The organism is Maritimibacter fusiformis (assembly GCF_008086115.1).
GTDB lineage: Bacteria > Pseudomonadota > Alphaproteobacteria > Rhodobacterales > Rhodobacteraceae > Muriiphilus > Muriiphilus fusiformis.
Genome location: NZ_VSIY01000013.1, coordinates 1 through 55,539, shown reverse-complemented (window position 1 = coordinate 55,539; position 55,539 = coordinate 1). Strand labels below are relative to the sequence as shown.

The window sequence follows — 55,539 nt, the reverse complement described above, 5'->3', positions numbered from 1 at the left end:
TTCTGCCCAAGGGGGTGGCCACCGCGATCTTTGCGGCTCTGCTGGAGAACGCGGCGTCCGAACAGGGTGCGCGGATGTCGGCGATGGACAACGCGACCCGCAACGCCGGCGAGATGATCGACAAGCTGACGATCGAATTCAACCGCTCGCGTCAGGCCGTCATCACCAACGAGCTTATCGAGATTATTTCGGGCGCCGAAGCGCTCTAACGGAACCGGAGACGAAACAGATGGCAAAAGCAAAAGGCACAGTGACCCAGGTCATCGGCGCCGTCGTGGACGTTCAGTTCGAGGGCGAGCTGCCGGCGATCCTGAACGCGCTGGAAACCGACAACAACGGCAACCGCCTGATCCTGGAAGTGGCGCAGCACCTGGGCGAGAACACCGTGCGCACCATCGCGATGGACGCGACCGAGGGTCTGGTGCGCGGCCAGTCCGTCACCGACCTGGGCGAACCGATCTCGATGCCGGTCGGCTCGGGCACGCTGGGCCGCATCCTGAACGTCGTCGGTGAGCCGGTGGACGAAAAAGGCGAGGTCAAGGCGACCGAGCGCCGCCCGATCCACGGCGAGGCGCCCGCGTTCGCGGACCAGTCGACCGAGACCGAGATCCTGACCACCGGCATCAAGGTCATCGACCTTCTGGCCCCCTATACCAAGGGCGGCAAGATCGGCCTGTTCGGCGGTGCCGGTGTGGGCAAGACGGTTCTGATCATGGAACTGATCAACAACATCGCCAAGGTGCACTCGGGCGTGTCGGTGTTCGCCGGCGTGGGCGAGCGGACGCGTGAGGGCAACGACCTTTACCACGAGATGATCGAATCGGGCGTGATCGTGCCCGACAACCTCGAGGAATCGAAGATCGCGCTGGTCTATGGCCAGATGAACGAACCGCCGGGGGCGCGGATGCGCGTGGCGCTGTCGGGCCTGACGCTGGCCGAGCAGTTCCGCGACGAATCCGGGTCGGACGTGCTGTTCTTCGTCGACAACATCTTCCGCTTCACCCAGGCCGGTTCCGAGGTTTCGGCGCTTCTGGGCCGCATCCCGTCGGCGGTGGGCTACCAGCCGACGCTGGCCACCGACATGGGCGCGATGCAGGAACGCATCGCCTCGACCAAGGCCGGTTCGATCACCTCGGTGCAGGCCGTCTACGTGCCCGCCGACGACCTGACCGACCCCGCGCCCGCGACCTCGTTCGCCCACCTTGACGCGACCACGGTTCTCGACCGCGCGATCTCGGAAAAGGGCATCTATCCGGCGGTGGACCCGCTGGGCTCGACCTCGCGCCTGCTGGACCCGCTGATCATCGGCGACGAGCACTACAAGGTCGCGACCGACGTGCAGCAGATCCTCCAGCGCTACAAGTCGCTGCAGGACATCATCGCCATCCTCGGGATGGACGAACTGTCGGAAGAGGACAAGCTGGCGGTGGCGCGCGCGCGCAAGATCGAGCGCTTCCTGTCGCAGCCGTTCGACGTGGCCAAGGTGTTCACCGGCTCGGACGGGGTGCAGGTGCCGCTCGAGGAAACCATCGCCTCGTTCAAGGCCGTGGTGGCCGGTGAATACGACCACCTGCCGGAAGGCGCCTTCTACATGGTCGGCGGCATCGAGGACGTGAAGGCGAAAGCCGAGAAGATGGCGGCTGAGGCCGCCTAGGGAGGCCCGTAATGGCTGACACGATGCAATTCGACCTGGTCTCGCCAGAGCGGCTTCTGGCCTCGCTGGTGGCCAGCGCGGTGCAGATCCCCGGCGCCGACGGCGAGATGACGGCGATGCCGAACCATGCGCCGCTGATCACCACGCTGCGCCCGGGTATCGTCCGGGTGACCAGCGCCGAGGGCGACGCCAGCTTCGTCGTCACCGGCGGCTTTGCCGAGATCACGCCCGAAGGCACCTCGGTGCTGGCGGAACGCGCGATGCCGGTGGCCGAGGTCACGCAGGACGTGCTGGACGATTTCGTCGCCGCCGCGGTTGCCGCGCGCGACAACGCGACGCCGGAAATGCTCGACGAGCTGGCCAAGCAGGTCAGCGACATCGCGGGGATCGCGGCAGAGCTTGGATTGCAGGCGAAAGCGGCCTGATCCGCGCGTCACGGCCAAGGAAATCGACGCCTCGCACCGGATCGGTGCGGGGCGTTTTCGCGTCCGAGGGGGTCAGTCGGTCTCGGAAGAACTGGCCCAGAGGTTGATCGCCTCGTCGCCGGCAAAGCGGTCGATCTCGGCCAATTCCTCGTCGGTGAACTCGAGGTTGTCGACCGCCCCGGCGCAGTCCACCACCTGTTCGGGTTTCGACGCGCCGATCAGCGCCGAGGTGATGCCGCCGTCGCGCAGCACCCAGGCGATGGCCATCTGCGCCAGCGTCTGCCCGCGCCCTGCCGCGATGTCGTTGAGCGCGCGGATATGTTCGATCGCCTTGTCGCTGAGCAGGTTGGGATCGAGCGATTTGCCCTGCGCCGCGCGGCTGCCCTCGGGGATGCCGCCGAGGTATTTTTTCGTCAGCATCCCCTGTGCCAGCGGCGTGAAGGCGATGGACCCGACGCCAAGCCCGGCCAGGGTCTCTTTCAGCCCGTCCTTTTCGACCCAGCGGTTCAGCATGTTGTAGCTGGGCTGATGGATCAGAAGCGGCGTGCCGAGGTCGGTCAGGATCTCGACTGCTTCGCGGGTGCGTTCGCTGTTGTAAGACGAAATGCCGATATAGAGCGCCTTGCCCTGCCGCACGATCTGGTCGAGCGCGCCCATCGTTTCCTCGAGCGGCGTGTCGGGATCGAAGCGGTGCGAATAGAAGATGTCGACATAATCCAGCCCCATGCGCTTCAGGCTCTGGTCGCAGGAGGCGACCAGGTATTTGCGCGAGCCCCACTCGCCGTAGGGGCCGGGCCACATGTCGTATCCGGCCTTGGAACTTATGATGAGTTCGTCGCGCAGCCCGGCGAAATCGGTGCGCAGGATCTCCCCGAACGCGTCTTCGGCACTGCCCGCGGGCGGGCCGTAGTTGTTGGCGAGGTCGAAATGCGTGATGCCGTGGTCGAAGGCCGTGCGGCAGATCGCGCGCTTGGTCTGGTGCGGCGTGTCATGGCCGAAATTATGCCACAGCCCCAGCGACACCGCCGGCAGTTTCAGCCCCGATGCGCCGCAACGGCGGTAGACCATGCGGTCGTAGCGCTCGGGATTGGGGGTGTAGCGGGCGGGAAAGTCGGTGGCTTGGGCGATGCGGGTCATGGATGCCTCCTGTCTGGGCAGCGAGTAGACGCGCGCCGCCTTGCGATGTCAATGTGACCCGCCCCGGTCGGAGCGGTGCCGAATTTCCGACAATATTTCGCGCTAACAAGCTGAAAACGGGCGAAATTGCGAGGCGGATTTGCACAAGACCTATTTCATTCTACTCGCGGTCGTCACCGTGCTGGTGCTGGTCTTCGCGCTGCCCAGTGCGGCGCTTCTCGCGTCGCTTTTCACCTTGGGCCTTGGCGTGGTGATCCTGTTGCCGCTGCCCTATATCGGCCTCGGGATGTGGGCGGTTTTGCCGGCGGTGCTGCTCTGGCGCACGCCGTTCCGGCTGACGGCGCTGGCGGCGGGTGTGGGGGCCGTTGTCGTTGCCCTCGCCGCGCCCGGACCGTTTGCCGACCAGGCGCTGGCGCGCGATCTTGCGGCGCGGGGCGACATCCCGGCGACCCGGCTTGATCTGCCCGAACAGCCGGGGATCGAGATCCGCCGCCGCGTGTCTCGCGATCCCGATCTCTATTCCCGCGGCGAAGGCCGCGCCGGTCCCCTGATCGGCGAAAGCCCCTGCACCGAGGCCTGTGAGCGTCTGCTCATGGGCGGCGGCGTCGGCTGGGTGCGGATCGTGCTCACCGATGACGCCTATGGCAACGACCGGGCCGAGACCCATGCGCTGTTCGTGCCGGGCGGCGATGCCGCCTGCCGTGCCGCCAACCCCGACCTCGCGGGCGGCCCATGCGTGCTCTACGCGCCCGATCACGACCGCCCCGCTGACCTGACGCTGATACTCGACGAGGACCGCACCCACTGGCGCGCCGACCACTTCACCCCGTATCAGCCGATGGGCTTTCGCAGCGCCGCTGCGCATCTCGGGGCGGGTGCCGATTCGCCGGCTGTCTGGCAGGCGACCCAGCTTTTTAACGAACGGCCGAACGGCAGGTTCGGCTACGATTTCGGATCGCTCGCAAATGGCGACGCCGGGGGCGGGTTCATGCTTGGCCGCGCGCGCACCGCCACGCCGCCGATCGACCTCGCGGGCGCGCTGCAAACCATGGGCCTGCCGCTGGCGGCGGCGCGTGTGCCGCGCGCCAAGGCGCCGGGGACCGAGGACAACATCTTCGTCGAACCGCCGCCCGATGCCTTCGATGCCGCCCGCATCGCCTCGCTGATCGCCACCGGGCCGGAGGGCGGCCCCATGTTTTCCAACGCCTTCCGGCAGGAGGTGAACGGTTGGCACATGGGTCTGCGCTGGACGCCCGATCCGACCGAGGCCGAGCGCGCCATCTTCTGCGCCACGCTGGAAAGCCCGGCGATTCGGGACCTGTTCTGGCAGGATGGGTTGATCGCCAAGCACGGGATCGAGTGCCCCTAGTTGCCCCCGCGCCGCCGGGTCGCTATCTAGCCGGGAAACCCCGTATTCCCGAAAGGACGCGCGCGATGGCTGCTTATCAGTATGTCTTTCACATGGATGGTCTGTCCAAGACCTATCCCGGCGGCAAGAAGTGCTTCGAGAACATCCGCCTGAGCTTTCTGCCCGGCGTCAAGATCGGCGTCGTCGGCGTCAACGGCGCAGGCAAGTCGACGTTGCTGCGCATCATGGCGGGGATCGACAAGGACTTCACCGGCGAGGCCTGGGCAGCGGAGGGTGCGAGGGTCGGCTATCTGCCGCAGGAGCCCGAGTTGAACGGCAGCCTCAACGTGCGCGAGAACGTCATGCTGGGGGTGGCCGACAAGAAGGCGATCCTCGACCGCTACAACGAGTTGGCGATGAACTACTCGGACGAAACCGCCGACGAGATGGCCGAGTTGCAGGACAAGATCGACGCGCAGAACCTGTGGGATCTCGACGCCCAGATCGACGTGTCGATGGAGGCGCTGCGCTGTCCGCCGGACGATGCCGATGTCGAAACCCTGTCGGGCGGCGAGAAGCGCCGGGTGGCGCTGTGCAAGCTGCTCTTGGAAGCGCCCGAGATGCTGCTCTTGGACGAGCCGACCAACCACCTCGACGCCGAAACCATCGCCTGGCTGCAACAGCACCTGATCGAATATCCCGGCACAATCCTGATCGTCACCCACGACCGCTATTTCCTCGACGACATCACCGGTTGGATTCTGGAACTCGACCGGGGGCGGGGCATTCCCTACGAGGGCAACTATTCCTCGTGGCTTGAGCAAAAGGCCAAGCGGCTGGCGCAGGAGGCGCGCGAGGACAAGTCCAAGCAGAAGACGCTGGAGCGCGAACTTGCTTGGATCAGGCAGGGCGCCAAGGCGCGGCAGGCCAAGCAGAAGGCGCGGATCAACGCCTATAACGACCTCGCCGACCAGTCCGAGCGCGAAAAGATCGGCCGCGCCCAGATCGTGATCCCGCGCGGGCCGCGGCTTGGCGGCAAGGTGATCGAGGTCAACGGGCTGAAAAAGCACATGGGCGACAAGCTGCTGATCGAGGATCTGTCGTTCAGCCTGCCGCCCGGCGGCATCGTCGGCGTGATCGGCCCGAACGGCGCGGGCAAGACCACGCTGTTTCGGATGCTGACGGGGCAGGAGCAGCCGGACGAAGGCACGATCGAGTATGGCGACACCGTTGAGCTGGCCTATGTCGACCAGTCGCGCGACGCGCTGGATGCGAACAAGACGGTCTGGGAAGAGATTTCCGGCGGCGGCGAGGTGATCGACCTTGGCGACGCGCAGGTCAATTCACGGGCTTATTGCTCGTCGTTCAACTTCAAGGGCGGCGACCAGCAAAAGAAGGTCGGGCTGCTGTCGGGCGGCGAGCGCAACCGGGTGCACATGGCCAAGCTGCTCAAGTCCGGCGGCAACGTGCTGCTGCTGGACGAACCGACCAACGACCTCGACGTGGAAACACTGCGGGCGCTCGAGGATGCGCTGGTCGATTTTGCGGGCTGCGCCGTGGTGATCTCGCACGACCGCTTCTTCCTCGACCGCATCTGCACGCATATCCTGGCCTTCGAGGGCGAGGCGCATGTCGAATGGTTCGAGGGCAACTTCGAGGACTACGAGGAAGACAAGAAGCGGCGGCTGGGCGCGGACGCACTGGAGCCGAAGCGGTTGAAGTATAAGAAGTTTACGAGGTGAGGGGATGACGACTAGCCTATTTCTCGATGCAAATGTCTTCCTTTCTTTCTATCTGTTTGGGAAGGATGATCTCGAGGAAATGGCCAAGTTGGTCAAACTGATTGGGGACGAAGAAATCACTCTTCTCTCAAACGCACACCTTGTCCGTGAGGTTCAAAGAAGACGAGAAGGTAAGATTGCGGAGGGTTTCAACGCTCTAAAGTCAGCGAACTTTGGGCGTGAGTTCCCACACTACTGCAATGACTATCCCGAATATCCAGAGATCAAGTCGAAGCTCAAAGATGTTGGAAAATTGCACGCGTCGTTGGTTTCGAAGGCTATGACCGACATAGAAGCCAAAACCTTACGTGCCGATCTCTTGATAAACGGTCTATTCGATCTAGCCACCGATATTCCAATCGACGAAGACCTCTATTCTCGGGCCCTTCGAAGGGTTGAGCTTGGTGAGCCTCCCGGAAAGAACCGTTCAGTTGGCGACGCGATCCATTGGGAGGCCCTTAAATCACATTCACCCATATTCGAGCTCAACTTGGTTACATTGGATTCGGATTTCTCTTCGCCTTTGAACGCTTCCATGATTGATGGATACCTAGAGGAGGAATGGATCGCTTCTGGCTTCCTGCGCTCCGTGAGGTTGTTTCCCTCACTGTCAGGTTTTTTCAAAGAGCGTTTTCCAGCAATTGAACTGTCGGTGGAGTTCGAAAAGGATGAACTGGTGGGTCGCCTCAAAGGTTCACCCAATTTTGCGGAGACCCACGAGATTATCAACAAACTAACGGGGTTCGAGGGGCTGACACGCGGACAAATTCGTGGAGTATTCGAGGCGCTGACAACAAATAGTCAAGTGGGGTGGATCGCGACCGATGCCGACGTTAAGGAATTCTATGTCAGATTCGAAGACAATGCTTGGTTTCTGAACACGAGCATTCGAGAACGTGCAGAAGAACTTCTGGAAGTCGAGAGTGGGTTTTTCGGTTTACCGTTCTGACTGATAAACGTTCTGGACAGGCTCCAGTTGCACATCGCACCACACAGGTTCGCGCCCGGCACGAGGGTGGGCGCACTTCGCGCCCGCCCTGGGGGCGGGTCGGGCGCGAACCGGATCGCAAGCGATCCGGGAAAGGATTTCCCCTCTCCCCGAACCACGAGAATCCCCGGCGCGCATTTTACCACCTGCGTCTCGGGCTTCTTGGTCGCATTGAAATGCAGCAGGTAACCGCGTTCCCGCCCCGGCGTCAGCCCGTCCCAAGTCGCGCGCCGGGTGAAATCGAAGCTGGCGCCCGGAGCCTCGATCCGGACGGCCGCGGCTAGCGAAAAAAACGGTAGGATGGGGTAGAACCCTATCCTACTCGCTAGACGCACGGCGGCGGCGTTTGCGCGGGACCGCGAACGCCGCCGTTCCGGGCCGCGGGAACCAAACCCGTCCCTTTCGCGTTGCCCTGTCGGGTCTGCACGAAAGGATCGTTCCCATGCTTTACACCATTCTGATCATTATCCTCATTCTGGCCATTATCGGCTCCCTGCCCACCTGGGGATATGCGCGCGGTTGGGGCTATGGCCCCTCCGGCGGCTTGGGTCTCGTGCTGCTTGTCCTCATCATCCTGGTGCTGATGGGCTACGTCTGACGGGGCGCGGGCGCTATTCCTCAACCCAGCCGCAGAACTGGGTCGGCGCGGTCGCGTCCGGCGGGCGCGTGCCGCTGGCTTCGGCGTAGATCCCGCAGGCGCCGGGGGCGGTGGCGGGATTGAAGCTGTGCGGCGTGTAGAGCCAGGCGGTGCAGCCCTCGGTCGCCTTGCAGAAGTCGACGCAGGCCTGTTGGCCGATCAACTCGTAGCTGATCGCCATGCGGCCCGTATGGGTCTCGAAATTACACGCCTGCCACGCCTCTTCGGCCAGCACCGGCAAGGGGGCGAGCATGAAGGCGGCGGTTACGAACGTCTTGGCCATCAGATGTCCTTTTCTGAAAAAACCTCGGTCAGGACAGGCTAGAGGGGCCGCGGGGTGCTGTCTTGGACGGGCCGCGACGGGAGGTTGTCGCCTGCGGGCCGGGCTTGCGCGGGCCTAGGGATCGTTCGGGCCCTTTCCGGCCAGTATCCGGGGCGCGGCGCGTGCCACCCGGGCCACGCGCGTTTCGGGCTTCTTGGCCGCGTTGAAATGCAAGAGATAGCCACGTTGCCGCCCCGGCGTCAGCCCCTCCCAGGCCGCGCGCAGGTCGGGGTCATTGTCGAAGGCGTCGACCAGTTCCGCCGCAAGCTCGGGCGGTGCGCGCCGGGTGAAATCGACACGGGCGCCCGAAGCCTCGACCCGGATGGCCTCGGCCAGCAAGGCCCGCACGCCATCGGCCTTCGCCGCGACCTCGTCCACGCTGGTGAATTCCACCCGCATCGCGGCTTGAGAGTTCTCGCCCTGCGGGACCAGCAGGCCGAGGGGATCGGACAGCAGGGTGCCCTTGAAGAACATCAGCGCGAGATGCGGCTTGAACGGCTGGATGATCGCGATGTTGCTGCCCTGGTGGCTGTAGCAGGGCTTGCCCCACTTGATCGCCTCGTCCAGCCCGCTTTCCAGCACGATGGCACGAAGCGCGACGGTCTCGGCGTGCCAGCGCGTCTGGTCGGCAAGGTAGGCATCGACATCGGGGTAGGATTTCATCGCTCTGCCTCAGCCGTCCACGCGCCGTTTGCGGCCCTCGGCATCGAGCGCGACAAAGACGAAATGCCCCTCGGTCACCTTGCGGCGGTCCCGGGTGCCGTGGCGCAACGCCCAGGCTTCCAGCGCGACGGTGATCGAGGTGGTGCCGACCCGCGCGACGCTGCCGTAGATGCACAGGATATCGCCGACCCGCACCGGGCGGATGAACTTCATCGCGTCGATGGCGACGGTCGCCACCCGGCCCTCGGCGCGCTCGCCCGCGACGATGCCGCCGGCGATGTCCATCTGGCTGAGCACGTAGCCGCCGAAGATGTCGCCGGCCGCGTTCACGTCCGACGGCATCGGCACGACGCGCAGGATCAGGTCGGTTCGGGGGGTGGGATCGGTCATCTTGCCTCCGTTTTCGGCCACGTTAGGATGGGCGCGCAGCCACGACAAGCTTGCGATTGCTTTTCCCAAAACGCCGCCCTAGGCTTTTGATCAAATGATCAGACAGCCCGGCCCGGAGGTTCCCATGGACGGTTTCAGCGACAACGATATCTCTCATGTGGTGGATGCCGACAAGGCGCATGTCTGGCACCATCTGATCCAGCACAAGCCGTTCGAGACGGTCGATCCCCGCGTCATTGTCGAGGGCAAGGGGATGCGGGTCTGGGATGCCAAGGGGCGCGAGTATCTCGACGCGGTGTCGGGCGGGGTCTGGACGGTGAACGTCGGCTATGGCCGCACCCAGATCGCCGACGCGGTGCGCGACCAGCTGGTCAAGCTGAACTATTTCGCGGGCTCGGCGGGGTCGATCCCCGGCGCGCTCTATGCCGAAAAGCTGATCGGGAAGATGCCGGGGATGAGCCGGGTCTACTATTGCAACTCGGGGTCGGAGGCGAACGAAAAGGCCTTCAAGATGATCCGCCAGATCGCGCACAAGCGTTACGGCGGCAAGAAGACCAAGATCCTGTATCGCGAGCGCGACTATCACGGCGGCACCATCGGCACCATGTCGGCGGGCGGGCAGGACGAGCGCAACATGCAATACGGCCCCTTCGTGCCGGATTTCGTGCGCGTGCCGCATTGCATGGAATACCGCGCCCAGTGGGACTTGTCGGGCGAGGCCTATGCCGAGCGCGCGGTTCAGGCCATCGAAGAGGTGATCCTGGCCGAAGGGCCGGACACCGTGGGCGGGCTCTGCCTTGAGCCGATCACGGCGGGCGGCGGCGTCATCACGCCGCCCGAGGGCTACTGGCCGCGGGTGCAGGCGCTCTGCGACAAATACGATATCCTGTTGCACATCGACGAGGTGGTGTGCGGCATCGGGCGCACCGGAACCTGGTTCGGCTATCAGCATTACGGCATTCGCCCGGATTTCGTGACGATGGCAAAAGGCGTGGCAAGCGGCTACGCGGCAATCGGGGTCTGCGTCACCACCGAGGCGGTATTCGAGATGTTCAAGGACGATGCCGCCGATCCGCTGAACCATTTCCGCGATATCTCGACCTTCGGCGGCTGCACGGCGGGGCCGGCGGCGGCGCTGGAGAACATGCGCATCATCGAGGACGAGGGGCTGCTCGAGAACACCACCAAGATGGGCGAGCGGATGATGGGCAACCTTCAGGCGCTGATGGAAAAGCACCGGGTCGTCGGCGACGTGCGCGGCAAGGGGTTGTTCCAGGGCATCGAACTGGTCACGGACCGCGCCACGAAAGAGCCGGTGGCGGAAAAGGACGTGGGCGCGGTGGTGGCCGAATGCTCGAACCTCGGGGTGATCATCGGCGCCTCCAACCGCTCGGTGCCGGGGTTGAACAACGTGCTGTGCTTCAGCCCGGCGCTGATCGCGACGCCCGACGACATCGACCAGATCACCGGCGCGGTGGACAAGGCGCTGGGCAAGGTGTTCGGCTAGAGCGCAATCCGAAAAGTGGGAACCGGCTTTCGGAATGAATTGCGCGACGCCTAAAGCGCGTCCCTGAGCGCCAGCGCGCGGGCGCCCGCGTCGAGCAGCACGCGGCGCAGCCGCCCCAGCGGGAAGCGGCCAAGGGGGGACTGCATCACCGTGGGGAAGGGGCGCTGCGGGGTCTTGCCTTGCGCGAGGTCGGCCACCAGCGCGCCGGAATAGCTGGCCATCGCCACGCCGTTGCCGTGGTAGGCCATCGCGGTGAAGGCGCCGGGCAGGCCGGGGATCGGGCCGACATAGGGCGTCTGGCCGCGCGACAGGTTCAGAAGGCCCGACCAGAAATGCGGCGCCTCGACACCTGCCCAGGCGGGGAACATGGCGTCGAAATCCGCCCGAACCTTGCTGCGCATGGCCGCGTCGCGCGCCGCGCCGGCGCGGGTGCCGCCGCGCATTCCGAACAGGAACCGCCCGTCGGGCAGCAGCCGGAAGTAGTGCAAGAGGCTGCGGCTGTCATAGGCCATCAGGCTCGATGTCCAGCCCTGCGCCGCGCGCTCGTCCCCGGTCAGCTTGCGGGTGACGAGGATGTTGGATTGCAGCGGCATGGTGCGCGACCGCAGCCAGTCGGGCAGGTCTTCGGCGGAATAGCCGTTGGTGGCGAGAATGATGCGCCGGGCGGTGACGGTGCTGCGCGGGGTGGTGAGGCGAAAGCCGGGGCCTTCCAGCCGGATCGCCTCGACCGGGCTGTGGGCGAAGATCGCGGCCCCTGCGGCCTTCGCTGCGCGGGCCAGCCCGGCGGCGTATTTGCCGGGGTCGAGCGCGAAGCCCGCCTTGATGTGCAGCGCGCCGAAGGTGCCTGCCGCGACCAGCCCGTGCGCGGCGAGGGCTGTGCGCGGGATGATTTCCGAGGCGATGCCGAGGCGGAGAAGATGGGCGTGTTCGGCCTTGAACTCGCGCATCACGCGGGGTCGGTGGGCCAGCACGGCCTCGCCATCGGAATGGCGGTCGGCGTCGATCTCGTAGGTCTCGATCAGCTCCGCGACCAGGTCGATGGCGTCGCGCTGGGCGGTGACCCAGAGATCGGCCTGATCGCGCCCGAAACGGCGGGCGAGGGTGGCGTCGCCAGCCATCGCGCCGCCCAGGCAGCAAAACCCGCCATTGCGCCCCGAGGCGCCCCAGCCGGGCACCTGGGCCTCCAGCAGCGTCACGTCCACGCCCGCCCCTGCTAGGTGCAGCGCCGCCGACAGGCCGGTGTAGCCGCCGCCGATCACCGCGACCTCGGTGGCGCGGTCGGCGTTGAGCGCGGGCCAGTCTCTGTCCAGCCCCCAGGCGCAATCGGCGCGGGCGGCGTCGGAATAGGCGAAGGGTTCGTAGAGCCGCCTCACCGCCGCCTCACAGCCGGCCCAGGTAGGTCCGGTATTCGATCTGGCTGATGGCGCTGGTCAACTGCTGGATCTCGTCGCGGCGCACGGCGGTGTAGATGTCACGGTATTCCGTGCCGAAGATGTCGGCGGCGATCTCGGACTCGGCAAAGATGTCGACCGCCGTGGTCCAGTCGCCGGTCAGCGGATCGGCATGTTCGCCGTCATCGTCATCGAGCGGCAGGGGCAGCGGCAGGTCGGGGTTGTCGAGACCGTAGAGGATGCCGCCGAGGATCGCGGTCAGCACCAGGTAGGGGTTGGTGTCGGCGCCGGAAATCCGATGCTCCAGCCGCGCGCCGGGGCCCGAGACCTCGGGCAGGCGGATGCCGGCGGCGCGATTGTCCAGCCCCCAGTCGGGCGCGTGCGGCGCGAACGACCCGGCCTGAAAGCGGCGGTAGGAATTCATGTGCGGGGCAAAGATCGCCTGCAGGTCGGGCATCGTCGCCAGCACCCCGGCCACCGCCTGTTTCAGCCGGGCCGACGGTTCGTCGGTGCCGTCGTCAAAGATGTTGTCCCCCGAGGCATCGGTGACCGAGACATGCGCGTGCATGCCGTTGCCGGGGTTGTCGGCATAGGGCTTGGCCATGAAGGTCGCGCTCATCCCGTGCTTGCGCGCGGTGCCGCGCACCAGCCGGCGAAAGATCAGCGCGCTGTCGGCGGCCTCGAGCACATCGTCGGTGTGGTGGAAGTTGATTTCGAACTGCCCCGGCCCGTATTCGGCGATCAGCGTGTCGGGGGCCATGCCCTGCGCGATGGCGCCGTCGAGAATGTCGTCGAGGATGGCCTGGGTGCGTTCCAGCACCTCGAGGTCGTAGTTCTGGAACATCGGGCTGCGGTCGGGCGGCACGGGGGCGTCGTCCTCGGCCTCGCGCGGTTTGTAGAGGTAGAACTCAAGCTCGGTCGCCACCACCGGGTTGAGGCCACGCTCGCGAAACCGGCCCAGCATGGTCTCAAGCTGGTGGCGCGGGCTCAGGAAGCTGACCTCGCCGGTGTCGTCGTGCATCTCGACCAGCACCTGCGCGACATTGGTGTCCTTGGCCGCCCAGGGCACGGGCCGGAGGCTGCCGGGAACCGGGAACAGCCGCCCGTCGGGGTCGCCCACGGCGATGCCCAGCCCGGTGGCCTCGACCTCTTCGCCAAGGATGTTGGGGGCATAGGTCGACAGCGGCAGGCGCACGCCGCCTTCGGCGATCTTTTCCTCGTCGTCGCCGGGCAGCCATTTGCCGCGCAGCACGGCGTTGATGTCGCATAACATCAATTCCACGCGGTCGGGTCGCCCATGCTCTTCGCAATGGGCGGCGTATTCCTGCAAGAAGTCGGTCATGTTTCCGCTCGGTTTTCTTCGCGCATCCGTTTCATGATGGCGCGCTTAGAGGATATGGAAAAGGTCAGGACGCCGACCGTCACGATGCCGATCAGGATCGAGGACAGGGCGTTGATCTCGGGTGAAACGCCAAGACGCACCGCCGAGAAGATCTTGATCGGCAGGGTGGTCGAGCTTGGCCCCGAGGTGAAGGAGGCGATCACCAGGTCGTCGAGCGACAGGGTGAACCCCAAAAGCCAGCCCGAGATCACCGCCGGCGCGATGATCGGCAGGGTGACCGAGCGGAAGGCGTCCAGCGGCGTGCAGCCGAGGTCAAGTGCGGCCTCTTCCAGCGCCCGGTCGAAACTGACCAGCCGGGACGACACCACAACCGCGACATAGCTCATGGCAAAGGTGGTGTGGGCCAGCACGATGGTGACCATGCCCCGGTCCAGCCCGATCGAGATGAACAGAAGCAGAAGCGACAGACCGAGGATCACGTCGGGCATGACCAGCGGCGCGTAGAGCGTGCCGGAAAACAGGGTGCGGCCGAAGAACTTGCCGCCGCGCACCAGCACATAGGCGGCCATGGTGCCCAGCACGGTCGCCATCGTCGAGGACAGGAGCGCCACGCGCAGCGTCACCCAGGCGGCGTCGAGGAAGGCCTCGTTGCGGAACAACTCGCCATACCACTTGGTCGAGAACCCGGCCCAGACGGTGACGAGCTTGTTGGAGTTGAACGAATAGACGACCAGCACCACCATCGGCAGATAGAGGAAGGCGAACCCGAAGGTCAGCGAGGTCAGGTTGAACCAGGATACGCGCCTCATCCTTCGGCCTCCCGCTGCTTTTCCTCGTTCTTGAGGAACAGGACGATGGGGATGATCAGGATCGCCAGCAGGATCACCGCCACCGCCGAGGCCACCGGCCAGTCGCGGTTCGAGAAGAATTCTTCCCACAGAACCTTGCCGATCATCAGCGTTTCAGACCCGCCCAGAAGGGCCGGGATCACGAACTCGCCCACCACCGGGATGAACACCAGGAAACAGCCCGCGATGATGCCCTGCTTGGACAGGGGAACGGTCACCAGCCAGAATGCCGACAGCCGCGAACAGCCGAGGTCTTCGGCGGCTTCCAGCAGCGCGCCGTCGAGCTTTTCAAGCGCCGCATAGAGCGGCAGGATCATGAACGGCAGGTAGGTGTAGACGATGCCGATATAGACCGCCGTGTTGGTGTTGAGGATGATCAGCGGGTCGTCGATCAGCCCGGTCGCCAGCAGGATCTGGTTCAGAAACCCCTCTTTCGACAGGATCGCCTTCCAAGCGTAGACCCGAATCAGGAACGAGGTCCAGAACGGCAGGATCACCAGCATCATCAGGGTCGGGCGCCATTCCTCGGGTGCGCGCGCCATGCCGTAGGCGATGGGATAGCCGATGGAGAGCGTGATCAGGGTAGAGATCACCGCGATCTTCAGCGAACTGAGGTAGGCTTTCCAGTAAAGGTCGTCTTCGGTCAGGAACACGAAGTTCTCGAAATCGAGCCCGGCCCACCAGGTGCGGATGCCCTCCCACCCCTGGGTGAGATCCAGCGTCGGGGTATAGGGCGGGATCGCCAGCGCGGTGTCCGACAGGCTGATCTTGATCACGATCAGGAACGGCACCAGGAACAGCGCCGCCAGCCACGTGTAGGGCAGGAGGATCAGCACGGCCCTACGCATGGGCGCGGCCTTTGCGGGCGGGGGGCCGGGTCATTCGGTCAGCACCACGCCGGCGGTCTCGCGCCAGCTGAGCCAGACGCGGTCGTCCCAGGTGAAATCGCGCCGGTCGAGCCGGGTGGAATTGGTCATCGCCGCCTTGATCATCTGCCCGCCGGGCAATTCGACGTGATAGGTCGAGATGTTGCCGAGATAGCCGATGTCGATGATCTGCCCCTCGAGTGCGTTGGCGCGGTCGGCGGGGCGGTCGGCGGTCACGAGGATCTTTTCGGGGCGGATCGCATAGGTCACGGCGATGCCATCGGACAGATCGGCGGTGCATTCGGCGGTGATCGGGTCGGCGGCCTCGGCGAACCGGACGCTGCACCGATCTTCGCCGGTGCGCGTGGCGGTGCCTTCGATCAGGTTCACGTCGCCGATGAAATCCGCGACATAGGCATTGGCCGGCGCCTCGTAGATGCGCGCCGGGGTGTCGACCTGAACGATCTTGCCGTGGTTCATCACCGCGATGCGCGAGGCGACGGTCATCGCCTCTTCCTGGTCGTGGGTCACGATCACGAAGGTGGTGCCGGTCTTTTCCTGGATATCCATCAGCTCGAACTGGGTGTCCTCGCGCAGCTTGCGGTCGAGCGCGCCCAGCGGCTCGTCGAGCAGCAGCAGTTTCGGCGCCTTGGCGAGCGAGCGGGCCAGCGCCACGCGCTGGCGCTGGCCGCCGGAAATCTGGTGCGGTTTGCGCCGGGCGAATTTCTCGAGCCGGGTGAGGCGCAGCATCTCCTCGACCCGGGCCGCGATCTTGTCTTTCGGCAGCTTGTCGCGCTTGAGGCCGAAGGCGATGTTGTCCCAGATCGACAGGTGCGGAAACAGCGCGTAGCTCTGGAACATCATGTTGACCGGGCGCAGGTTCGGCGGCACCGGCGCGATGTTCTGGCCGTCGAGCAGGATCTGGCCCTCGGTCGGGGCCTCGAAGCCCGCCAGCATCCGCATCATGGTGGTCTTGCCGCAGCCCGACGGGCCAAGCAGGGCGAAGAACTCGCGCTCGTAGATGTCGAGCGTCAGGTCGTCGATGGCCGTGAATTCACCGAACCGCTTGGTGACGTTTCGGAACTGGATCAGCGGCTTGGCCTCGGGGTCTTCCCACGGGGCGAAGACCTCTTGCGGTAGTTTGCGGGGTTTGTCCGCCATGGGCACCTCGGATGGAAGAAAAACGCCCCCGCCGGGTTCGACCGGCGGGGGCGAAAGGGTCGGTCAGGTGCCCGACTTGATCTTGGTCCAGAGCCGGGTCACCACCCGCTGCACCTTGGAATCGTAGGGCGTGGTGGTGAACAGGTTGTCCAGCGTCTCGGCATCCGGGTAGATCGCCGGGTCGCCGATCACGTCCTCGACCAGGTATTCCTGCGACGCCTTGTTGCCGTTGGCGTAGTAGACGTAGTTCGACGCCGCCGCCGCGTTTTCCGGGTCCATGATGAAGTTGAGGAAGGCATGCGCGCCCTCGACGTTCGGGGCATCGACCGGGATCGCCATCTGGTCGAACCACATCTGCGCGCCTTCCTTGGGCGCGTGATAGGCGATCTCGATGCCGTTGTCGGCCTCGGCGGCGCGGTCGCGGGCCTGCAGGATGTCACCCGACCAGCCGACCGCGACGCAGATGTTCCCGTTGGCCAGCGCCTCGATGTATTCGGACGAGTGGAACTTGCGGATATAGGGGCGCACCGGGGCATAGACCTCCTCGACCTTGGCGATCACGTCGGGATCGTGGCTGTCGGGGTCTTCGCCGATATACTTCAGCGCGGCCGGGATCATCTCGGCCGGGGCGTCGAGGAAGTGCACGCCGCATTCGGCCAGCTTTTCCATGTTGGCCGGATCGAACACCAGCGACCAGCTGTCGATCGGGGCATCCTCGCCGAGGATCTCCTGCACCTTGCCGACGTTCACGCCGATGCCGGTGGTGCCCCACATGTAGTTGATCGAATAGGCGTTGTCGGGGTCGTATTGCGCCGTGCGCTGGGTCACGACGTCCCACATGTTGTCGATGTTGGGCAGTTTCGACATGTCGAGTTTCTGGAACGCGCCGGCGGTGATCTGGCGCTGCAGGAAGGTGCCCGAGGGCACCACGACATCGTAACCCGACCCCCCGGCCAGCAGCTTGGTCTCGAGCAGTTCGTTCGAGTCGAACACGTCGTAGATCAGGTCATAGCCGGTCTCGGCCTCGAACTTCGCCAGCAGGTCTTCGTCGATGTAGTCGGACCAGTTGTAGACCCGCACCTCTTCGGCGCTGGCCATGGTGGCGGTCAATGCGACGGCGGTGCTCAGCATCACCAGTTTGGTCTTCATGGTATCACTCCCGTTGGTCAGCCATTTGGCCGGATGAGTTCGGCCGCGTGAATCCAGCCCGTTTATTTTGATCAAAACTAGTGCGAAAGGTCGATATGGTCAAATCCTTCCAACTTCACTACGTTACGGCCCGAGATTAACGGCTCTGCCGACGAGCGCAATGATTCACGGATGGTGAGGCCAAAGGTGGAAATCACGCAGCCCAAATTGCCCGACCATGAGCGCGCCTATCGGCGTCTGCGCGAAATGGTTCTGTATGGCGAACTGGCGCCGGGGCAGCCGGTGACGATCCAGGGGCTGGTCGATATCCTCGGTCTGGGGATGACGCCGGTGCGCGAGGCGATCCGGCGGCTGACCTCGCAGGGGGCGCTGGAGTTCAAGGGCAACCGCCGGGTCGAAGTGCCGGCGATGGACCTCGGACAGTATCGGGAACTGGCCTTTGCGCGGCTGGCAATCGAGCCGGAACTGGCGCGTCGGGCCGTTGAAAACTTGACCGATGCCCATGTCGCAACGCTCGAGGCCGAGGACCGGGCGGTCGACGACGCGATCGCGCGCGGCGACGTGCGCGGCTATCTCGAACACAACCACCGCTTTCACGCCCGGCTATATGAATTGTCCGGGGCGAAGGTGCTGCTGCCGATCTCCGAGATGCTGTGGCTGCGGTCGGGCCCGTCGCTTCGGGTGATGCTGGGGCGCCACGGCACCGCCAATCTGCCCGACAAGCACCGCGAGGCCCTTGCCGCGATGCGCGCGCGCGACGCGGGCGCGGTCGAGCAGGCGATTCGCGACGATATCGAACAGGGAATCGCCCAGGTGACGCAAAGTCTCGATCCCGCCTGAGGTTTGATCAAACCGGCGGCGCGACGTTGACAGCCGGTAATTTGATCATATTGTGAACGCCAAATCCGAGCCGAAGGAGCCTCCGATGAACAAGATCACGAATCACATGCCCACCGCCGAGTTGCAGGCGCTGGACGCGGCCCATCACATGCATCCGTTCACCGCCAATGCCGAACTGGCCAAGAAGGGCGCGCGGGTGATCACCCGGGCCTCCGGCGTGACGCTGACCGACAGCGAGGGCGAGGAGATCCTCGACGCGATGGCGGGGCTTTGGTGCGTCAACATCGGCTATGGCCGCGACGAACTGGCCGAGGCGGCGGCGCGCCAGATGCGCGAACTGCCCTATTACAACACCTTCTTCATGTCGACGCATGTGCCCGCAATCGCGCTGGCCGACAAGCTGGCCGAACTGGCGCCGGGCGATCTGAACCATGTCTTCTTCGCCTCCGGCGGCTCCGAGGCCAACGACACCAACATCCGGCTGGTGCGCCGCTACTGGGAGTTGATGGGGCAGCCGGAAAAGACGGTGATCATCAGCCGCAAGAACGCCTATCACGGCACCACGATGGGCGGGGCCAGCCTTGGCGGGATGCAGGGGATGCATGCCCAGGGCGGCATGCCGATACCCGACATCGTGCATATCAACCAGCCGCACTGGTATCTCGAGGGCGGCGACATGGACCCCGAGGAGTTTGGCCTGGCGCGTGCGCGCGAGCTGGAGCAGAAGATCGACGAGTTGGGCGAGGGCCGGGTCGCGGCCTTCATCGCCGAGCCGATCCAGGGCGCGGGGGGCGTGATCGTGCCGCCGGACAGCTACTGGCCCGAAATCACCCGGATCTGCGCCGAGCGCGACATCCTGCTGATCGTGGACGAGGTCATCACCGGCTTCGGCCGCACCGGCAAGTGGTTCGGCACCCAGACCTATGACCTAAAGCCCGATATCATGACGGTCGCCAAGGGCCTGTCGTCGGGCTATGCGCCGATCGGCGGCTCGATCGTGTCCGACAAGGTGGCCGAGGTGATCGGGCGCGAGGAATTCGCGCATGGCTACACCTATTCCGGCCACCCGGTCGCGGCGGCGGTGGCGCTGGAGAACCTGCGCATTCTCGAGGAGGAAAAGATCGTCGACCACGTCCGCGACGTGGCCGCGCCCTACCTGGCCGAGAAGTGGCACCAGCTTGCCGATCACCCGTTCGTGGGCGAGACCAAGATCGTCGGCATGATGGCGTCGCTGGCGCTGACCGCCGACAAGTCGGTGCGCAAACCGTTCGAGGCGCCGGCGGGGACGGTCGGCTACATGGTGCGCGAGCGCTGTTTCGCCAACAACCTGATCATGCGCCATGTCGGCGACCGGATGGTGGTGTCGCCGCCGCTGGTGATGACCAAGGCCGATATCGACGTGCTCTATGAGCGCGCGGTGAAGTCGCTCGATGAAGGCTATGCCCGGGTGAAAGACGCGGGGTTGATGAAGACGGCCGACTGATCGGCGGTTCGTCCGGAAAGGCCGGGGGGCTAACCCCCCGGACCCCCCGGAGTATTTCACCCAAGATGAAGAGGCAGAATGGCCCGGTTTGATATCCTGACCGCGAACGACCGGGACGGGGAATATCCGGGCTCGTATTATGCCGCCGTGGCGACGCCGCTGGCGCCGTTTGCGGCGGCAGAGGGTGAGATCGCCTGCGATGTCTGTGTCATCGGCGGCGGGTTCACCGGGCTTTCGGCGGCGCTGCACATGGCTGAGGCCGGGCTGGATGTGGTGCTGTTGGAGGCGCAGCGGGTCGGGTTCGGGGCGTCGGGGCGCAACGGCGGGCAGGTCGGGACCGGGCAGCGGCTGGAGCAGGACGCGCTGGAGCGGATGGTCGGGGTCGAACGGGCGCGCGCGCTGTGGGGTCTGGCGCAGGAGGCGGTGGCGCTGACCAAGGATCTGGCGGCGCGCCATGCGCCGGAGGCCGGGTTCGCGCCGGGGGTGATCCATGCCGATCACCGGGCGCGCTATGTGCCAGAAACACATGACTATGTGCGCAAGCTGCGCGAGGAGTATGGGTTTGAGGCGATCCGGGCGCTCGACCGCGACGAGTTGCGCGCGCTGGTGGGGTCTGACGCCTATCACGGCGGCTCGCTCGACATGGCGGCGGGGCATCTCGACCCCTTGGCCTATGCGCTGGGGCTGGCGCGGGCGGCGGCGGCGGCGGGGGTTCGGGTTTTCGAGCGCAGCCGGGTGGTGCGGGTGGTCGAGGGCGATCCGGTTCGCGTCGAGACCGGCAGGGCGGTGGTTCGCGCCGGGCATGTTCTCTGGGCCGCAAACGGTTATCTCGGACATGCCGAGAAGCGGGTGGCGGCGCGGGTGATGCCGATCAACAATTTCATCGTGGCGACCGAGCCCTTGGGCGATCTCGCCCGGCAGTTGATCGCCGAGAACCACGCGGTGGCGGACAGCAAGTTCGTGATCAACTATTTCCGGCTGTCGCCGGATGGGCGGATGCTGTTTGGCGGCGGCGAGAGCTATGGCTACCGTTTCCCCGCTGACATCGCCGCCAAGGCGCGGCGGCCGATGGTGGAGATATTCCCGCAGCTTGCGGATGCGAAGATCGACTATGCCTGGGGCGGAACGCTGGGGATCACGGTGAACCGGATGCCGCATTTCGCCCGGCTGGCGGGCAACGTGCTGAGCGCCAGCGGCTATTCCGGGCATGGCGTGGCAATGGCGACGCTGGGCGGCAAGCTGATGGCCGAAGCGGTGGCGGGGCAGGCGGGGCGGTTCGACCTGATGGCCGAGGTGCCGACGCCGCGTTTTCCCGGCGGCACCGCGCTGCGCACGCCGCTTTTGGTGCTGGCGATGCTGTGGTTCTCGCTGCGCGACCGGCTCTAGGCTGACGCGGTCCGGCGGCGGACCAGCCAGCGGCCCGCGAGGATCGCGCCGCCGATGGCGATGGCCAGCCCGTATTCGATCGCCGGGATGCGCACGACCTCGTTCATCGCGCCCCAGCCCTTCTGCGAATAGACCGCCAGCATGGCCGCGACGGACAGGCCCGCGATGCCCCAGAGGGCGGCGCGCGGAAGCTTCAGCCCATGCATCTGGGTGACCACCACGAGGAACAGGAAGCCGAAGAAGAACATCGTCCAGAACTCCTGCCCGGCCACCAGCGCGACCACGACGCCGTGGATCAGCACCGAAGCCTCGAGCGTGAAGGTCCACCAGCGGTTGCTGTGCACGCGGGTGAAGACGAAGGCGGCCTGCAGGAACAGAAGGAAGGTGTAGAAAAAGCCCAACAGGTGGCCGCCGGTCAGTTCCATCGGGTGATACCAGTAGGTGAAGGTGATGGCCCAGGCGAAGTAATAGCCGTGGTAGCGGATCAGGATCGGCTTGATCCCGGCGAACCAGCTTTTGCCGGTGCCGAAGAACAGGCCACGGCGCGGGGCCTCCATGATCAGGACGATGACCAGCAGCAGGATCACCGAGCCTTGCGAGGTGATGACGGGCAGGTCTTGCCCGAGACCGTCATAGAAGACGGCGGTTTGCAGGTAGTGGAGGCCCACGAAGAATGCGGTGCCGCCCAGCGCGATCCAGTTGATCGGGTGCATCCGGTTTCGGTCGCGCAGGCGGTCGCGGTTGGTCTTGGCCCAGGCGATCACGCCCCAGATGAACACCTGATGAAGCACATAGGCGCCCCAGACGCTGGCCCGGCTGAGGGTGTCGGGGTCGGGGCGTTTCCAGAAATACCAGTTGAAGCCCTGGTCGGGCGCGAACTGGATGCCGTCGATGAAGGGTCGCAGGGTGAGAAGCGCCAGCGTCGCGATGAGCGCGGCGAGGATCGACAGACCCCAGGTCAGCTTCAGTTGGCGCGACATGGCGTTCCCTTTGCGTGGCGCGGGTCAGGTGGATTACGGCGCTGCGGTTAGGGTGGATCACCGGGGCCAGATTGACAATGGCCGCGCCATGCCTGACCCATGACCGGCGGTTTGAGCGAGGACGGCATGGCGGGCGGACAATGGGAGTTCTGGATCGACCGGGGCGGCACATTCACCGATGTGGTGGCACGCGCGCCGGGTGGCGGGCTCACGACGCTGAAGCTTTTGAGCGAGAACCCCGGACGCTACGCCGATGCGGCGGTCGAGGGGATACGGCGGGCGCTGGGGCTGGTTGACGGTCAGGCGATTGCCGATGGCGCGATCCGGGCGGTCAAGATGGGGACCACGGTGGCCACGAATGCGCTGCTCGAGCGCAAGGGCGACCGCACGCTTTTGGTGATCACGCAAGGGTTTGGCGATCTGCTGCGCATCGGCTACCAGACGCGGCCACGGTTGTTTGACCTGAAGATCACCCGGCCCGATCTGCTGTATGAGGCGGTCATCGAGGCCGACGAACGGCTGGATGCCGAGGGCGGCGTGCTGCGTGCGTTGGACGAGGCGGCGTTGGCCGAGGGGCTGGCCAAGGCGCGGGCCGAGGGCATCGAGGCGGTGGCGATTGCCTTTCTGCACGCGCATGTGAACCCGGCGCATGAGGTGCAGGCGGCGGAACTGGCGGTGGCGGCGGGGTTCACGCAGGTCTCGACCAGTCACGAGGTGTCGCGGCTGGCCAAGCTGGTCGGGCGCGGCGATACCACGGTGGTCGATGCCTACCTGTCGCCGATCCTGCGCCGCTACGTGGCGCAGGTGGAGGGGGCGCTGGACCTTGGGCGGGCAACCGGCGGGCTTTATTTCATGCAGTCCAATGGCGGGCTGACCGATGCGCACAGGTTTCAGGGCAAGGACGCGATCCTGTCGGGGCCGGCGGGCGGTATCGTCGGCATGGTTCGCACCGCCGAGGCGGCGGGGTTCGACCGGCTGATCGGGTTTGACATGGGCGGCACCTCGACCGACGTGAGCCACTATGCGGGCAGCTATGAGCGCAGTTTCGAGACCGAGGTGGCGGGTGTGCGGATGCGCGCGCCGATGATGGATATTCACACGGTCGCGGCGGGCGGCGGCTCGATCTGCACGTTTCGCGACGGGCGCTATCAGGTCGGCCCCGAAAGTGCGGGGGCCGATCCGGGGCCGGCGTGTTACCGGCGCGGCGGGCCGCTGACGGTGACCGATTGCAACGTGATGCTGGGGCGGTTGTCGCCGGAGCATTTCCCGGCGGTGTTCGGGCCGGGGGGCGACGAGGCGCTGGATGTTTCGGCGGTGAAGGCGGGATTCTCCGCGATGGCGGCCGAGATAGCCGCGGCGACGGGCCTGCCCGAGGCCGCACCCGAGGAGGTCGCCGAGGGCTTTCTGCGCATCGCCGTCGACAACATGGCCGCCGCGATCAAGAAGATCAGCGTGGCGCGCGGCCATGACGTGACCGGCTATACGCTGCAGTGCTTTGGCGGTGCGGGCGGGCAACATGCCTGCCTTGTGGCCGATGCGCTGGGGATGCGGCGGGTGTTCTTGCATCCGTTCGCGGGGGTGCTGTCGGCCTTCGGGATGGGGCTGGCGGATATCCGGGCGCTGCGTGAAGTGCAGTTTGACGCGCCGTTGGAGGACGCGATGGCTATGAGGCGGGTGGCGGCGCTGGTGGAGGAGGCCGAGGCCGAGGTGCGCGCGCAGGGCGTGGCGGAGGTGACCAGCCAGCGCCGCGCACATCTGCGCTATGACGGCTCGCACCAGCCGCTCGAGGTGGAGTTCGGGACGGTCGAAGGCATGCAGGCGGCGTTCGAGGCGGCGCACAAGGCGCGGTTCGGCTTTGCCTCGCCGGAACGTGCGGTGCTGTTCGAGGCGCTGGCGGTCGAGGCCATCGGCGCGACCGGGGCCGAGCGCACGGCGGTGGCGCCCGAGGGCGACGGGCAGCCGATCGACCGGGTGCGCGCGCATTTCGGCGGCTGGCGCGATGTGCCGGTCTTTGACCGCGACTGCCTTCGCGTGGGCGCGCGGATCGACGGCCCGGCGATCATCCGCGAGGACACCGGCACCACGGTTCTGGAACCGGGCTGGGGCGCGGTTGTGGACGAGCTTGGCAACCTGATCCTGGAGCGGGCCGAGGCAGCGGCGCGCGAGGACGCCGCCGGGACCGAGGCCGACCCGGTGCTGCTCGAGGTGTTCAACAACCTGTTCATGTCGGTGGCCGATCAGATGGGCGCGACGCTGGCCAACACGTCCTGGAGCGTGAACATCAAGGAGCGGCTGGATTTCTCCTGCGCGATCTTCGACGCGGCGGGCGACCTGGTGGCGAACGCGCCGCATGTGCCGGTGCATCTGGGCTCGATGGCCGATTCCATCCGCACGGTGATGCGCGAGACGGCGGGGCGGTTGCGACCGGGTGATGCCTACATGCTGAACTCGCCGTTCAACGGCGGCACCCACCTGCCGGATGTGACGGTGGTGACACCGGTGTTCGTTGGCGAGCGGGTCGCGGTCTGGCTGGGATCGCGCGGGCACCATGCCGATATCGGCGGGCGCACGCCCGGCTCCGGCCCGCCGGACTCGACCCGGATCGAGGAGGAGGGCGTGGTGATCGACACCATGCAACTGGTCGATGGCGGCGTGTTTCGCGAGGACGCGGCGCGGGGGGTGCTGGCCTCGGGCCGTTATCCGGCGCGTAACCCGGATCAGAACATCGCCGACCTCAAGGCGCAGGTCGCGGCAAACGAGACCGGGCGGCGCGAACTCATCAAGGTGGTCGAGCGCTACGGGCGCGACGTGGTCGAGGCCTACATGGGCCACGTGCAGGACAATGCGTGTGAAAGCGTGCGCCGGGTGATCGACCGGCTGGCCGACGGGGCGTTCACCTATCCGCTGGATCACGGTGCCGAGATCCGTGTGGCGGTGACCGTGGACCGCGCCGCGCGGACCGCGAGGGTGGATTTCACCGGCACCAGCGACCAGCACAAAGGCAACTATAACGCGCCGCTTTCGATTGCCCGAGCGGTGGTTCTTTACACGTTTCGCACATTGGTCGGGGCGGACATCCCGCTGAACGAGGGCTGTCTCAGGCCCATCGAGATCGTGGTGCCGGAAGGCTCGATGCTGAACCCGAGTTATCCGGCGGCGGTGATCGCGGGCAACACCGAGGTCAGCCAGGCGGCGTGCAATGCGCTGATGGGGGCCTTGGGCGCGATGGCCGGATCGCAGGGGACGATGAACAATTTCATCTGGGGCAACGAGGATTTCCAGAACTACGAAACCATCGCGGGCGGCACCGGGGCGGGGCCGGGGTTTCATGGCTGCGACGCGGTGCAGAGCCACATGACCAACACCCGCATGACCGACCCCGAGGTGCTGGAAAAACGCTTTCCGGTGCGGCTGGAGGAATTCTCGATCCGGCGCGGCTCGGGCGGGGCCGGGCGCTGGCAGGGCGGCGACGGGGTGGTGCGGCGGCTGAGATTTCTTCAGCCGGTGACGGTGACGACGCTGAGCCTTAGCCGCAAGGTGGCCCCGTTCGGGTCCGAGGGCGGGGCGCCCGGCGCGGTCGGCGAGAATATCGCGCAATGGCCCGATGGGCGGTGCGAGGCACTGGGCGGCAATGCCGAGGTCGAACTGCCCGCCGGGGCGGTGTTCGAGATGCGCACGCCGGGCGGCGGCGGCTGGGGCAAGGCCTAGGCGGCGCTACTCGCCCAGGCAGCGCGCGAGTTCATCGGCAAGCGCGGTGAGGGTGGCGGCGTAGTGCCCCGGCCCCGGCACCTGCAGCGCGCCGGTGGCGTCGAGCGTGCCGGTGCGAAGGCCGGTCTCGCCCGCGATGGCGGTCAGCAGGTCGGGATCGAAGCCCGGTTCGGCAAAGGCGCAGGTCACGCCGTGTTCGGCCACCAGCGCCTTGAGGGCGACCGTCGCGGCGACCGAGGGCGCGGTGGCGTCGCTGGGGCGCAGGGTGCCGGCGATCTCGATGCCGAAGCTGTCCGCGAAATGGCCGAAGGCGTCGTGCAGGGTGACGATCTCGGCCCCTTGGTAGGGGGCGAGGCGGGCGGCGATGGCGGCCTCCAGATCGATCAGCGCGGCCTCGGCCCGGGCCGCGTTGGCGCGGTAAGCGGCGGCGTTGTCGGGGTCGCGCGCGGCGAGGTCGTCGGCGAACAGCGTCACCCAGGCGCGGGCGTTGGCGGGCGACAGCCAGACATGCGGATCGGGGCCGTGGTGGTGGTCGTCGTCGCCGTCGTCGTGGGCGGCATCTTGGGGCGCGTCGAGCAGGATGATCTGGTCGGCAACGCTCAACCCTTCGAGCGCCGAGGCCAGCCACGGGCTGAGCGCCGGGCCGATCCAGACCACCAGGTCGGCGCGGGCCAGAAGCCGGGCCTGGCTTGGGCGCATCTGCATGTCATGGGGATTGGCGCTGCCATCCAGCAGCAGGGCAGGTTCGGCCACGCCGGCCATCACCTGCGCGAGCAGCGAATGCACCGGGGCGATGTCGGCGACCACGCGGGGCGGGTCGGCACGGGCGGGAAGGGCGAGAAGGGCGAGGAGGGCGAGGAGGGCGATGAGGCGGAGCATGGGATACCAGGCGTTATGTTATTACCTTGCGGGCGATCTGCCGGTGTAATAGTATAATGCGACCTGACCCGCAAGGCCCGACCATGACCGACAGCCCCGCCGCCGCCTTTCACGACCATGACCACGATGCCTGCGCCGACGAGGCGCTGGCCTGGGCCGACGCGGTCTGTGCGCGGAGCGGCGCGCGGCTGACGCCGGTGCGCCGCCGGACGCTGGAGATCCTGCTGGCCGAACACCGGGCGATGGGGGCCTACGAGGTGCTGGGCGTGCTGGCGGCGGAGGGCTTCGGATCGCAGCCGCCGGTCGCCTACCGGGCGCTGGAGTTCCTTGTCGAGCAGGGTTTGGCGCACCGGGTCCGCCGGCTGAATGCCTTCACCGCCTGCACCCGGCCGGGCGATGCCCATGCGCCGGTGTTCCTGATCTGCACCGGCTGCGATGCGCTGGCCGAAGCGCCGGGCGAGCCGGTTCTGGCGGCGCTCGACGGGGCCGCGGCGGGGCTGGGCTTCTCCGTCGAGCGGGCGAGTATCGAGGCGGTCGGGCTGTGCCCGGCCTGCCGCGAGGCGGCCGGATGAACCTGATCGAGGCCAATGACCTGTCGGTCGCCTATGGCGGCAACCCGGTGCTGGACGGGGTCGACGTGCATGTCGAGGCGGGCGAGATCGTCACGCTGGTCGGCCCCAACGGCTCGGGCAAGTCGACGCTGGTCAAGGCGCTTCTGGGCGTGGTGCGCCCGGATCGGGGCCGGGTCGTGCGCAAGCCGGGGCTGCGGATCGGATACGTCCCGCAACGGCTGCACATCGACCCCAGCCTGCCTTTGACGGTCGCGCGGTTCCTGTCGCTGCCGGTGCGGCATGGGGCGCGAAAAGTTGAAAAAGTGGTCGGTCAGACCGGAATTGCGGGGTTGGAGCAGCGGCAAATGTCGGATTTGTCCGGTGGGCAGTTTCAGCGCGTGCTGCTGGCGCGTGCCCTTCTGACCGACCCCGAGCTTTTGCTGCTGGACGAGCCGACGCAGGGCCTCGACCAGCCCGGCGAGGCGGCGTTCTACCGGCTGCTGGAAGAGGTGCGGCAGGCGCTGGGCTGCGGCGTGTTCCTGGTCAGCCACGATCTGCACGTGGTGATGAGCGCGTCCGACCGGGTGATCTGCCTGAACCACCACGTCTGTTGCGAAGGCACGCCGAACGTGGTGCGCGACGCGCCGGAATACCGCGCGCTGTTCGGGCATGGCACGCAAGGGGCGCTGGCGCTCTATCAGCACGACCATGACCATCACCACCACGACCACGATCACGATCACGGGGACAAGGATGCTGGATGACTTCCTGATCCGCGCCGGCCTGGCCGGGGTCGGGCTGGCGCTGGCCGTCGGGCCCTTGGGCAGCTTCGTGGTCTGGCGGCGGATGGCCTATTTCGGCGATGCCACGGCGCATGCGGCGATCCTGGGGGTGGCGCTGGCGATGATCCTGTCGGTGCCGGTGACGCTGGGCACGCTGGCGGTGGCGCTGGCGATGGGGCTGGCGGTGTCGTGGCTGGGCACGCGCGGGCACGCGATGGACGCGACGCTGGGCGTCGTCAGCCACTCGGCGCTGGCGTTGGGGCTGGTGGCGATCACCTTCGTGCCGGGGGTGCGGGTCGATCTGTCGGCGTTCCTGTTCGGCGACATCCTGGCGGTGACGAAAACCGATCTGGCGGTGATCTGGGGCGGGGCCGGGCTGGTGGTCGCGCTGATCGTCTGGCGCTGGTCGCGGCTGCTCACGGCGACGCTCAGCCGGGAACTGGCGGCGGCCTCCGGCATCAACGCGGACCGCGAGGGGCTGGTGCTGACGCTGGCGCTGGCGGTGGTGGTGGCGGTGGCGCTGAAGGTGGTCGGCGCGCTGCTGATCGCGGCGATGCTGATCATCCCGGCGGCGGCGGCGCGCAGTCTTGCCCGCTCGCCCGAGGCGATGGCGCTGGGCGCGGTCGGGGTCGGCGCGCTGGCGGCGCTGGGCGGGCTGTGGGCGTCGTGGTGGTTCGACACGCCGGCCGGGCCGTCGATCGTGGTGGCGGCGGCGGCGGTGTTCGTGGTCACGACACTGGCGGGGCGGCGGCGCTAGCCCAGCACCGCAAGCCACAACCAGACGCTCAGGATCGAGCCTGCGGTGGCGGCCAGCACCGCCGTGGCCGCGACGCGCTTGGCTACGCCATACATGTTGGCAAAGACATAGGCGTTGATCCCCGGGGCCATCGCCGCCGTCAGCACCGCCGAGCGGAACTGGCCGGGGGTGAGGTCGAGCGCCGATCCCATCACCCAGACGATGGCCGGATGCAGGCCCAGCGACACCGCCATGATCCAGCCGACCAGCCGCAGATCGCCCTCGGGCCGGTAGCGCACGAGGACACCGCCAAGACCGAACAGGGCCGCTGGCAGGGCGGCGCGTGCGATCAGCTCCACCGCCTCGCGCAGGGCGCCGGGCAGGGCAAGGCCGGTCAGGTTCACCGCCGCCCCCAGCGCGATGCCGATCACCAGCGGATTGCGCGCCATCGCGGCCCCGACCGAGGCCAGCGTGGCCGGGATGCTGCGCCCCTGGGCGCGGGCGAACTCCATCGCGGTGATGCCGAGCGTGTAGCAAAACGGCGCGTGGAACGCGATGATCGCGAAATTCGGGCCAAGCGCCTCTGGCCCCCAGGCGTTTTCGGTGATCGCCAGGCCAAGCAGCACCGAGTTGGAAAACAGCGTCGCAAACCCGACCGCGACGCTGTCGGGCCAGGGCCGGTGGAACAGAAACCGTGCCCCGAACAGCCCGGCGAGAAAGCCCACGACCGCGCCGGTGTAGAAACTGACCAGCAGGGCCGGGTCGAAATTCGCGGCCAGGTCGAGCGTCGAAATGGCAGAGAACAGCAGGACCGGGATGGCGAAATTCTGGGTGAAACGCATCAGCGCATCGACCGCGTCCGACGAGAACCAGCCGCGCCATGTCACCGCGTAGCCAAATCCGATCACCAGAAAGACCGGCAGGATCACGTCGATCAGGGCGCTCATGGTGTCTGCCGGGGGGCCGGGCGCACCGCGTCAGACCTCGTAGGTGATGGTCATCCCGTCATACGCGGGGGTGATGTGGTCGGGCGTCTCGGCCTTCACGGTCTCGTAGTCGAGGTCGATGTGCATGTTGGTCAGCACGCCGCGCCGCGCGCCAGATTGCTCCAGCCACTCCAGCGATTGCGCGAGGTGGGCGTGGGTCGGGTGCGGGTCACGCCGGAGCGCGTCGAGCACCCAGCAGTCGAGGTTCTGCAGAATCTCCCAGGCGTGGCGCTTGATGCGCGAGACGTCCGGAAGGTAGGCGAGGTCATGGACGCGAAAGCCCAGCGCGTCGATGCGGCCATGTTCGACCTCGAAGGGAGTCAGGGTGATCGGGCCGCCGGCACCCTCGATGGTGAAGGCGCCGTCGATCGTGTGCATGTCGAGGATCGGCGGGTAGGCAGAGCCTTCGGGCTGCATGAAGGCATAGCCGAAGCGGGCATAAAGCGCCTCTTGCGTGGCCGGATCGGCCCAGACCGGCAGGCGGGCGCGGCGGTTGAACACCACCTGGCGCAAGTCGTCGATACCGTGGACATGGTCTGCGTGGGAATGGGTGTAGACCACCGCGTCCAGCGTCGCCACGTCCGCGTCGAGCAGTTGCGCGCGCAGGTCGGGCGAGGTGTCGATCAGAACCTGGGTCGCGCCGCCGCTGTCCTCGCGGGTGATCAGCATCGAGCAGCGGCCCCGGCGGTTCCTGGGGTTCGTCGGGTCGCAGTCGCCCCAGTTGTTGCCCAGGCGCGGCACGCCACCCGACGAGCCGCAGCCGAGGATGGTGAAGGTGAGCCGCGCCATCAGACCGCCGCCCCGGCGGCTTTCCAGAACAGCCGGTCGAAATTGGCCTGCGTCCGCGAGGCGAAATCGGCGTAGTTCAGGCCGAAAAGCTCGGCGCCGACGCGGGCGGTGTGGGCGGTATAGGCGGGCTCGTTGCGCCGTCCGCGATGCGGCGGGGGGGCGAGATAGGGGCTGTCGGTCTCGACAAGGATGCGGTCAAGGGGCGCGGCGGCGAAGATCTCGCGCAGGTCCTGCGACTTGGGAAAGGCCGCGATGCCGGACATCGACAGGTAGAAGCCGAGGTCGAGCGCGGCGGTCGCCAGCGCCGGGCCGGAGGTGAAACAGTGCATCACGCAGGTATAGGCGCCGGCTGCGTGTTCCTCGGTCAGGATGCGGGCCATGTCGTCGTCGGCGTCGCGGGCGTGGACGATCAGCGGCAGGCGCGTCTGGCGCGCGGCCTCGATGTGGATGCGCAGGCTTTCCTGCTGCGCGGCCTTGCTGTCGGCGGTGTAGTGATAATCAAGCCCGCTCTCGCCGATCCCCACGAACTTCGGGTGATCGGCCAGCGCCACGAGGGCGTCGACACTGGCCATCGGTTCGTCCGCCACGCTCATCGGGTGGGTGGCGGCGGCCCAGAACACTTGCGCGTGGGCCTCGGCGATGGCGCGTACCTGCGGCACGTTGCGCAGCTTGGTGGCGATGGTGACCATCCGCGTCACGCCGGCCTCGGCGGCGCGGGCGACGACCGCGTCCAACTCGCCCTCGAAGTCGGGAAAGTCGAGGTGGCAATGGCTGTCGGTGATCTCGGGAATGGTCATGCTGCCCGTTCTGACGCGGTCCGTGGGTTCAGATGATCATATCGAGGATGCGCGCGGCAGGGTCAAGGTTGCGTGCCCGCGCGCCTCAGATCGACAGCAGGCGGGCGCGGCAGGCAAGCGCCGCGATGGCCGCCGCATCGAGGCAGGCGGCGGCGAGCCGTGCGGCGATGTCGGGCGGGATGTCGGCGGCGTGCGGTTCGGGGTGTTGGCGCACGTGCATCTCGATCATCTCGGAGATCGCGACGGGGGCATCTGCCACGCGCATCTCGGACCACAGGTGGAAGCGCCGGGCATTGAACGCGATCAGGTGGGTGCGCAGGGACAGCGCCGCGCCGGGTCTGACCTCGCGCAGAAAGCGGGTGTGGTTTTCCAGAAGGTAGATGGTGCAGCCGGTCGCCGCGCGATAGGCGGCGTCGAAGCCGACCGCGTCCTGAAAGGCGTCGACCGCATGGCTGAACACCAACCCGTAATAGGCATCCTGCATGTGGCCGTTGTAGTCGATCCACTCGGGCCGGACGCGGGCGCTATGGTCGAAGGTGGTCATGGCAGGCGGTAGAAGGCGGCGGCGGTGTCGTGGAACACGGCCGGTTTCGCGGCCTCCGGCAGGAGCGCGTCATAGGCGGCGGTGAGCGTGGCGAAATCGGAATAGAGTGAATCCACGGGAAAATTCGAGCCGAACATGCAGCGTTCAGGTGTGAATTGTGCAAGGCAGGTCTCGACAATGGGGCGGATCGTGGCGGGTGTCCAGCCGTGGTCGAACATGCCCAGCCCCGAGAGCTTGCAGGCGACGTTCGGGCGGCCCGAAAGCAGGGGCAGCGCCTTGGCCCAGGCGGCAAGCCCCTCGGGGCTGCGGTCATGCGGCGAGCCGGCGTGGCAAAGGGCGATTTGCGTGTCCGGGGCCTGGTCGAGCACGCGGGCCATGCCCTCGTAAAGCTCGGGGATCAGTTGCAGATCGAAGGACAGGCCGCGGCGGGCAAGCTCGCGCAGACCTTCGGCGAACCGCGGATCGTCGAGCAGGGCCTGGGTGCCGGTGGCGGCATCCTCGCCCGGCGCGCGGCCGACGATCTGGCGCACCCCGCGCAGGGTGGTGAGGGTTTGGTAATGGTCGAGCCCTGCGCCAAGGTCCGGCGCGGTGAGGTCGCAGAACACCACCTGAACCAGCGGCCAGTCGGGGTTGGCGTCGGCGACGGACTGGACCCAGCGCGCCTCGGCCCGGGGATCGGCGGCGCCGACCTGGATATGCACCGATGCGCCGAAACCGCTCGCGTTGCGGCGATGCTCGGCCAGCAGGTAGTTGCGCTGGATTGGGGTCGGGTCGCCGAAGAAGCGCGCTTCGCCCCTGGCCATCAGCCAAGGGTAGGCGACCGCGTCGAGATCCCAGAGGTGGTGGTGGGCGTCGATCCTCATGCCGTCGCCCCCGTAGCCTCGGCCAGAAAGTCGCGGCCCTGGCTTTTCCAGAAATGCAGAAGGTCGATGAACACCCAGTTCTCGGCCAGCTTGTCGCCGGCGCGGCGGTAGATGTCGATCACGCGAAATTCGCCGGCGGTGTCGCTGCCGGGCAGTTGCATGAAGCCGCCGGTGGGCCGGGCGGTGAAGTTGGGCCAGCCGAAGAAGCCGCCGTAATGCCCCTCGGCCAGCCGCGCGATATGGGTGGTGGAGGAGCGGTCGGCAAAGCCTGCGCGAAACGTTCCGGAGTGCTGTTTGGCGTAGCGCTCAATGGTGTAGGTCGCGCCGATCCCCTCTGGCCCCCACCAGATCATGTCATCGTGCCAGGTGCGGGCCAGTTCCTGCTCCAGCGGCAGGCCCGATTGCCATTGGCCGAGATCGCCGATCATGGCGTTGATCGCGGCAAGCGTCGCCGCGCCCTCTTCGGGTGGTTGCGGGTCAAAAAGCAGGCCGTCATGGGTGATCGGGCCGGGCTGGACGAGGTGCTGGGCGGTCTGGGCGGGGAACGGGTTTTGCCCGGCCTGGGTCATCAGGTGCGGGATGTCGAAATACATCGCGGTCTCGTGGATGCGCCCGCCGTCGACCCGGTGGAAGGTGCAGTAGCGCAGGAAGGTCATCTTGCCGGTGGGCGCGATGCCCAGCCAGGGCTGATCGAACAGGCCCATCAGGTGCCCCATCGACACGACCCAGACGCCGGGCGCACCGTCCAGACTGTTCGCGCCGGCGAAGAACACGTCGTCACGGCGCTGCATCCGGGTCAGGGCGCGCTTGAGCGGGGTCCAGAAGCGGGCGGCAATGGCCTCGGCGCCGCGGATTTCACCGAACGGATGATAGCCGCGCCAGAGGTAGTCGGCGGCTGCATCGCGGGCCAGCGCATCGCCCGTCGCCTCGGGGGCGGCGGCATCTATGGCGGCGTGATGGGCCCAGATGAGGCGTTTCGCGTCCTGGAGATCCGGCATGGTTTCAGCTTGCTGACGGTTCGGTTGCATACGTTTGCAGAAAATTGCCCGAGCGGGGGTCGGATGTCCAGAGGTAATGTCGGCGCCGCCTGTCGCGCGCCTTGGCCGATGTCGGGTGCGTCCGGGGTTCGATTTCGGCGGGCGAAGTTCGACGTGGCTTGAGGCTAGGTGCTGCCCGGCCCGGCCCCGCGCACGGTATTGCGCAGGATCAGCGCGCCGGAAAAGCGGGTGACGCGCGGGGGCTGGTCGGGGGTGTTCATCTGGTCGATGACGATGTCGACGGCCTCGCGGATCATGCGCCGGATCGGCTGGCGGATGGTGGTCAGCATGTGACCGGGCCAGGCGGCGGCGGGGATGTCGTCGAACCCGATCAGCGAGAAATCGCGCGGCGCTTCAAGCCCGAGGTCGTGGCGCGCGGCATGCAGCACGCCCAGCGCCATCACGTCACTGGCGCAGAACACCGCATCGGGGCGCTCAACGCGCGAAAACAGGCGAAGCCCGGCCTCGCGCCCGCCGACGAAGGTATAGTCGCCGGTTTCGTGCAGGAAAACCTCGAGCCCGTCCTCGGCCAGCCGCTCGGCCAGCCCCGCCGCGCGCCCCTGCGAGGTTTCGTCGTTCGGGTCGCCGGCGACGAAGGCGATGCGCTCATGCCCGGCCTCACGCAGGATGTCGGCGGCGATGCGCCCGCCCTCGTGGTTCTCGATCTGGACCGAGTTCACGTTCAACCCCTCGGCGCCGCGGTTATACAGCATCACCGGCGTGCCCTGGTCGCGGCAGACCCGGGCCATGTGTTTGGACAGGATCGCGGACAGGATGATGATGCTGTCGACCTTGTATTGCATCAACGCATTCAGCGCGCCATCGACCTCGACCTCGTTGTCGACGGTGAACAGCAGCATGTGCCAGCCGCTCGCCTGCAGGTGGCGGCTGAAATGGGCGATGGTATGGGCGAAGAACGGGTCTTCCAGCCGGGTGACGATGACCCCGACCATGCCGGATTTCTGGTGCGTGTCCTGGCGGGCGGATGACATGCTGCGGGCGATGGCGTTGGGCTGATAACCCATCTCGGCGGCCACATTCAGAATGCGCTCGCGAGTTTTTGCAGCGATCGGCGCACCGGGTGAGAAGGCCCGTGACACCGCCGATTGCGAGACGCCCGCCGCCTTGGCGATGTCGTAGGAGGTGACTGATCTTCTTGGCATGGCCCGGTTTTCCGCAGGCCCCGGCGCCGGGGCGACATGAAACGACACCTATACCAGCCCGGCGCGCTTTGGAACCCTTCCAATGTTGTGGGCATCGCGCGGTGCAGGCGGCGATTGACGGATGCAGCAATTGCATGATATTGAATGCGCATTCAGTTTCCGAATCGGACCAAAGCGAATTGAGGGTGCCGCCATGCTGACCGAGGACGAGAAGGACGAGCTGTTCGAAGCGATCTGCGACGGCGACCGCGAAACCGTGGTCGAGCTCGTGACCAAGGCGCGCGACGATGGTGACGACCTGGGCGCGCTGCTCGACGATACCATGATCCCGGCGATGGGCGAGGTCGGCGACCAGTTCTCGGCGGGCGAGATCTTCGTGCCCGAGATGCTGGTGGCGGCGCGCGCCATGCAGGGCGGCATCGACATCATCGAACCGACCCTGGCCTCGACCGCGCGCGAGCCGCTGGGCCGCGTCTGCATCGGCAGCGTCAAGGGCGATCTGCACGACATCGGCAAGAACCTGGTGGTGATGATGCTCAAGGGCGCGGGGTTCGAGGTCGAGGATCTGGGCGTCGACGTGCCGGACGAGGAGTTCGAGAAAGCGGTGGCGCGGGGCAACCAGGTGGTCTGCCTCAGCGCGCTTCTGACCACCACCAAGCCGCAGATGATCAGCGTGGTGAACCACCTGCGCCAGACCTGCAACCACGCCAAGGTGGTGATCGGCGGGGCGGTGATCACCCAGGATTATGCCGACAAGATCGGCGCCGACGGGTTCGGCGAGGATGCGCCGGGCGCGGTCAAGGCGGTCAAGCACGTGCTGGGCATGCAGGTGGCATGACCGGATGAGCTTTCATCGCGCCTTTCCCGATGTCGGGCTGCGCTTCGAGGCGCCGGTTTCGCTCTACCTTGAAAATGCCCGGGCGCGGCTCGGGCGGCAGAAGCAATATGCAAGGCTGTTGGCCAAGGGCGGCCGGGCGGCGGATGGGCTGCGCGGGTGGCTCGACGAGGCCGCGGCCTGCATCGCCGAATTGGCCCGGCCGCAGGCGGTGTTCCTGCCGGTCGCGGCCCGGGTCGAAGCCGATGCGGTGCGCATTGCCGACCGGGTGACGCTGGAGGACGCAGCCCTTGCCCGCGATGTCGCGGCGGGCGGCACGGTCGCGGCCTATCTTCTGACGCTGGGGTTCGACCAGGCGGCTGCGTTCGAGCGGCTGGGCGGGGATTATGCGGCGCACCATGTGCAATCCGACCTGGCGGGCGAGGTGCTGTTTGCGCTTGGCCGCGATGCCCATGCCCGGTTTCGCGCCGAGCAACCCGCCGCGCGGCTCCGGCGCATCCCGGTGCAGGCCCATGCGCTTTGCGGTGAACGCAAGGTCTGGGATCCGGCCCGGGTTCAGGCGCTGCTGGGCGTGTTCGACGGGGTGAATCCCGGCGTGAGCGTCACCGCGACCGGCTGTTTCCAGCCGCTCAACTCCCTGCTCGGCCTGACCGTGCGGCGCTGAGGCTCAGGGCTTTTCGCCCTCGGCCTCGATCATCTTGGCGTAGCGGCGTTTGTTGAACGGGTTTTCCGGGTGGTAGCCATAGACCGACTGGTAGGTGTCGTGCTTGTGGCCCAGCCCCTGCAGCACCACCGCCGCGATCAGCCCGCCGACCACCACCAGCGCCAGCGCCCCGGCGATCAGCGGCATCCAGTGCTGCGCCAGCCCGGTGCCGACCGCGCCGCCCGCCAGAAACAGCGCGAAATAGCCCGAGGTCTTGTGCCAGGCCTCGAACCACCAGCGTTGCGCGGTCATGTCGAAGTGGTCGCCGCCCCATGTGGCGCGGTTGTCGGGGTCGGCGGCGGGGGCCTTGCGCCCGCCGTGGCTGCCGCGAAACCATGACGACACGATCTGAAGCGCGCCAAGGGTGAGCGTGCCGATCCCGAACCAGGCGTGCAGCGTGCCGGAAAACCCGCCGCTGAGCAGCATGGCAAAGGCCGCGCCCGCCAGCGCCAGCCCGATCGCGGCGTAGAGGGACCACTTGTGAACCGTCCAGCACAGTTCCGGCCAGGCCCATTTCGGCGTGCCGCGCGGGATGCCGTAAAGGCGCGGCGCGATCTTGCCGAAGCGCAGGAACATCACCGAGGCCGGCACCACGACGAACCAGATGGCGAACATCAGGATGGCGTGGTTGTCCCAATGGATCGGGATGGTGATGTCGAGAAAGGGGATCGTGCCTTCGGTCGGGATCTCATAGGCCATGACCGGCCTCGTTCAGGGCTGCGAGGTTGAAGACCAGCGCCGGGTCGAGCCGGCCTTTCAGCCCGGCGATCACGTTGCGGGCCGCGACCTCGCCCATGCGCTGCGCGGTTTCCGCACTTAGCGCGGCGGAATGCGGGCTGACGACCACGTTGGGCAGGGTCAGAAGCGGCAGGTCGGGGGCAGGGGGCTCGGCGGCGAAACAGTCGAGCCCCGCGCCGCCCCGCGCCATGTGCCCGGTGAGCGCGTCGAAAAGCGCGGTCTCGTCCACCAGCCCGCCGCGGGCGGCGTTGATCAGGATCGCGGTGGATTTCATCGCGGCGAGTTCCGCCGCGCCGATCATGCCGCGGGTCTCGGGCGTGGCGGGCAGGTGCAGGCTGAGCGCGTCCATCTCGGGCAGCGCCGCGCGCCAGTCGGGCACTGGCTGGTAGCCGGCGGCGCGGATCGTGGCCTCGTCCACGAAGGGGTCGTGGATATGCACCTGCATGTCGAAGGCAGCCGCCCTGCGTGCCACCTCGCGCCCGATCCGGCCAAAGCCCACGAGCATCAGGCTGCGGCCCGACAACTCGCCCACCGCGAGGCTGTCGCGGATTGCCCAGTTGCCGCCGCGCACCGCCGCGTCATAGGGGCCGATCTGCTTGATCAGCGCCATCAGCATCGCCATCACCTGCTCGGCCACCGCGACCGCGTTGACCGGGCCGACGATGGTGACGGGCACGCCGCGCGCCGCAAGGGCGGCCACAGGCAGGTTGTCGCAACCGACGCCGTGGCGCGACACCACCTTGAGGTTGGGCATCGCGGCGGCCTGTGTCTCGGTCAGGTCTCCATAGCGGATCAGAAGCGCGTCGGCGGTCGCCAGCGCCTCGGGCGGCAGCGCCGCGCCGGGGTCGGTGATCGCGGTGATCTCAAGCCCCGGCTCGGCCTCGAGGATCGCCATGCCGGCGGGGTGGATACGCCCGGCAATCAGCACGTTTGCCATCAGAGTCCCTCCAGCTCCATGATCGTCAGCCCGGCATTCATGTCGGTGGTGTAGATCAGCCCGGCCTTGTCGACATAGACATCTGTGGTGTCGACCACCACGGGCCGGTTGGGGCGGTAATCCATCAGCTTGTCCGGCGCGGGCGGCACGCAGGCGGCGACCTCTTCGGGGCGGAAGGGGTTCGAGATGTCATAGACCCGCAAACCGGCGTTCTGGTAGCTCACGAACATCAATTCCTCGCTCTGGAAGCCCTCGGAGCGGTTTTCGTGCACGTTGTGCGGGCCGAACTGGCCGCCTTTCGATTTGTAGTCGATCTCGTCGGGCGGCAGCGTGGTGGCGATGGTGACGGGGTTTTCCGGCACCGAGATGTCATAGACCCAGTTGCGCTTGATGCCATCCTCGCAGTTGTCGGCCTGGCTTTCCTCGACCACGAACATCAGGCCCCGGCCCGGCAGCGGCAGGGTGTTGTGAGTGTGGCCGGCGAACGGCGGGCAGGGGTTGTCGTGGCTGATGAAGCGCGGGTTGTGGCGGTCGGACACGTCGATCAGCGACATGCCGCCATCGCGCCAGGCGGCGGCGGCCAGATCGCCCTTCACGATGGCATGGTGCAGGGCGTAGCGGTATTTCTGGTCCCAGTGCGGCGTCTCACCCGCCGCCGTGTTCATGCCGGGCAGCCAGAGCTGCGACACGATCTCGGGTTTCTCGGGGTTTTTGAAATCCGCGATCATGAAGATGTCGTCGGAGAACCCCGGCGGCAGGGCCGAGAAATAGACCCAGTCGCCGCCGTCCCAGAAGGTGCGGTGAACGCCCAGCCCCGGCACCTCGAAAAAGGCGATCTCGCGCGGGTTGGCGCGGTCGGAGATGTCATAGATGCGCATCCCGGCCGAATAGGGCCGCTCTCCCGCCGTGATGTCGACCTTGTCGGCCACCGAGCCCTTGTAATAGTCGCCCGGATCGAAGGCGCCCGAGGTCTCGACCCGCAGCATGTCGCACATGTTGTTGACGATCATGATGTCGCCATGGGTCTGGATGTGCTGGCTCCAGGTGCCTTCGGGCTGCGGGATGTGGCGCACGAATTTCGGGTTCTTCGCGTCGCGCACGTCGATCACCGAAAAGCCATTGTTGAACACGTGCCCGACATAGGCATAGCCGCCGGACACCATGATCTGGATGCCGTCGGCACGCCCGCCCTGATCGGAATGGCCGAGGATGCGGACGTTGCGGGCGTAATCGGGGGTGAGCATGTCTTTTGCCATGATGACCTCAGGGTTTGATGGTGGCCGCGAGCGCCTTGGCGCCGGCGATCAGGAAGGTGTGGTCGGAACCGGTGACGACGAAACTCGCACCCCTGGCACGCCATTGTGCCGCGTCCTCGGCGGGGCCGCAGTAGAGGCCGGTAGCGGCGCCTTTTGCGCCAAGCACCTCGCCGCAGATCGTGGCGACCTCGGGGGCGGCGAAATCGTCCAGCCCGTAGCTGACGGTCAGGTCGGCGCGTCCGACGAAAAGGGCATCGACACCGTCGACGGCGGCGATGGCTTCGAAGCACTCGACGCCTTCGCGGTCCTCGATCTGGCAGATCAGCGCCACCTCGTCGCCTGCCTGGGCGCGATGCTCGGGCAGGGGGCGCGTGCCGTAGCCACCGGCCCGCGTGGTCCCGGCGATGCCGCGCCCGCCGGGGGCATAGCGCATCGCGGCGGCCAGGCGCGCGGCCTGTTCGGGCGAGGTCACATGCGGCACCACCACCCCCGCCGCGCCGCAGTCGAGGACGTTCAGGATGAAGGCGGGGTTGTCGTCGGGCACCCGCACCAGCACCGGGCAGCCGACCGCACGCGCGGCCAGCATGCATGCGTCGATGGCGGCGCGGTCGAACGGCGAATGCTCGCCGTCGAGCACCACGAAGTCGAGATCCGTCGCACCCAGCACCTCGACCACGGTGGGGTGCGGGGTCTTGACGAAACAGCCGACCAACGGCTCGCGCGCCACCAGACGCGCCTTGAAGCGGGCGTTGGGGGTCATGCGTCGCCCTCGCGGCGCAGGCGCTCGAAATACGAGGCGTTGCTGGCCAGCGCATCGTCCAGCGCGATCGGGTAGCGGCCCATCTCATGCGCCATGCGGAAAAACGCCAGCGTGTTCTCGACCGGGATGTCGTGGCCGATATTGTGGCACGGCGCGATGATATAGCCGCCATCCGAGCCGAGGTCGGTCATCCGCCGGGCGATCTCCCAACGCAGTTCTTCCCCGGTCGCGTTCGGCATCATCTGCTGCACGTCCATCGCGCCGTGAAACGCCAGGCGGTCGCCGAATTTCTCGTTCAGTGCGGCGGTGTCGTCCATGCCGGCGGTCGAGGTCTGCACGGGGTTGAGGATATCCGCCCCGGTCTCGATCAGATCCTCGATCAGCGGCAGCACCGCGCCGTCGGTGTGCATCATCAGCTTCACGTCGGCACAGGACTTGATGTGCTGGTGAAGCTGCGTGTGAAACGGCTTGATGCGCTTGCGGTAGAGCTTGGGCGACAGCAAGAGCGAGGTCTGCGTGCCGAGGTCGTCGGTGACATAGGCGATCTGCACATATGGCCCGACCTCGTCCATGAAACGGGTCCACATCCGGCACAGAAGGTCGGTGATCTTGCCGAGGATCGCATCCGACAGTTCGGGGTTGATGACCATGTCCATGAAGTATTTCTCATAGCCGCGCATCTGCAGCGCCGACATCAGCGGGCCGGCCTTGATCGCGTCGGCCCCCAGCACATAGCCGGTGGTCTCGTAAAGCTCGCGCGCCCGCTCGCCCAGCCCGGCGAACTGCGCCGGGTCTTCGGGGTCGGGCCAGGCGAAGGCTTCGACATCCTCGACGGTTTCGCAATGGGCCAGCGGCGCGGTGGCCTGGCTGTCGACCGCGTAGTGGTCGCCATGCGCGCCCTTGTAGGGCACGCCCCACATGTCGAAATAGCCGTCCATGTCCTCGCGCTCGGTCAGTTGCACCCAGTTGGGGACCAGCCAGCGGAAGTCGATGTTGAAGTATTGCAGGAGCGATTCGTCGGGCACCACGGTCTGGGCCATGCGGTCGAGAATCACCGCGCTGTTCTTCAGGTCGAGTTCCGGCAGGGCCTTGGCCAGTTCGGCATAGTGTTTCTTGTGGATCGAACCGATGTGCTTGCCCATGTCCATCGGCACCCATTCCGGCCCGGTCCGGTCCATCGCCGCCTTGAAATTCTCCCTCGGGGTCATCGCCATTGTGGCATCCTCTTGTTGCGGCACGGGTTTCGGCCGTGGTGCGTGTGACACGATGCGACGAATGCGCATTCATATGCGTTATAGCAGCAGATCGCTTCGGGAATCTACTGCAAACATGAGCCATGATTGAATCGGCCAAAAAATGAAGCAAAGTATCAAAAAAGATATGAATGCGCATTCAGTCGTGTTAAACGACCGCAATCCGCCCCGGCAAACACAGCATGCCGGGCACCAGTCAGGGAGGCGCCGATGACGCTGTTGCACTTCAGAAAGAACGCCGGGGGCAGGCCCGCCGCGCCCGAGGTCGAGGCGTTTCTGGACGGCTACTCCATCGAGGTGATGCCGCGCACCGCAGAGAAGGTTGAGGATTTCCGCGCCCTTCTGCCCGCGAAAACCCGCGTCTACATCGCCCATATCGACGGCACCCCGATCGACGACATGGTCGCCACCGCCGCCCGGCTGAAGGCCGAGGGGTTCGACGTGATGCCGCATTTCGCGGCCCGGATGATTCGCGACAAGGCGATGCTGGCCGACTGGATCGCGCGCTATCAGGGCGAGGCGGGGGTGGATCAGGCGCTGTTGCTGGCTGGCGGTCTGGATGCGCCCAAGGGCGCGTTCGCCGATTCGATGCAGATGCTCGACACCGGGCTGTTCGACCGCGCCGGCTTCAAGCGTCTGCATGTGGCGGGCCACCCCGAGGGCAATCGCGACATCGCGCCTGACGGCTCGGACCGGGCGCTGCTCGACGCGCTGCGTTGGAAGCAGGCGTTCCGTGATCGCAGCGATGCCGACATGGCGATCGTGACCCAGTTCTGTTTCGAGGCGGCGCCGGTTATCGCCTGGGCCGACCGGCTGGCCGCCGAGGGGATCGACCTGCCCATTCATATCGGCATCGCCGGGCCCGCCAAGCTCCAGACCCTGATCAAGTTCTCGGTCGCCTGCGGGGTGGGGGCAAGCCTGCGGGTGCTGCAAAAACGCGCCCGCGACGTGTCCAAGCTGCTGCTGCCGTTTACGCCGGAGCGCGTGATTGCGGACCTTGCGGCGCACAAGGCGGCGAACCCGGATTTCAACATCGAACGGGTCCATTTCTTCCCCCTCGGCGGCATCACGGCCAGCGCCGCCTGGGCCACCGAGAACGGCGGCGATGCCGCCAAACCCGCCAACCAGATCTGAGAGAGCCCATGACCCGCACCATCGTCGAGAGCAAAACCAAAACCGCGATCATCGGCTTTGACGAGCCCTTCTGCGTGATCGGAGAGCGCATCAACCCCACGGGCCGCAAGAAGCTGGCCGCCGAACTTGAGGCCGGAGACTTCTCGACCGTCGAGTCCGATGCGCTGGCGCAGGTCGCGGCGGGGGCGACGATGCTCGACGTGAACGCGGGGGTCGTCTTCAACTCGAACCCCAACCCGAACGAGACCGAACCGCCGCTGATGCGGCAGATGATCGAGCTGGTGCAGGGGCTGGTCGATGTGCCCCTGTGCATCGACAGCTCGGTGCCGGGTGCGTTGAAGGCGGGGCTGGAAGCCTGCGAGGGGCGGCCGCTTTTGAACTCGGTGACCGGCGAGGAGGAGCGGCTGGAACTGGTCCTGCCGCTGGTCAAGAAATACAACGTGCCGGTGGTGGCGATCTCGAATGACGACACCGGCATTTCCGAAGACCCCGACGTGCGCTTTGCCGTTGCGAAGAAGATCGTCGAGCGCGCGGCGGATTTCGGCATCCCGGCGCATGACATCGTGGTCGATCCGCTGGTGATGCCGGTGGGCGCGATGGCGACGGCCGGGGTGCAGGTGTTCGCGCTGATCCGGCGGCTGCGTGACGAGTTGGGTGTCAACACGACCTGTGGCGCCTCGAACATCTCGTTCGGCCTGCCGAACCGGCATGGCGTGAACAATGCCTTTCTGCCGATGGCGATCGCGGCGGGGATGACCTCGGCGATCATGAACCCGATCGCGCTGCCGGTCGGGCCGACAAAATTGGCGGAAAAGCGCGCCGCGCTGGCGGCGGCGGGCATCGTGGTGCCTGATGATATCGACCCCGAGGTGCTGGCGGCCCTGACCGGGATGGGCTCGACCAAGGCGCGTGCGGGGTCGGAGATGGAAGCGATCCGCGCCGCCAACCTTTTGATGAACAACGATGCCAACGGGGCCGCCTGGATCGCGTTCAACAAGCCGCCGAAAGCCGCTGGCGAGGGCAGCGAGGCGCGCGGGAGGCGTGGCCGCCGCGCCCGTGCCGGGGCGTCCTGATCGAATTGAATGCGGATGCGAAAAAGCGTTGATCGCTGTGCACGGTTGGTATATCGTATTTGCATACGTATGCGAAATACTCGACGGCCGGGACGCATCGGAGCCGGCGCGGGAGAGCCGGGGGGAACCGGCCGAAACTGCAATAGAATGGTTAATTCAGGAGGAGAACCATGAAGCTCACGTCAATTCTGGCCTTTGGGGCCGCGGTTGCGCTGACCGGCCCCGTGCTGGCGGACACCACCATCAGGATCGGCCACGCCACGCCGGAAAGCTCGCCCATCCACGAGGCGCTGGTCTATTTCGAGGAGCAGATCGAAGCCCGGTCGGACGGCGCGATGCAGGTCGAGCTGTTCCCCGGCGGCCAGCTTGGCAGCGTGCGGGAAATGACCGACCTGGTCCAGTCCGGCAACATCACCATGACCACCGGCGCGTCGGTGCACCTTTCCTCGTCGGTCGATGAGCTTGCGGTGCTCGACCAGTTCCTCCTGTTCGAGAACGAAGAACAGGCGCGCGCGCTTCTCGATGGTGAGGCCGGACAGGCGATCGCCGCGGCGATGGAGGGGCGCGGGCTCAAGAGCATGGGCTTCATGGAGCTTGGATTCCGCAGCTTTACCAACAGCCGCGCGCCGCTCGACAGCTACGAGGCCTTCGAGGGGCTCCGGATGCGGTCGGCCGACAACCCCATCGCGATCAAGGCCTGGCGTTCGGTCGGCGCGGTGCCGGTGCCGCTGGCGTGGGGCGAGATCTATTCCTCGCTGCAACAGGGCCTGATCGACGGCCAGGAAAGCGCGCTGAGCTCGATGATCATCGAACGTTTCTTCGAAGTGCAGGACTACGTGTCGCTGACCGGACACATCTATTGGCCGGAACTGTGGCTGGCAAATCTCGACTGGTTCGAGGGGCTGAGTGCGGACGAACAGGCCCTGGTCACCGAGGTGGCGCGCGAGACCGTCGAGTTGCAGCGCGACTTGACCGCCAAGGCCAACGCGGCGACGCTGGACGAGTTGAAGGCGGCCGGACTTGAGGTCAACGAACTGCCGACGGAGGACAAGCAGCGCCTGGGGGCGACGATGAACGGCGCCATCGAAGCCGACATCCGCGCCAAGGTGGGTGATGCGTTCTACGACACCTTCATGGCCGCCATCGGCAAGTAGCCGCGCGAAACGGGGAGGGGCGAATGCGCATGCTTGAAAAGTGGTTCGAGCCGGTGGTGATCGTCACCATGCTCGGGGCGATCATCGTGCTGGTCTTTGCCGACGTGATCGCGCGCTTTGCCTTCTCCACCTCCATCGCGGTGGCCAACGAACTGGCCCGGTTCTGTTTCGTCTACATGATCTATTTCGGGGTCAGCTACGCGATACGCGAGCGGCGGCACATGCGTGTGACCGCCGTTCTCGACCTTCTGCCCGAAGCCCTGCGCCGCTGGGTCTTCGCGCTCGCCGAACTGGTGTTCCTGGTCTACTCGGTCATGGTGTGCTGGCTGGGCGTGGTCATCACCCAGCAGGCGTTCGAGCGGGGCAAGATCCTGAGTTCGACCGAATGGCCGCTGGGGGTGCTTTATGCCGCGATCATCCTGTCGGGCGCGCTGAGTTCGGCCCGGCTGGTGCATTCGCTTTGGCGCGTGGTCATGCGCGGAGATACCCGCCTCGGCCCGCAACTGGATATCTGAGCCATGACCACCGCCATCCTGTTCGGCAGCTTCGCGCTTCTGCTCATCATCGGCGTGCCGATCGGCATCGCGCTGGGCGCGGCGAGCCTTCTGGCCATCGCCTATGTGCCGTTCCTGAATTTCGACCTTTACGCGCTGGGGCTGGTCTCGGGCATCAACAGTTTCACGCTGATCGCGGTGGTGCTGTTCACGCTGGCCGGCAGCCTGATGGCGCAGGGCGGCATCTCGCGCCGCCTGATCGCGGTGGCCGACCGGGCCTTCGGGCGCAGCCCCGGCGATCTGGGAACCGTCACGATCATGGCCTGCCTGTTCTTCGCCGCGATCTCGGGCACCGGCAGCGCCACGGTGGCGGCCATCGGGCTGGCGATGATCCCGGCGCTGGTCGAGCGCGGCTATGACCGCGCCTATGCCGGCGCGATGGTGGCCAGCGCGGGCGGGCTTGGCGTGATGATCCCGCCCTCGGTGGTGATGATCGTCTATGCGGTCGCCGCGGGCGTGTCGGTGACAGCGTTGTTCATGGCCGGGATCGTGCCGGGCATCGTGATCGCGCTGACGCTGATCGTCTACAACATCACCCAGCGCCGCAAGATGGCCCACAAGGGTGAGGCGGTTCTGCATGAAGGCAGCGTCTGGGCCGCGCTGAACCAGGCCAAGCTGGCGCTGCTGATGCCGGTGGTGGTGCTCGGCGGCATCTATTCCGGCATCGTGACGCCCACCGAAAGCTCGGCCGTCGCGGTGGTCTATGCGCTGATCGTGAGCGTGTTCGTCTACAAGGAACTGCCGTTGCGCGACATTCCCAAGATGATGCTCGACTCGGCGCTGCTGGTGTCGGCGGTGCTGGTGATCATCGGCGCTTCGGTCGCCTTCGGGCGGATCATCGCGCTGGAACAGATCCCCACCCAACTGGCCGAGTTTGTGCTGTCGATGACGCAGAGCCGCTATGTGGTGCTGCTGGCGACCATCGTGCTGTTGCTGATCGTCGGCACCTTCCTCGAGACGCTGGCGGCCATCGTGATCCTGACGCCGGTGCTGTTGCCGATCACCCTCGAACTGGGCATCGACCCGGTGCATTTCGGCATCGTGATGATCGTGGCGCTGGCCATCGGCTTCGTGACCCCGCCGCTGGGGGCCAACCTGTTCATGGCGGCCCAGGTCGGGCAGATCCCTTTCGACAAGATCGCGCGACGCATCTTTCCGTGGGTGGTCACGATGGTGGTGGCGCTGCTGATCATCGCCTTCGTGCCGTGGTTGTCGCTGGTGCTGCCGCAGGTGTTCCTCGACTACGGCGGCTGATCCGTCAGCCCCAGTCGAGGATCACCTTGCCGCTGGCACCGGATTTCATCGCCGCGAAGCCCGCCTCGAACTCGTCCACCGGAAAGCGGTGCGTGATCACCTTGGACACGTCCAGCCCGTTCTGAAGCATGGCGATCATCTTGTACCAGGTCTCGAAGATCTCGCGGCCATAGACGCCCTTGATGGTCAGCGCCTTGAACACGATGGCCGACCAGTCGACCGGCGACTTGCCCGGCGGGATGCCAAGCATGGCGATGCGCCCGCCCATCACCATCGAGCCGACCATCTGGTCGAAGGCGCGGGCATTGCCGCTCATCTCGAGGCCGACATCGAAGCCCTCGACCAGCCCGAGTTGGTGTTGCACATCGGTCAGGTCGGTGTCGGCGACATTCACCGGCACCACGTCCGAAACTTCGGCGGCAAGACGCAGGCGGTCGGGGTTCACATCGGTGATGACGACATGGCGCGCGCCGGCGTGGCGGGCGACGGCTGCGGCCATGATGCCGATCGGCCCGGCGCCGGTGACCAGCACATCCTCGCCCAGCAGATCGAAGCTGAGGGCGGTATGCACGGCGTTGCCCAAGGGGTCGAGGATCGCGCCGATCTCGTCGGGGATGTCGTCGGGCAGCGGCACCACGTTGAAGGCGGGCAGGCGCAGGTATTCGGCGAAAGCGCCCTGTTCGTTGACCCCGATGCCGCGCGTCGCCGGGTCGAGGTGAAAGCGGCCCGAGCGCGACTGGCGGGACATCTTGCCGATCAGATGCCCCTCGCCAGAGCAGCGTTGACCCAGTTCCAGCCCTTCGACATGGTGCCCGATCTCGACGATCTCGCCGGCGAATTCGTGGCCGGTGATCAGCGGCACCGGCACGGTCTTTTTCGCCCAGTCGTCCCAGTCCCAGATGTGAATGTCGGTGCCGCAGATGCCGGTCTTGCGGATGCGGATGAGCACGTCGTCGGGGCCGATTTCGGGCACCGGCGCGGTCTGCATCCAGAGGCCCGGCTCGGGTTTCAGCTTGGCCAGCGCCTTCATTTCATTGGTCATGCCAGCCCCCCTACCGCCTTGCCGGCGCGCTCGAACGCCCCCAGCGCGAACTCGAGATCGTCGCGGGTCAGCGCCGCGCTCATCTGGGTGCGGATGCGGGCCTGGCCCTTGGGCACCACGGGAAAGAAAAAGCCGCTGGCCAGCACGCCCTCGTCGAACAGGCGGGCCGACATATCCTGTGCGAGTTGCGCCTCGCCCAGCATCACCGGGACGATGGGATGTTCGCCGTCGAGCAGCGAGAAGCCCAGTGCCTCAAGCCCGGCACGCCAGAATTTCGTGTTCTCGAACAACTGCTTGCGCAGGTCATCGCCGGTCTCGACAAGGCGGATCGCCTCGAGGCTTGCGGCCACCACCGAGGGCGGCAGCGAGTTGGAAAAGAGGTAGGGCCGGGCGCGCTGGCGCAGCAGGTCGATCACGCCCTGATCGCCCGCGATATAGCCGCCGATCGCCCCGCCCAGCGCCTTGCCGAGCGTGCCGGTCAGGATATCGACCTCGACGCCGAAATGGCTGGCGGTGCCCTTGCCCTTGTCGCCCATGAAGCCGGTGGAATGGCAATCGTCGACCATCACCAGCGCATCGTATTGCCGGGCCAGCCGGGTGATTTCGGGCAGGTTGGCAAGGTAGCCATCCATCGAGAAAACGCCATCGGTGGCGATCATGATGAAGCGGGCGCCATCGGCGCGGGCCTGTTGCAACTGGCGTTCAAGGTCGGCCATGTCGGAATTGGCGAAGCGGTAGCGTTTGGCCTTGCACAGCCTGATTCCGTCGATGATCGAGGCGTGGTTGAGCGCGTCCGAAATCACCGCGTCTTCGGGGCCGAGCAACGGTTCGAACAGCCCGCCGTTGGCGTCGAAACAGGCGGCGAAGAGGATCGAATCGTCCTTGCCGAGAAAGGCGGCGAGTCGTTGTTCCAGCGCGCGGTGCAGGTCTTGCGTGCCGCAGATGAACCGCACCGAGGCCATGCCGTAGCCGTGACTGACGAGCGCCTTGGCGGCGGCGTCGATCAGGGCCGGGTGATTGGCGAGGCCAAGGTAATTGTTGGCGCAAAGGTTGACGATCGGGCGCGAGTCGACCTCGATCCGGCCCGATTGCGGCGAGGTGATTTTCCGTTCCACCTTGGTCAGGCCATCGGCCTCGATCTGGGCCAGCGTGTCGGCGATGTGCTGTGAAAAAGCTGCGGTCATGGCGTCCTCCGTTGAGCCGTGTCTATCATAACGAACGCCGGGTCCGCAATAACGGATATCAGCTGTTCTGGACGATCAGGATCGCGCGCGCGCCGTCCTCGCTGGCGATCCGGTGGGTGACATCGGCCGGGTAGCGGGCGCTGTCGCCCTGTCTCAGGGTTTCGCGGCTGTCGCCGCTGGTGACGGTCAGCGTGCCGGCGATCACCGTCAGATGTTCACGTGCGCCGACCGCATGCGGCTGGCTGTCGAGCGCGTCGCCCGGTTTGAACTCAAGCTCATAGACCTCGTGGGTGCCCGCGTCTTCGGGCGGCGACAGGATCCGCACCCGGCAACCGGACCCGCGCACCACGATGGTGGGGACCGCATCCGACCGCAGCACCGAGATGCGCGAGGCCGGGGTGTCGTCGTCCAGAAGCCCCGCGAAATCGACCTGCAACGCGCGCGTGAGGTTCCACAGCGTCGAGATGGTCGGGCTGCTCTCGCCGCGTTCGATCTGGCTGAGCATCGACTTGCTGACACCCGACAGCTTGGCCACGGCTTCGAGCGACAGCGCCTTTTGCTGCCGCGCCGCCTTGAGCTTGGCGGGCAAAAGGGACAATATGGCGTCGCCGTTATCCGTCATTGCGGAAAAATGCGCCTTTGGAGGGCGGGGGTCAAGGGGTCAGGCGACAGGGGCGGCGGCGGTTTCGTTGATCCGGAAGATCAGGTCCAGCGTCAGCGCGGCCGGGTCGAGGTTGACCGCGCGGCCATGTCCGGCGCGCGCCGACAGGTCCTGCCCGAGGCTGGCCCAGCGCGTCGCCGTGTGCCGGTCGGGCGACAGGCGGGACAAAAGCGCGGCCTCGCCCGGGCACACTTCACGGTCGGGCGGATGCCCGGCGCCGGTTCGCGCAAGACGCGACAGGAACAGCTCGACCAGCCGCAGCGTCAGGTCGAACCGCGCCGCGTTCGCCACCCCGGCCAGCGAATTGGTCAGCGCGATGGCGCGGGGGCGGTCATAGCGCGGGGCGTGTTCGATGATCGCCACAAGCTCGGAATAGATCGCCGGGCCGTCCAGCAGCGACAGCCGCAGCGCCTCGCCCACCGACCCGCCCGCCAGTTCGGCCAGCGCGCCGGTATCGGCCCCGGCCTCGGCCCCGGCGGCGGTGAGGGCGGCGGCCAGATCGTCGGGCGCCAGCGGCCCCAGCCGCAATTCGCGGCAGCGCGAGCGGATGGTGGGCAGAAGCCGCGAAGGCCGGTGGCTGACCAGGAGCAGCACCGCGCCCGCCGGCGGTTCCTCGAGCATCTTCAACAGCGCGTTGGCGGCGGTCGAATTCATCTCGTCGGCGCAATCGAGAATCACCACCCGCCGTCCGCCGTCGGTCAGGCTGAGGCCGAAGAACCCGGCCAGGCGGCGCACATCGATGGCGCGGATCTCGGCGGACATCTTGCCGGTGGTGTCATTCACGCTGCGCCTGACCAGGTGGATGCCCGGTTCGGTCAGGGCGCGCGACTGGCGCGCGACCGGGTGGTCGGCGGGAATGTCGAGGCTGGCGGGGGCAGGGGCCTCGCCAAACAGCCCGGCGCCGCCCGGGTCGGGCGTGGCGCGCAGAAAGCGCGCGATCTTCCAGGCCAGCGTCGCCTTGCCGACGCCGCGCGGGCCGGAGATCAGCCAGCCGTGGTGCAGCCGGCCCGAGGTGAAGGCCTCGAGAAACGCGGTCTCGGCGGCGGCGTGGCCGAACACCTGCGCGGTCTCGCGCGGATGCGGCGCGCCCTCGATCCGGTCGGGTTCGGGCAGGTCGACGGGGTCAGCCATGGCGCGTCACCCGATCCGCGCCCGCGCGATGCCTGCCACCTCGGCGGCCACCGAGGCGACATCGCGGTCGCCGTCGACCACCACGCAGCGGTCGGGAAACTGCCGGGCCAGCGCCAGGAACCCGGCCCGCATGCGCGTCTGAAGATCGGTACCGAAATCCTCGAACCGCTCTTCGGTGCCGCCACGCCCCTTGGCGCGGCCATGGCCCTTGGCCGGGTCCATGTCGATGATGAAGGTCAGGTCGGGTTCGCGCCCGATCATCAGCTCATGCAGTTGATCGACGACCTCGCGCAGCCCCTCGGCCCGCAGGCCCTGATACATCCGGGTGGAATCCGCGAACCGGTCGCAGACCACCACCTTGCCCTCGGCCAGCGCCGGGTCGATCACCCGTTCGAGATGGTCGCGCCGGGCGGCGGTGAACAGCAGGATCTCGGTCTTGGCCGACCAACGCTCGGGGTCGCCCTCGAGCACCAGCGCGCGGATTTCCTCGGCCCCGGGGCTGCCGCCCGGCTCTCGGGTCAGGACCACGTCGTGCCCTTCGCCTTGCAGGGTCTCGGCCAAGAGACGCGCCTGGGTCGACTTTCCGGAGCCGTCGATGCCCTCGAAGGTGATGAACAGGCCGGACATCTGGTCAGTTGGTGACCGGGACAGCCTCGGCGGGCGCGTCGTCGGTGAACTCGCGCGCCATGTCGAGCGCCCGGGCGGCCGCGGCCTTGAAGCGCGGCAGGAAACCCGCCTTTTCGACGGCGGCGGCGGCAAAAAGCGGCACCTCGGTGTCGGTCATGCCCTCGCGCCGGATCATCATCCGGGCGATCTGCTGGCCTTCGGCCACCGGCGCCTCGACCGGGCCGGTCCAGGTGATCTCGGCCTTGATCGTCTTGTTGGCGGTGACCGGCATCAGGATCTCGACATCCTCGCGCGCCACCAGCCCGACATCGGGCGTCTTGCCCAGGAACACCGGCACCTGGGCCAGGGTTTCGCCCGCCTTGACCGGCGTGCGCATGGCGAACTGGCGAAACGCCCAGTTGATGATCGCCTCGGCCTCGCTGGCGCGGGCATCCTCGGAGTCGAGCCCCGACAGCACGAACACGATGCGCCGCTTGCCCTGCATCGCCGAGCCCACCATCCCGTAACCGGCCTCGGAGGTGTGCCCGGTCTTGAGCCCGTCGGCCCCGATGCCGAGGTTGAGCAGCGGGTTGCGGTTGAAGCGATTGTCCGGTGCACGCCCGTCGAAGAGATATTCGCTCATCGCGAAGTAGTGGTAATACTGCGGGAATTCCTCGATAAGCCGGGTCGCGATCAGGGCGAGGTCGCGCACCGACATGCGCTGCGCCGGGTGCGGCCAGCCCGAGGAATTGCCGAAAGTGGAATCGTTCATGCCCAAGGCGCGGGCGCGTTCGGTCATCATGGTGGCAAAGGCTTCTTCGGTGCCCGCGAGCCCTTCGGCCACCACGACGCAGGCGTCGTTGCCGGAATTGACGATGATTCCCGGGATCAGTTCGGCCACGGTCGGGCGGTCGGTGGTGTTGAGAAACATCGTCGAGCCGCCCATCGCCTTTGCCCGCTCGGACACCCCGAAACGGGTGTCGAGGCTGACGCGGCCATCCTCAAGCGCCTCGAACAGCATGTTGAGCGTCATCAGCTTGGACATCGAGGCCGGCGGGATCGGCACGTCGGCGTCCTTCTGCAACAGCACGGTATCGGTGGTCAGATCGACCACATAGGCGGCCCGGGCGTTGGTCTCGAAGGCGCGCAGGGGCAGGGCCGCGACGAGCGTGAGCGCGGCCGCGAGCACGAGGCGGGTCAGCGAGCGGATCGTGGGACGGCAGCGAAACATGTAACGGGCGATCCTTTCGGGTCTCGGTCTTGCAATCGACGGGCGCGGGCCAGGGGATCAGTTGGTGACGAAATAGGCGTCGTTGAACCCCAACTCCTTGATCTTTTTCAAAAGCGCCGCGCGCTCGCCGGTTCCAGTTGCCGGGCCGACGATCACCCGCCAGAAATCCTTGCCGTTCATCTTGCCCGGCGTGATGGTCGGGACCATTCCGGCCCGGCGCAGGGCTTCCGCTGTGTTGCGGGCGTTCGCCTCGACCGAGAAGATGCCGATCTGGATGAAGGGTTTGGCCAGTCCGCCGGGGGCGGGGCTGGCCGGTGCGGGGGCAGGTGCGGGCGCGCTGGCCGGCGTGCCGGCCTCGGCCTCGTCCAGGGCCGCGGCGGCGGCGGCGATCGGGTCGAGCGGTGTTGCGGCAATGGCAGGGGCGGCGGCCAGATCGGTGGCGGGCGCGTCGGCCGCACCGCCATCCACCGGCACTTCGGCCCGGCGCAACGCGGTCACGTTCAGCCGCGCGGGCTGCCCGGCCAGCATCTCGAGCTCCTTGGCGGCCTCAGACGATACCTGCAACGCCGGCCCCGGGTTCTGGCGTTCGGGGCGGTAGAGCACCCCGATCACGAATTTCCCGTTGGCCTCGTTTCGAATGATCACCCGCTCGGGATCGGTGGCTTCGGGATGCGCCACCCAGACGCCCCCCAGCGAAGGCCGTCCGTCCCAAAGCCCCTGGTCGGTGACCTGGAACACCTCGGGCGCCTCGATGTCACGCTCGACCGTGCGCGACGATGACACCGGCGCGGTCGCATCTCCCGATCCGCCGCCGCGCAGAAAACTCGGAATCTGTGCATCGTCGCAGCCGGCCAGTGCCAGCCCTCCGCCGAGTGCCAGTGCCAGCCGGATGACTACCGTGCTTGCCATGTTCGCCAATGCCCCTCCGTGCGGCCGGTACCCTGCCGCGCTGCCCGTATTCACGCTTGTCCCGCGTCTGATGACGCAACAATAGCGGCAAGGCGCGCGCATGGAAAGTGCCCGTGCCTTGCTGGGCGAAATCGTGCAAAGACCGACGGCGCAACCAGCACTTTCAGAATCGCGCCCACCACGCTATCGCAGTCCCCGACCCGGAGGAGTGGCAGAGTGGTCGATTGCACCGGTCTTGAAAACTTGTGCAGGAGTATTGTGGAAGGGTGGCAGAGTGGTCGATTGCAGCGGTCTTGAAAACCGCCGATGTGCAAGCATCCGTGGGTTCGAATCCCACCCCTTCCGCCAAAAAAAAAGTAACTTAACGATGGCTCGCGCCCTCCGTCAACACTCTGCTACAAGCGTGCTACATGCTTGCTGTTCGGGGTGGCGAGGTTCGGTCTGAACGGCTAGCATGTAGCATATTTGTAGCCGATGCTGGCGGCGTCCATTGAAAGTCAGGAGTCGATTGGTTGAACTTGGATGATATTAAAGCGTGCCTGCAGGCTGCCGGGTAGTGTCCCCGGGGATGGTGTAGGAGGCCGCGCGCGAAGCCTTTGGCTTAGCGCAGCGCGCGGCCGGGCTGGCGGCCACCGCGTTTCTTCGTAGTCTGAGGTTGTTCAACGACCGATGACAACGAAGGAGAACACGATGACCGATGCCATGATCGACCTTCCTGGCGTGATCGCCAAGAGCGATGACGCGGATTTTTTGCGCGAGCTGATCCAGGACGCCGCGCAGCGGCTTATGGACATCGAGGTGGCCGCTGTCTGCGGGGCCGGACACGGCGAGCGCAGCCCGGACCGTGAGAACCAGCGGAACGGCTACCGGCCGCGCCAGTGGGATACCCGCGCGGGCACCATCGGCCTGAACATCCCGAAGCTGCGCAAGGGTAGCTACTTCCCGACCTTCCTCGAGCCGCGCAGGACCGCCGAGAAGGCGCTGATGGCCGTGATACAGGAGGCCTACATCCATGGCGTTTCGACGCGGTCCGTTGATGATTTGGTGCGCGCCATGGGGTTGACGGGCACCTCCAAGAGCCTGGTCTCGCGGCTGTGCGAGGAGATCGACGAGCGGGTGCAGGCGTTCCTCAACCGCCCGCTGGAGGGCGACTGGCCCTTTCTCTGGCTCGACGCCACCTACGTCAAGCTGCGCGAGGGCGGGCGGATCGTCTCCATGGCGGTGATAGTGGCCGTGGCGGTCAATACCGACGGGCGGCGCGAGATCCTGGGGATCACCGTCATGCCATCCGAGGCAGAAACGTTCTGGACCGACTTCCTGCGCTCTTTGACACGGCGCGGGTTGCGCGGCGTGCAGATGGTCATCAGCGACGCCCATGAGGGCCTGAAGGCTGCTGCGCGCAAGGTCCTGAGCGCCGGGTGGCAGCGCTGTCGCGTGCATTTCCAGCGCAACCTGCTGGCCCGCGTAAGCAAGGCGAACAAGCCTGTGGTCAGCGCCGTGGTGAAGACCGTCTTCGCCGAGAAGAACCGCGACCGGGCCCATGCCCGCTGGCGCGAAGTCGCCGACAACCTTCGTGACCGGTTCCGCGATGTCGCCGAACTGATGGAGCGAGCCTTTGTCCGCCATTGGTCCGAGGACAATGGCGAACGCCGAACACGACGTGCTGGCCTACATGGCCTATGACGAGAGCCTGCGCTCGAAATTGCACAGCACCAACCCCTTGGAGCGCGTCAACAAGGAGATCAAGCGGCGCACCAACGTCGTCGGCATCTTCCCCAACCGCGAGGCCGTCGTCCGCCTCGTCGGGGCGCTCATGTTGGAGCAAAATGATGAGTGGGCCGTCTCCCGCCGCTACATGCCGGTGGAAAAGCTGACGGCCCTGTGCAACCATGATGACGAGACGGCAATGATCGCCGCTCAGTGAACGAGCGACACCAGCTATGAAGAAGCAGGTGAATGCCAGTTCCTACACCACGCCACGGGGCACTACC

Annotated in this window: 53 protein-coding genes, 1 tRNA gene and 1 pseudogene (1 of these 55 only partly in view); 24 read left to right on the top strand and 31 right to left on the bottom strand. The window is 66.7% G+C overall.

What is annotated here, in order from left to right:
- The 3 genes in view from FVF75_RS12530 to FVF75_RS12520 are tightly spaced (at most 20 nt apart) and all read left to right on the top strand, a layout consistent with a single transcriptional unit that may run on beyond the window.
- Nucleotides 1-209 carry the final stretch of a F0F1 ATP synthase subunit gamma gene (locus FVF75_RS12530; protein ID WP_148378428.1) on the top strand. Its footprint begins 673 nt before the window's first position, so 209 of the gene's 882 nt are visible here — the last part of the coding sequence; its start codon lies off the left edge, out of view; it ends in the stop codon at nt 207-209.
- Nucleotides 210-229: 20 nt separating this feature from the next.
- Nucleotides 230-1,654, top strand: coding sequence for a F0F1 ATP synthase subunit beta (gene atpD / locus FVF75_RS12525; RefSeq protein WP_148378426.1), 1,425 nt, complete (start codon nt 230-232; stop codon nt 1,652-1,654).
- 11 nt (nt 1,655-1,665) lie between these two features.
- Nucleotides 1,666-2,079, top strand: coding sequence for a F0F1 ATP synthase subunit epsilon (locus FVF75_RS12520; RefSeq protein WP_148378424.1), 414 nt, complete (start codon nt 1,666-1,668; stop codon nt 2,077-2,079).
- Between the two features lie 72 nt (nt 2,080-2,151).
- On the opposite strand, the gene mgrA is transcribed toward FVF75_RS12520, so the two are convergent.
- Entirely contained in the window at nt 2,152-3,216 is a 1,065-nt protein-coding gene (gene mgrA, locus FVF75_RS12515; protein ID WP_148378421.1) for an L-glyceraldehyde 3-phosphate reductase, read from the bottom strand.
- 139 nt (nt 3,217-3,355) lie between these two features.
- On the opposite strand from mgrA, the gene FVF75_RS12510 reads away from it, so the two are divergent.
- The 4 genes from FVF75_RS12510 (at nt 3,356) to FVF75_RS12495 (ending at nt 7,931) form a co-directional block, all read left to right on the top strand.
- On the top strand, nt 3,356-4,585 hold the full coding sequence (locus FVF75_RS12510; RefSeq protein WP_148378418.1) for a hypothetical protein: 1,230 nt from the start codon (nt 3,356-3,358) through the stop codon (nt 4,583-4,585).
- 65 nt (nt 4,586-4,650) lie between these two features.
- Nucleotides 4,651-6,306, top strand: coding sequence for an energy-dependent translational throttle protein EttA (ettA, locus tag FVF75_RS12505; RefSeq protein ID WP_148378415.1), 1,656 nt, complete (start codon nt 4,651-4,653; stop codon nt 6,304-6,306).
- A gap of 4 nt (nt 6,307-6,310) precedes the next feature.
- On the top strand, nt 6,311-7,294 hold the full coding sequence (locus tag FVF75_RS12500) for a PIN domain-containing protein (protein ID WP_148378412.1): 984 nt from the start codon (nt 6,311-6,313) through the stop codon (nt 7,292-7,294).
- Nucleotides 7,295-7,775: 481 nt separating this feature from the next.
- A complete protein-coding gene (locus FVF75_RS12495; protein ID WP_148378409.1) occupies nt 7,776-7,931 on the top strand; it encodes a DUF3309 family protein in 156 nt (51 codons plus the stop codon).
- Nucleotides 7,932-7,944: 13 nt separating this feature from the next.
- On the opposite strand, the gene FVF75_RS12490 is transcribed toward FVF75_RS12495, so the two are convergent.
- The 3 genes from FVF75_RS12490 to FVF75_RS12480 all read right to left on the bottom strand — a co-directional run bounded on the left by FVF75_RS12490 (nt 7,945) and on the right by FVF75_RS12480 (nt 9,345).
- Nucleotides 7,945-8,253, bottom strand: coding sequence for a hypothetical protein (locus FVF75_RS12490; protein WP_148378406.1), 309 nt, complete (start codon nt 8,251-8,253; stop codon nt 7,945-7,947).
- Between the two features lie 114 nt (nt 8,254-8,367).
- A complete protein-coding gene (locus FVF75_RS12485) occupies nt 8,368-8,955 on the bottom strand; it encodes a YdeI/OmpD-associated family protein (protein WP_148378403.1) in 588 nt (195 codons plus the stop codon).
- 9 nt (nt 8,956-8,964) lie between these two features.
- A complete protein-coding gene (locus FVF75_RS12480) occupies nt 8,965-9,345 on the bottom strand; it encodes an acyl-CoA thioesterase (protein ID WP_148378400.1) in 381 nt (126 codons plus the stop codon).
- Between the two features lie 124 nt (nt 9,346-9,469).
- Between FVF75_RS12480 and FVF75_RS12475 the strand changes: the two genes are divergently transcribed.
- Nucleotides 9,470-10,852, top strand: a complete 1,383-nt coding sequence (locus FVF75_RS12475) for an aminotransferase family protein (protein ID WP_148378397.1) — start codon at nt 9,470-9,472, stop codon at nt 10,850-10,852.
- Between the two features lie 50 nt (nt 10,853-10,902).
- On the opposite strand, the gene FVF75_RS12470 is transcribed toward FVF75_RS12475, so the two are convergent.
- From FVF75_RS12470 to FVF75_RS12445, 6 genes are all read right to left on the bottom strand, one after another.
- Nucleotides 10,903-12,225, bottom strand: coding sequence for an NAD(P)/FAD-dependent oxidoreductase (locus FVF75_RS12470; RefSeq protein ID WP_148378394.1), 1,323 nt, complete (start codon nt 12,223-12,225; stop codon nt 10,903-10,905).
- A 7-nt stretch (nt 12,226-12,232) separates the two neighbouring features.
- Nucleotides 12,233-13,585 (bottom strand): glutamine synthetase family protein, encoded by a 1,353-nt coding sequence (locus FVF75_RS12465; protein WP_148378391.1) that lies wholly within the window; start codon nt 13,583-13,585, stop codon nt 12,233-12,235.
- Entirely contained in the window at nt 13,582-14,394 is an 813-nt protein-coding gene (locus FVF75_RS12460) for an ABC transporter permease (protein WP_148378388.1), read from the bottom strand. Before FVF75_RS12460 ends, FVF75_RS12465 begins: the two co-directional genes overlap by 4 nt.
- Nucleotides 14,391-15,281, bottom strand: a complete 891-nt coding sequence (locus FVF75_RS12455) for an ABC transporter permease subunit (RefSeq protein ID WP_148378385.1) — start codon at nt 15,279-15,281, stop codon at nt 14,391-14,393. The genes FVF75_RS12460 and FVF75_RS12455 overlap by 4 nt, the downstream gene beginning before the upstream one ends.
- 30 nt (nt 15,282-15,311) lie before the next feature.
- Nucleotides 15,312-16,460 carry an ABC transporter ATP-binding protein gene (locus tag FVF75_RS12450; protein WP_148378382.1) on the bottom strand — a complete coding sequence of 383 codons (1,149 nt, stop codon included), beginning with the start codon at nt 16,458-16,460 and terminating at the stop codon, nt 15,312-15,314.
- A gap of 63 nt (nt 16,461-16,523) precedes the next feature.
- Nucleotides 16,524-17,609 carry a polyamine ABC transporter substrate-binding protein gene (locus tag FVF75_RS12445; RefSeq protein WP_148378379.1) on the bottom strand — a complete coding sequence of 362 codons (1,086 nt, stop codon included), beginning with the start codon at nt 17,607-17,609 and terminating at the stop codon, nt 16,524-16,526.
- 171 nt (nt 17,610-17,780) lie between these two features.
- On the opposite strand from FVF75_RS12445, the gene FVF75_RS12440 reads away from it, so the two are divergent.
- The 3 genes from FVF75_RS12440 (at nt 17,781) to FVF75_RS12430 (ending at nt 21,318) form a co-directional block, all read left to right on the top strand.
- Nucleotides 17,781-18,449, top strand: a complete 669-nt coding sequence (locus FVF75_RS12440) for a GntR family transcriptional regulator (RefSeq protein WP_148378376.1) — start codon at nt 17,781-17,783, stop codon at nt 18,447-18,449.
- Between the two features lie 85 nt (nt 18,450-18,534).
- Nucleotides 18,535-19,932 carry an aspartate aminotransferase family protein gene (locus FVF75_RS12435; protein ID WP_148378373.1) on the top strand — a complete coding sequence of 466 codons (1,398 nt, stop codon included), beginning with the start codon at nt 18,535-18,537 and terminating at the stop codon, nt 19,930-19,932.
- A gap of 78 nt (nt 19,933-20,010) precedes the next feature.
- The gene (locus tag FVF75_RS12430; protein ID WP_148378370.1) at nt 20,011-21,318 is read left to right on the top strand and encodes an NAD(P)/FAD-dependent oxidoreductase; all 1,308 of its coding nucleotides are present in this window, start codon (nt 20,011-20,013) and stop codon (nt 21,316-21,318) included.
- Here FVF75_RS12430 and FVF75_RS12425 read toward each other — a convergent pair.
- Nucleotides 21,315-22,298, bottom strand: coding sequence for a hypothetical protein (locus FVF75_RS12425; RefSeq protein ID WP_148378367.1), 984 nt, complete (start codon nt 22,296-22,298; stop codon nt 21,315-21,317). The two genes, FVF75_RS12430 and FVF75_RS12425, sit on opposite strands and share 4 nt — an antisense overlap.
- A gap of 99 nt (nt 22,299-22,397) precedes the next feature.
- Here FVF75_RS12425 and FVF75_RS12420 point away from each other — a divergent pair, with 99 nt between their 5' ends.
- Nucleotides 22,398-26,006: a hydantoinase B/oxoprolinase family protein gene (locus FVF75_RS12420; RefSeq protein WP_246138080.1), complete on the top strand. Its 3,609-nt coding sequence runs from the start codon at nt 22,398-22,400 to the stop codon at nt 26,004-26,006.
- A 6-nt stretch (nt 26,007-26,012) separates the two neighbouring features.
- Here FVF75_RS12420 and FVF75_RS12415 read toward each other — a convergent pair whose 3' ends face one another.
- Nucleotides 26,013-26,885, bottom strand: coding sequence for a zinc ABC transporter substrate-binding protein (locus FVF75_RS12415; RefSeq protein ID WP_148378364.1), 873 nt, complete (start codon nt 26,883-26,885; stop codon nt 26,013-26,015).
- 83 nt (nt 26,886-26,968) lie between these two features.
- On the opposite strand from FVF75_RS12415, the gene FVF75_RS12410 reads away from it, so the two are divergent.
- The 3 genes from FVF75_RS12410 to FVF75_RS12400 are packed head-to-tail and all read left to right on the top strand — an operon-like array spanning nt 26,969 to nt 28,975.
- On the top strand, nt 26,969-27,457 hold the full coding sequence (locus FVF75_RS12410; protein ID WP_148378361.1) for a Fur family transcriptional regulator: 489 nt from the start codon (nt 26,969-26,971) through the stop codon (nt 27,455-27,457).
- Nucleotides 27,454-28,200 carry a metal ABC transporter ATP-binding protein gene (locus tag FVF75_RS12405; RefSeq protein ID WP_148378357.1) on the top strand — a complete coding sequence of 249 codons (747 nt, stop codon included), beginning with the start codon at nt 27,454-27,456 and terminating at the stop codon, nt 28,198-28,200. Before FVF75_RS12410 ends, FVF75_RS12405 begins: the two co-directional genes overlap by 4 nt.
- Nucleotides 28,190-28,975, top strand: coding sequence for a metal ABC transporter permease (locus FVF75_RS12400; protein WP_148379068.1), 786 nt, complete (start codon nt 28,190-28,192; stop codon nt 28,973-28,975). The genes FVF75_RS12405 and FVF75_RS12400 overlap by 11 nt, the downstream gene beginning before the upstream one ends.
- On the opposite strand, the gene FVF75_RS12395 is transcribed toward FVF75_RS12400, so the two are convergent.
- The 7 genes from FVF75_RS12395 to FVF75_RS12365 form a co-directional block, all read right to left on the bottom strand.
- Complete coding sequence (locus FVF75_RS12395; protein ID WP_148378352.1) at nt 28,972-29,901, bottom strand: AEC family transporter; 930 nt, start codon at nt 29,899-29,901, stop codon at nt 28,972-28,974. The genes FVF75_RS12400 and FVF75_RS12395 overlap by 4 nt on opposite strands.
- A 30-nt stretch (nt 29,902-29,931) precedes the next feature.
- Nucleotides 29,932-30,729 (bottom strand): MBL fold metallo-hydrolase, encoded by a 798-nt coding sequence (locus FVF75_RS12390; protein WP_148378349.1) that lies wholly within the window; start codon nt 30,727-30,729, stop codon nt 29,932-29,934.
- The gene (locus FVF75_RS12385) at nt 30,729-31,526 is read right to left on the bottom strand and encodes a TatD family hydrolase (RefSeq protein WP_148378346.1); all 798 of its coding nucleotides are present in this window, start codon (nt 31,524-31,526) and stop codon (nt 30,729-30,731) included. Before FVF75_RS12385 ends, FVF75_RS12390 begins: the two co-directional genes overlap by 1 nt.
- Nucleotides 31,527-31,611: 85 nt before the next feature.
- The gene (locus tag FVF75_RS12380) at nt 31,612-32,070 is read right to left on the bottom strand and encodes a thioesterase family protein (protein ID WP_148378343.1); all 459 of its coding nucleotides are present in this window, start codon (nt 32,068-32,070) and stop codon (nt 31,612-31,614) included.
- Nucleotides 32,067-32,933: an amidohydrolase family protein gene (locus FVF75_RS12375; RefSeq protein WP_148378341.1), complete on the bottom strand. Its 867-nt coding sequence runs from the start codon at nt 32,931-32,933 to the stop codon at nt 32,067-32,069. Before FVF75_RS12375 ends, FVF75_RS12380 begins: the two co-directional genes overlap by 4 nt.
- Nucleotides 32,930-33,931, bottom strand: a complete 1,002-nt coding sequence (locus FVF75_RS12370) for a nuclear transport factor 2 family protein (protein WP_148378339.1) — start codon at nt 33,929-33,931, stop codon at nt 32,930-32,932. The genes FVF75_RS12375 and FVF75_RS12370 overlap by 4 nt, the downstream gene beginning before the upstream one ends.
- A 164-nt stretch (nt 33,932-34,095) precedes the next feature.
- Nucleotides 34,096-35,133 carry a LacI family DNA-binding transcriptional regulator gene (locus FVF75_RS12365; protein ID WP_148378337.1) on the bottom strand — a complete coding sequence of 346 codons (1,038 nt, stop codon included), beginning with the start codon at nt 35,131-35,133 and terminating at the stop codon, nt 34,096-34,098.
- 193 nt (nt 35,134-35,326) lie between these two features.
- Here FVF75_RS12365 and FVF75_RS12360 point away from each other — a divergent pair, with 193 nt between their 5' ends.
- Nucleotides 35,327-35,971 (top strand): corrinoid protein, encoded by a 645-nt coding sequence (locus FVF75_RS12360; RefSeq protein ID WP_148378334.1) that lies wholly within the window; start codon nt 35,327-35,329, stop codon nt 35,969-35,971.
- A gap of 4 nt (nt 35,972-35,975) precedes the next feature.
- Nucleotides 35,976-36,632 (top strand): hypothetical protein, encoded by a 657-nt coding sequence (locus tag FVF75_RS12355; protein WP_148378331.1) that lies wholly within the window; start codon nt 35,976-35,978, stop codon nt 36,630-36,632.
- Nucleotides 36,633-36,635: 3 nt separating this feature from the next.
- On the opposite strand, the gene FVF75_RS12350 is transcribed toward FVF75_RS12355, so the two are convergent.
- From FVF75_RS12350 to FVF75_RS12330, 5 genes are read right to left on the bottom strand one after another with little or no spacing between them, the layout of a single operon-like run.
- Nucleotides 36,636-37,370 carry a cytochrome b family protein gene (locus FVF75_RS12350; RefSeq protein WP_148378328.1) on the bottom strand — a complete coding sequence of 245 codons (735 nt, stop codon included), beginning with the start codon at nt 37,368-37,370 and terminating at the stop codon, nt 36,636-36,638.
- A complete protein-coding gene (locus tag FVF75_RS12345) occupies nt 37,360-38,346 on the bottom strand; it encodes a hydroxyacid dehydrogenase (protein ID WP_148378325.1) in 987 nt (328 codons plus the stop codon). The genes FVF75_RS12350 and FVF75_RS12345 overlap by 11 nt, the downstream gene beginning before the upstream one ends.
- Entirely contained in the window at nt 38,346-39,602 is a 1,257-nt protein-coding gene (locus FVF75_RS12340; protein WP_148378323.1) for an LVIVD repeat-containing protein, read from the bottom strand. Before FVF75_RS12340 ends, FVF75_RS12345 begins: the two co-directional genes overlap by 1 nt.
- A gap of 7 nt (nt 39,603-39,609) precedes the next feature.
- The gene (locus FVF75_RS12335) at nt 39,610-40,362 is read right to left on the bottom strand and encodes an HpcH/HpaI aldolase family protein (RefSeq protein ID WP_148378320.1); all 753 of its coding nucleotides are present in this window, start codon (nt 40,360-40,362) and stop codon (nt 39,610-39,612) included.
- A complete protein-coding gene (locus tag FVF75_RS12330) occupies nt 40,359-41,576 on the bottom strand; it encodes a uroporphyrinogen decarboxylase family protein (RefSeq protein ID WP_187393064.1) in 1,218 nt (405 codons plus the stop codon). The genes FVF75_RS12335 and FVF75_RS12330 overlap by 4 nt, the downstream gene beginning before the upstream one ends.
- Before the next feature lie 249 nt (nt 41,577-41,825).
- Here FVF75_RS12330 and FVF75_RS12325 point away from each other — a divergent pair, with 249 nt between their 5' ends.
- From FVF75_RS12325 to FVF75_RS12305, 5 genes are all read left to right on the top strand, one after another.
- The gene (locus tag FVF75_RS12325; protein ID WP_148378313.1) at nt 41,826-42,749 is read left to right on the top strand and encodes a methylenetetrahydrofolate reductase; all 924 of its coding nucleotides are present in this window, start codon (nt 41,826-41,828) and stop codon (nt 42,747-42,749) included.
- Nucleotides 42,750-42,757: 8 nt separating this feature from the next.
- Nucleotides 42,758-43,822 (top strand): methyltetrahydrofolate cobalamin methyltransferase, encoded by a 1,065-nt coding sequence (locus tag FVF75_RS12320; protein WP_148378311.1) that lies wholly within the window; start codon nt 42,758-42,760, stop codon nt 43,820-43,822.
- Nucleotides 43,823-43,992: 170 nt separating this feature from the next.
- Nucleotides 43,993-44,976 carry a TRAP transporter substrate-binding protein gene (locus tag FVF75_RS12315; RefSeq protein ID WP_148378308.1) on the top strand — a complete coding sequence of 328 codons (984 nt, stop codon included), beginning with the start codon at nt 43,993-43,995 and terminating at the stop codon, nt 44,974-44,976.
- Nucleotides 44,977-44,999: 23 nt separating this feature from the next.
- Nucleotides 45,000-45,491: a TRAP transporter small permease gene (locus FVF75_RS12310; protein ID WP_148378305.1), complete on the top strand. Its 492-nt coding sequence runs from the start codon at nt 45,000-45,002 to the stop codon at nt 45,489-45,491.
- Nucleotides 45,492-45,494: 3 nt separating this feature from the next.
- The gene (locus tag FVF75_RS12305; RefSeq protein ID WP_148378302.1) at nt 45,495-46,784 is read left to right on the top strand and encodes a TRAP transporter large permease; all 1,290 of its coding nucleotides are present in this window, start codon (nt 45,495-45,497) and stop codon (nt 46,782-46,784) included.
- 4 nt (nt 46,785-46,788) lie between these two features.
- On the opposite strand, the gene tdh is transcribed toward FVF75_RS12305, so the two are convergent.
- From tdh to FVF75_RS12270, 7 genes are read right to left on the bottom strand one after another with little or no spacing between them, the layout of a single operon-like run.
- A complete protein-coding gene (tdh, locus tag FVF75_RS12300; protein WP_148378299.1) occupies nt 46,789-47,826 on the bottom strand; it encodes an L-threonine 3-dehydrogenase in 1,038 nt (345 codons plus the stop codon).
- The gene (locus tag FVF75_RS12295) at nt 47,823-49,010 is read right to left on the bottom strand and encodes a glycine C-acetyltransferase (protein ID WP_148378296.1); all 1,188 of its coding nucleotides are present in this window, start codon (nt 49,008-49,010) and stop codon (nt 47,823-47,825) included. The genes tdh and FVF75_RS12295 overlap by 4 nt, the downstream gene beginning before the upstream one ends.
- 58 nt (nt 49,011-49,068) lie before the next feature.
- Entirely contained in the window at nt 49,069-49,632 is a 564-nt protein-coding gene (locus FVF75_RS12290) for a helix-turn-helix domain-containing protein (RefSeq protein WP_148378293.1), read from the bottom strand.
- Nucleotides 49,633-49,671: 39 nt separating this feature from the next.
- Nucleotides 49,672-50,802, bottom strand: a complete 1,131-nt coding sequence (locus FVF75_RS12285) for a DNA polymerase III subunit delta' (protein WP_148378290.1) — start codon at nt 50,800-50,802, stop codon at nt 49,672-49,674.
- A 6-nt stretch (nt 50,803-50,808) separates the two neighbouring features.
- On the bottom strand, nt 50,809-51,429 hold the full coding sequence (gene tmk / locus FVF75_RS12280; protein ID WP_148378287.1) for a dTMP kinase: 621 nt from the start codon (nt 51,427-51,429) through the stop codon (nt 50,809-50,811).
- A gap of 4 nt (nt 51,430-51,433) precedes the next feature.
- Nucleotides 51,434-52,639 (bottom strand): D-alanyl-D-alanine carboxypeptidase family protein, encoded by a 1,206-nt coding sequence (locus tag FVF75_RS12275; protein WP_148378283.1) that lies wholly within the window; start codon nt 52,637-52,639, stop codon nt 51,434-51,436.
- A gap of 57 nt (nt 52,640-52,696) precedes the next feature.
- A complete protein-coding gene (locus tag FVF75_RS12270; protein WP_148378280.1) occupies nt 52,697-53,548 on the bottom strand; it encodes an SPOR domain-containing protein in 852 nt (283 codons plus the stop codon).
- A gap of 260 nt (nt 53,549-53,808) precedes the next feature.
- Between FVF75_RS12270 and FVF75_RS12265 the strand changes: the two genes are divergently transcribed.
- Both FVF75_RS12265 and FVF75_RS12260 read left to right on the top strand, forming a co-directional pair.
- Nucleotides 53,809-53,896 (top strand) — tRNA-Ser (locus FVF75_RS12265).
- Nucleotides 53,897-54,238: 342 nt separating this feature from the next.
- A pseudogene (locus FVF75_RS12260) lies at nt 54,239-55,472 on the top strand (IS256 family transposase).
- The last annotated feature ends 67 nt before the right edge of the window (nt 55,473-55,539 follow it).

Coding starts and splice junctions, on each gene's coding strand:
- atpD (WP_148378426.1), top strand. CDS start 230: ATGGCAAAAGCAAAAGGCACAGTGACCCAGGTCATCGGCGCCGTCGTG.
- FVF75_RS12520 (WP_148378424.1), top strand. CDS start 1,666: ATGGCTGACACGATGCAATTCGACCTGGTCTCGCCAGAGCGGCTTCTG.
- mgrA (WP_148378421.1), bottom strand. CDS start 3,216: ATGACCCGCATCGCCCAAGCCACCGACTTTCCCGCCCGCTACACCCCC.
- ettA (WP_148378415.1), top strand. CDS start 4,651: ATGGCTGCTTATCAGTATGTCTTTCACATGGATGGTCTGTCCAAGACC.
- FVF75_RS12500 (WP_148378412.1), top strand. CDS start 6,311: ATGACGACTAGCCTATTTCTCGATGCAAATGTCTTCCTTTCTTTCTAT.
- FVF75_RS12495 (WP_148378409.1), top strand. CDS start 7,776: ATGCTTTACACCATTCTGATCATTATCCTCATTCTGGCCATTATCGGC.
- FVF75_RS12490 (WP_148378406.1), bottom strand. CDS start 8,253: ATGGCCAAGACGTTCGTAACCGCCGCCTTCATGCTCGCCCCCTTGCCG.
- FVF75_RS12485 (WP_148378403.1), bottom strand. CDS start 8,955: ATGAAATCCTACCCCGATGTCGATGCCTACCTTGCCGACCAGACGCGC.
- FVF75_RS12480 (WP_148378400.1), bottom strand. CDS start 9,345: ATGACCGATCCCACCCCCCGAACCGACCTGATCCTGCGCGTCGTGCCG.
- FVF75_RS12475 (WP_148378397.1), top strand. CDS start 9,470: ATGGACGGTTTCAGCGACAACGATATCTCTCATGTGGTGGATGCCGAC.
- FVF75_RS12465 (WP_148378391.1), bottom strand. CDS start 13,585: ATGACCGACTTCTTGCAGGAATACGCCGCCCATTGCGAAGAGCATGGG.
- FVF75_RS12460 (WP_148378388.1), bottom strand. CDS start 14,394: ATGAGGCGCGTATCCTGGTTCAACCTGACCTCGCTGACCTTCGGGTTC.
- FVF75_RS12455 (WP_148378385.1), bottom strand. CDS start 15,281: ATGCGTAGGGCCGTGCTGATCCTCCTGCCCTACACGTGGCTGGCGGCG.
- FVF75_RS12450 (WP_148378382.1), bottom strand. CDS start 16,460: ATGGCGGACAAACCCCGCAAACTACCGCAAGAGGTCTTCGCCCCGTGG.
- FVF75_RS12445 (WP_148378379.1), bottom strand. CDS start 17,609: ATGAAGACCAAACTGGTGATGCTGAGCACCGCCGTCGCATTGACCGCC.
- FVF75_RS12440 (WP_148378376.1), top strand. CDS start 17,781: ATGGTGAGGCCAAAGGTGGAAATCACGCAGCCCAAATTGCCCGACCAT.
- FVF75_RS12435 (WP_148378373.1), top strand. CDS start 18,535: ATGAACAAGATCACGAATCACATGCCCACCGCCGAGTTGCAGGCGCTG.
- FVF75_RS12430 (WP_148378370.1), top strand. CDS start 20,011: ATGGCCCGGTTTGATATCCTGACCGCGAACGACCGGGACGGGGAATAT.
- FVF75_RS12425 (WP_148378367.1), bottom strand. CDS start 22,298: ATGTCGCGCCAACTGAAGCTGACCTGGGGTCTGTCGATCCTCGCCGCG.
- FVF75_RS12420 (WP_246138080.1), top strand. CDS start 22,398: ATGACCGGCGGTTTGAGCGAGGACGGCATGGCGGGCGGACAATGGGAG.
- FVF75_RS12415 (WP_148378364.1), bottom strand. CDS start 26,885: ATGCTCCGCCTCATCGCCCTCCTCGCCCTCCTCGCCCTTCTCGCCCTT.
- FVF75_RS12410 (WP_148378361.1), top strand. CDS start 26,969: ATGACCGACAGCCCCGCCGCCGCCTTTCACGACCATGACCACGATGCC.
- FVF75_RS12405 (WP_148378357.1), top strand. CDS start 27,454: ATGAACCTGATCGAGGCCAATGACCTGTCGGTCGCCTATGGCGGCAAC.
- FVF75_RS12400 (WP_148379068.1), top strand. CDS start 28,190: ATGCTGGATGACTTCCTGATCCGCGCCGGCCTGGCCGGGGTCGGGCTG.
- FVF75_RS12395 (WP_148378352.1), bottom strand. CDS start 29,901: ATGAGCGCCCTGATCGACGTGATCCTGCCGGTCTTTCTGGTGATCGGA.
- FVF75_RS12390 (WP_148378349.1), bottom strand. CDS start 30,729: ATGGCGCGGCTCACCTTCACCATCCTCGGCTGCGGCTCGTCGGGTGGC.
- FVF75_RS12385 (WP_148378346.1), bottom strand. CDS start 31,526: ATGACCATTCCCGAGATCACCGACAGCCATTGCCACCTCGACTTTCCC.
- FVF75_RS12380 (WP_148378343.1), bottom strand. CDS start 32,070: ATGACCACCTTCGACCATAGCGCCCGCGTCCGGCCCGAGTGGATCGAC.
- FVF75_RS12375 (WP_148378341.1), bottom strand. CDS start 32,933: ATGAGGATCGACGCCCACCACCACCTCTGGGATCTCGACGCGGTCGCC.
- FVF75_RS12370 (WP_148378339.1), bottom strand. CDS start 33,931: ATGCCGGATCTCCAGGACGCGAAACGCCTCATCTGGGCCCATCACGCC.
- FVF75_RS12365 (WP_148378337.1), bottom strand. CDS start 35,133: ATGCCAAGAAGATCAGTCACCTCCTACGACATCGCCAAGGCGGCGGGC.
- FVF75_RS12360 (WP_148378334.1), top strand. CDS start 35,327: ATGCTGACCGAGGACGAGAAGGACGAGCTGTTCGAAGCGATCTGCGAC.
- FVF75_RS12355 (WP_148378331.1), top strand. CDS start 35,976: ATGAGCTTTCATCGCGCCTTTCCCGATGTCGGGCTGCGCTTCGAGGCG.
- FVF75_RS12350 (WP_148378328.1), bottom strand. CDS start 37,370: ATGGCCTATGAGATCCCGACCGAAGGCACGATCCCCTTTCTCGACATC.
- FVF75_RS12345 (WP_148378325.1), bottom strand. CDS start 38,346: ATGGCAAACGTGCTGATTGCCGGGCGTATCCACCCCGCCGGCATGGCG.
- FVF75_RS12340 (WP_148378323.1), bottom strand. CDS start 39,602: ATGGCAAAAGACATGCTCACCCCCGATTACGCCCGCAACGTCCGCATC.
- FVF75_RS12335 (WP_148378320.1), bottom strand. CDS start 40,362: ATGACCCCCAACGCCCGCTTCAAGGCGCGTCTGGTGGCGCGCGAGCCG.
- FVF75_RS12330 (WP_187393064.1), bottom strand. CDS start 41,576: ATGGCGATGACCCCGAGGGAGAATTTCAAGGCGGCGATGGACCGGACC.
- FVF75_RS12325 (WP_148378313.1), top strand. CDS start 41,826: ATGACGCTGTTGCACTTCAGAAAGAACGCCGGGGGCAGGCCCGCCGCG.
- FVF75_RS12320 (WP_148378311.1), top strand. CDS start 42,758: ATGACCCGCACCATCGTCGAGAGCAAAACCAAAACCGCGATCATCGGC.
- FVF75_RS12315 (WP_148378308.1), top strand. CDS start 43,993: ATGAAGCTCACGTCAATTCTGGCCTTTGGGGCCGCGGTTGCGCTGACC.
- FVF75_RS12310 (WP_148378305.1), top strand. CDS start 45,000: ATGCGCATGCTTGAAAAGTGGTTCGAGCCGGTGGTGATCGTCACCATG.
- FVF75_RS12305 (WP_148378302.1), top strand. CDS start 45,495: ATGACCACCGCCATCCTGTTCGGCAGCTTCGCGCTTCTGCTCATCATC.
- tdh (WP_148378299.1), bottom strand. CDS start 47,826: ATGACCAATGAAATGAAGGCGCTGGCCAAGCTGAAACCCGAGCCGGGC.
- FVF75_RS12295 (WP_148378296.1), bottom strand. CDS start 49,010: ATGACCGCAGCTTTTTCACAGCACATCGCCGACACGCTGGCCCAGATC.
- FVF75_RS12290 (WP_148378293.1), bottom strand. CDS start 49,632: ATGACGGATAACGGCGACGCCATATTGTCCCTTTTGCCCGCCAAGCTC.
- FVF75_RS12285 (WP_148378290.1), bottom strand. CDS start 50,802: ATGGCTGACCCCGTCGACCTGCCCGAACCCGACCGGATCGAGGGCGCG.
- tmk (WP_148378287.1), bottom strand. CDS start 51,429: ATGTCCGGCCTGTTCATCACCTTCGAGGGCATCGACGGCTCCGGAAAG.
- FVF75_RS12275 (WP_148378283.1), bottom strand. CDS start 52,639: ATGTTTCGCTGCCGTCCCACGATCCGCTCGCTGACCCGCCTCGTGCTC.
- FVF75_RS12270 (WP_148378280.1), bottom strand. CDS start 53,548: ATGGCAAGCACGGTAGTCATCCGGCTGGCACTGGCACTCGGCGGAGGG.